Consider the following 55,880-nt stretch of genomic DNA (forward strand, 5'->3'; position numbering starts at 1 on the left):
GCCGCCGCCCCCACGCGGCGGCGCACGCCGATACGCCTTCGAGTGCGCGGAATCGGCAGAGACCGACCTGGGCGGGCCGGGCCCGCCGGAAGTCCCGGGGCGGCTGCCGGCCGCGCCGCGAAAGATCAGGGGGATGCATGTCGATCACCGCACCGATCGCCGTCCTCGCCGAAATGGCGCCCGAGAAACCACCGGACTGGGAACTCTCGGTGATCTCCTTCGGCCAGAGACTCGGCGACGCGCTCGGCATCCCGCTGCACCTCACCACCATGGACCCGGACACCGCGTTCGGCGTGGTCGTCCTCCCGCTGCTCGTGGTGGCCCTCGTGGTGGCCACCCAGGCCGGTGAGATCGTGCGCGCCCTCGGTTCCCGCGACTTCTGGCGGGACGGCACCCGGCTGATGGCGGTACTCCAGTTCGCCCTGCTGCTGCTCGCCTACGCCTTCTCGGTCGGCCCCCGGTCCGACTCCTTCGCCGAGGCGGCCGGGCACGTCCTCTCCGGCCAGCTGCCGGACATCCTGCCGCCGGCCATCGCCACCCAATGGGCGCTGCTCACCGCTCTGTGGATCCTGTTCGGCGTGCTCACCGGCATCGGCAGGTACGCCCTGTCGGTGCCCTTCGAAACAGCCGGGAGCATGGCCGGGATCGCGGTGCTGCTGATCTGTTTCACCGCCGCGTGGATGGCCCCGCCCCTCGGTGACGGCCTCCTCGGCCACGCTCCCTCGGCGGTCGCGGTGATCGTCGTGATCCTGCTCTACGGGTACCTCAGCGCGGTCAACCGCGAGCGCGCCCTGTCCAGCCCCGCCGCACTCACCCGGCGGGCGGAGGCGTTCGAGGACGCCGCGCGCCGGAGCCCGAACGACGCCGTGATCGCCGCCTTCCGCGCCGATGCCCGGCAGCGGCGGGCGCGTCCCCCGAGGCCCGGTGGCCCGTGGGCACCCGAACCGTCGATGGTGCTCCGGCTCTCCGTGGTGTGGGCGGTGATGTTCGGGGTGCCCGCGGCGGTGATCACCTGGGTGTACAGCACGGGGCGATTCGATCCGCCCGACTTCGGCGCCGTCGTCCGCGTCGAACTCCTCGTCCTCGGAATCCTGCAACTGGTGCTGCTGTTCTCGTTCCGCCGGAGCCTGGACGACCGCGCCGGGGTGTCCCCGGTCGTACCCCGGCTGATCGACCTGAGCCTGATCCTGTCGGCCGGACTGCTGGCCGCGACGGAGGCGGCCCGCACCCCGGCGGCGCTCGGCGTCGCCCCCGCCTGGCTGCTGATGGCGGTGCCCGCACTGGTGGTGGCCGGACTCGTCTTCGTCCTCGGTGTGCTGCCGCACCGGCTCAGCACCCCCCGGTGGGGTACGGCCGTGGGGGCCGCCATGGCCGCGGCCGTCCTCGTGCTGCCGCTGAAGGCCGGGCTGGAACTGGTCCTCACCCCGGTGATCCGGATGCTGGCGCCCTGAACGGCCGTCACCTCCGGGCGGCAGCGGCTCCCGGCGTCCGGGCGGCAGCGGACGCGGCACGGACCGACAATCGGTACCGGACCACCGGATCACCGGACCACCGGACCACCGGACCACCCGGACCTCCGGGGCAGCCCCGCCCCGGACCCCGCGCCCACCGAGGAGAGCCGACCATGGCGACGCCACCCGCCGCATGGCTGACCGTGCAGACCACGACCGACAGCGAGGAGAAGGCGCAGGCCCTGGCCCGGGGCGCGGTGGAGGCCCGGCTCGCCGCCTGTGCGCAGATCTCGGCGCCCGTCACTTCCGTCTACCACTGGCACAACGCCGTGGAGACCGCCGAGGAGTGGCAGGTGCTCTTCAAGACGAGGACCGAGCGCTACGACGAACTGGAGGAACACCTGCGCGCCGCGCACGACTACGACACCCCCGAGATCATCGCCACCCCGATCGTCCGGGGCAGCGCCCGCTACCTCGCCTGGGTGACCGACCAGACGTCCTCGGCGGTGGAGCTGTGACGGCCACCGAGGAGCCGCCCGGCCCCGTCCGCATACCCGAGTCGGTACCCGTACCCGGCCCGGGACCCGTACCCGAGTCGGTACCCGGCTCCGGGGCGGTCCGCGCCGAAGGGCCGCTGCCCTTCTTCGTCTACGGCACCCTGCGGCCCGGCGAGCACAACCACGACCGGTACGTCCGGGGCCTCGACGTCCTGGAACGGCCGGCGCTGCTGCACGGCGGGGCGCTCTTCGACGGCCCCGGGTATCCGTTCGCCACCGACGGGGACGGCACGGTCCACGGAACGCTGCTCACCGCCGCGCCCGAGGAGTACGCCGGACTGCTCACCGCCCTGGACCGGCTGGAGACGTACCTGGGACCCGAAGACCCCCGCAACCTCTACGAACGGGTCGCCCGGGACGTCGAGGTGCCCGGCTCCGGGACCGTCCGCGCCTGGGCCTACCTCGCCGCCTCCGCCGTCTCGCGCACCCTGCGCGCGAGTGGCCCGCGCATCCCGGGCGGCGACTGGCTCGCCCACCGCCCGCCCCGGACCACCCCGGAACCGCGCACGCCGTGAGCGTGCCGCGTACGCACCGGGGCGAGGAGCACGCGGTGCGTGCGGGGTCGCGTGGGGCTGTGCGGGGAACATGAAGGACTGTTGAGGGTGAGGCAGTACCCATGACCCGCCGGTGAAAGGCTCCCCATGCATCGACTCGTCGCACAGCTCTGGCGGCTCATACGCGGTCCCCTCCAGTGGCGGGTCCTGTGGCTCGCGCACGCCAAGTTCAACGTGGGCGTCACCGGGGTCGTCCGGAACGACGCCGGTCAAGTCCTGCTGCTGAAGCACCGGTTGTGGGCCGCGCAACACCCCTGGGGGCTGCCGACCGGCTTCGCGGTCAAGGGCGAGGAGTTCCCGCTCACGGTGGTCCGCGAGGTGAAGGAGGAGACCGGGCTCGACGTGGAGCCGGGCCGCCTGGTGCGGTTGAAGAGCGGCTACCGGCTTCGCCTCGAAGTGGCCTACGAGGCACGGCTCGTAGGCGGAACCCTGAAGATCGACGACTTCGAGATCCTGGAAGCGAGGTGGTTCGACGTGGACGCGCTTCCCGCCGCCATGCAGGAGTCCCACCGGGAGCTCATCCGGGGCGCGGGCGGCGACGCGCTCTGAGGCCGTGGGGCGGGGTGGTCGGGTGTCTCACTCCCGGGCCTCGGCCGCGTTCCAGTTCCGCCACGCGTGGACCGTGCTGGGCGCATCGGGGTGTTCGAGGGCCCAGAGCACGTACCCGGCGTGCTGCCGCGCCCAAGGGGTGTCCGAACCGGAGACGACTTTCAGTCTGGCGCGCAGCTCCGCACTGTCCACGGCCCGGGCGACACGGACGTACTCGCTGTCCTTGCAACGGTACGGCCTGCGGACGACGACCTCCACGAGGTCGGTGAGCTTCGACCTGACCGTTTCGTCATGGCCGGCGACCGCCAAGTCCCGCAGGAGGGACTGCTTCGTGCCCCAGTCCTTGGCGTGCCGGGTCCAGTCCTTGGGATACCTGGCCTCCCAGTCGAGGAAGAGCAGCGCGTAGGGCAGCCCCGGCCACGCCCTGATGTCGCCGGACGGGCGGTGCCACACCGCGTGGGGCAGGGTGTGGCTCGCGGCTTCGTCGTACGCCCCCTGCGCCCGCAGGCGGGCCCGCTGCCGCCATGGCATCCATCGCCCGAACCGTGCCGTCGAGCGCCACGTCGCGTACATCCGGTCGCGGGCCTTGTCCGTAGCTCTCCGGGCGTCGGCGCACAGGGCTGTCGCCGCGCTCCGTTCGCCGGGATCGTCGGCTGTCAATCCGAATGTCCAGCCCAACCGCTCTTCCCAGCTGCGCTTTTCGGCATCGTCGGCATCTCCGGCATCAGGCGGTGTCATGGGGGAGATCTTCCCCCGGGCGCGGGCCGGCTCGTCCCCCTGCCCTCACAGGGAATCCTCAGTCAACCAAAATGTTGGCGAGATCGCTGGGAATATTGTCAACAATCCCGTAGCGTGCGTCCCGCTTCGGCCCCGAGGTCGAAGTTCCGACGAAGTGCCCTGTGCGCGAACGCACTTGGCGCTCGACGAGGGGAGACCCCATGCAGCGGATCTCGGCGCCCAACGGGTGCGAAGCGCCCGAACACTCCACCGTCGTACCGGAGATTCGGGGCCTCGCGCCCCGTAAGCACCTCCTGAGGGGCCTCGCGGTCGCGGGCTCGCTCGCCCTCACGGCTCTCGCCGTACCGTCCTCCTTCGCGGCGACCGGCGGCGGCGCCCCGGCCCAGGCCCCGAAGCGGGCCCACGCCGTGGACGCGGAGGACGCCGCCCTGGCCTTCGACTCCGCCGCCTACACCACGATCACGGTCACCGTCGACGGCCTGCCGGTGAACGTGCGTTGGTACAAGGAGATCTGCTACGTCGCCAAGCCCGTGGAAGCGGCGGCACAGCAGACCGGCGGCTTCGGGAACACCACGATCTCCAACACCGCCTGCGGCTACCAGGCCATGAACGTGTTCGTCCCCGAGAGCGCCTTCGGCAACCAGCGTGCGCCGATCTACTTCGCCGTGAACAACAGCGGCTGGATGGCCAGTTACATCAAGGCGAGCGTCACCGGCGGCGCCTCCTACAACAGCGCGACGAGCAACGTCGGTGCCGCGCTGAAGGCCGGGTACGTCTTCGTCGACGTCGCCAACCGCAGCCGCGGGCTGCTCGGCGCCGACGGTACGGCCCCCGGCAAGGCGCCCGCCGCGGTGGTCGACGCCAAGGCGGCCGTGCGCTACCTGCGCCTCAACGACGCCGCCATGCCCGGCAGCGCCGAGCGCATCGTCATCAACGGCACCAGCGGCGGTGGCGCGTTGGTGTCGATCCTGGGTGCCTCCGGCAACAGCGCCGAGTACGACCCCTACCTCGCCGGGATCGGCGCCGCCGGCATCGACGCGAAGGGCCGCAGCACGCTGCGCGACGACGTCTTCGCCGTCAACGCGTACTGCCCGATCACCGACCTGGGCAACGCCGACAAGGCGTACGAGTGGCTGTACAACATCCTCGACACCCGCGCGGACGCCGGTCAGAACCCGTCCCCCGAGGACGCCGCCGCGATCGCCGCCCAGTTCCCCGCGTACGAGAAGAGCCTCGGGCTCCGCAACCCGGACGGCTCGAAGCTCACCGCCGCGAACATGATCGAAACCATCAGGAAGGAGCTCGTGCGCTCCGCCGAGACCTACCTGAAGGCCGATCCGGCGAACACGATTCCCGCCCTCGGCGCCACCTTCGACCTCCAGTCCGGCGGCGGGTTCCCCGGAGGTACGCCCACCACCAAGTCGTACGTCAACGACTGGATCGACGTCGACACCGCCACCCGCAGGGTGCGCTCGGTCGACATGAAGAAGTACCTGGCGTTCGTCGTCGCCCAGGCCACGCTGAAGACGACCCCCGCCTTCGACGCCGTGGGCGTCAACGGCAACACCACCAGCGGCACGGAGACCAACCTCTTCGGCCCGGCGGACCAGAAGTACATGAACTACACCGAGTACAGCTGGGACCACAACGACGTCCCCGGTGACGGCAGCGGGACCGACGACACCGGCCTGACCTGGGCCCAGTACACCGCCAAGCGCTCCACCACCGTGGACGACCAGATCCACCTCATCGACCCGATGGACTTCATCGGCACCGGCGCCGACACCGCCGCCAACTGGTACGTCCGCGCCGGCACCCGCGACCGGGACACCGCTTTCACCGTCTCGCTCAACCTCGACCGGGCGCTCGAAGCGGACAAGCAGGTCGAGGACGTCGACTACCGGCTCGCCTGGAACCAGCCGCACGCCGGGAACTACGACGTGCCCGAGGCCATGGCCTGGATCGCCAAGGTCGTCCGCAAGGCCGGGGACCCGCTGAACGCCGGGCGCCGCTGAGGCCGCCTCCGGGCGTTCGTCAGGGCGCCGGGGCTTCGGGGGCACTTCGGAGTACCGGTACTCCGAAGTGCCCCCGGTGCCGCTCGCACCGGACGCCTTCGGACGAGCGCTTGACCTGTACCGAGGTCCAGGGCCGAGGCTTGCGGCATGAGCGAAGCAGATGAACTGTTCGGCATCACGGAGGTCTCGGCGCGGACCGGTCTTGCGCCGGACACCTTGCGGTACTTCGAACGGCACAGGATCGTGCCGTCTCCCCGGCGCGACAGCGCTGGGCACCGCCAGTACACGAACGCCGACGTCGAGCTGATCCGCATGCTGGTCCACCTCCGTGGGACGGGCATGCCACTGGCCGACATCGCGCAGTTCACGGGCGCCGACGACAAGGCCGCGGATCCGGCCGGACTCCGACTGGAGTTGCTCACGGCGCACCGCCGCCGCGTCCAGGAGCGCCGCGAGGAACTGGACCGCGCGCTCGACGTGATCAACCGGAAGATCGGGGACTACGGCGACCGGTCCACGAGCACCCCGGAACTCCTCGACCGGCCGGACTGCGCGATCGCCTTCAGCGTCCGGGGCGAGGGACCGCCGCTGTTCCTCGTCGGCGCACCGGTCGGGCGAGGAGGCTTCGCGGCACTGGCGGACGAACTCGCGGACAGCTTCAGTGTCGTCACCCATGATCCGCGCGGCATCGGGGCCAGCCGCGCGGTGCCGGGGATGGCGGCGCCCACGCCCGAAGTCCTCGCGGAGGACCTCGCCGCACTCGTCGACAGGTTCACCGGCGGGCCCGCGCTGTTCTTCGGTGCCAGTGGCGGCGCCGTGACCTTGCTGGCGCTGGCCGAACGGCACCCCCACCTCGTCCGCCGAGCCGTCCTGCACGAGCCTCCGCTCGTGTCCCTGCTGAACGACGACGACCTTGCCGGCCGGGCCGCAGCAGCCTTCGCCACGGCCGAAGGTGATCCTCAACGGGCGGTGCAGGAGTTCTTCGACCTGACCGGTGCGGCCCACCGCACGAGCCCGGACCAGAAGCCTCCCGCGCACATGGCACTACCCGGGCTGCCCGCCGAAGAACTCGACAAGAACCGGTACTTCCTGGGGCACATGGCAGGCCCGTCGGTCTTCCACGCGCCCGACATCGAGGCCGTCCGCCGCGCTCCGGTGGTTCTGTGCGCCGGCTCCCTGAGCCATCACCAGATGGCACGCCGGGCCACCCAGGCGCTCGCGCTGCTGCTGGGGCTGCCTCTGATCGACATGCCCGGAAACCACATGGGACCGAGCGCCGAACCGACGGAGTTCGCCCGCGCCCTCGCGCCACTGCTCGAACCGTGAACACCCCACTCCGGACACGTGGATCAGGCCGTGGCCCTCAGTCGCCGGACAACCCCCAGAAGGCGATCACGGCGTCCGTTCCCTCCGCGTCCTTCAGGGGCCTGCACCATGCGGACCAGCGCGGCATGTCCCACAGGCCATCCGTGCCGGGGTGCCCTGCGGCGTAGTGTTCCTGGGCTCGTGCGAAGTCTTCCCGGGTCGGCTCGGCGGTGCCGAAGAGCTCCACGGATTCCTCGTCCGACAGCGGGCGCACGGTGTGGTAATCGTCGTACGCGTCGGTGTCGATCAACTCCCACACATCGATGATCGTGTGAGTTCCCTCGCTGCCGAAGTCCTCGTCCTCCCAGAGGTCGTCAAGGTCGTCGAGCGAGGTGAACGTCCCTCCTGCGGGCCGCAGATCGTCCCAGTCGGTTCCATGGACGAAGAGCTTCTCGAACTCGCTCTGCCGCAAGGCGGCCAAGGTCCCCGCGACACCTCCGGCACAGGGCTCGATGTACTCCCACGCTGACGCGCCCACCTCAGATCCTCCCCCTTCCCCCGGCCCAGCGGCCACCGGTACGGACTCTATCCGTCGACTTCCGTGACGAGGGGGGACGTTGGTGCCGAGAGCCGAGGCCCCCACCGGATACCGCACGGTGGGGGCCTCGGCCGAAACGGGTCGAGAGGCTTGTCAGATGGCGCTGAACTCTCCGGTTTTGACGCCTGCCACGAATGCGGTGAACGAGGTGGCGGAGATGCCGAGGACCGGGCCGCTCGTGTCCTTGGAGTCACGGACGGGGACCGTGCCGTGCGTGGTTGCGAGGTTCATGGCGACCTCGACGCACTGGCCGCCGTTGGCACTGTAGGAGGACTTGAACCAGTGGAGGGATTCGGTTGTCACGAGGTGCCCTTTCGTACCTGACTGAATCATGGCCACGGATTCCGCCTGTGACAGCGCTTCGGCCGCGAGCTGATGGTAGGCCGTGAGGAGCGGCCCGACGAAGCGCATATCGCGCTCCAACTGCCCGGAATGCGCGGACTCCGCGTAGGCCACGTGCGACCTGTCGGACAGGGTGACCAGCGTGACGGGTGTGTAGAACGAACGGCGTTCGCCCAGCTCGAAGGTGGCCACCTGTACGACCGTATTGGGCAGGTCCGCGAGCGCACTCAGATGGTCGAGCTGTTCCGCCATCACCGCCGGGTCGCCAACGCGTTGTCGGATACAGCTCTCGTCAAGGACTGCGTAGATCTGAGGGGGTGGCGTGCGGGCAAGTGACCGTTGGCGTCGAGTCAGGAGCGCGAGCCTCTCTTCTGCCTGAAGCTCGGTGATCGCGCCGCGTCGTACCGCCCCGCCAGTGATGGCAGCCGCGTATCCCGGGGTTTGGAACAAGCCTGGAATGACGCCCATCTCGAAGAGACGAATCTCTGTGGCCTGACTCTCGTACACCACGAACTCCGGGAACCCGTCGAGGATCGCGCTGTTCCGGGTCGCCGCACCCTGTCGGGTCAGTGCATCGCCCGTACCCAGGGCGCGGTCCGTACTTGCAGTGAACTTGGCGGTTGGAGTTCGCGCACCAGTTTCGACCCCGGAAATATGCGAAGCGGAATAGCCCGTGCGGGCGGACAACTCGTCCTGTGTCCAGCCGCGTTCCTCGCGCAACCTGCGCAGACGTTCACCGAAGGCGGCTCGGGGGCTTGCCCCGGGGTCTAACGCTTTGCGATTCGCCACTCTTCATCGATCTTTCGTTCAGTCTTGTGGAGGTTGAAGGCGTTTTAAGCGTAGGTCACCCTGAGGGCTCTTGGTAGCGAAACGACTACAGAGAGGAGTGGTCCATGTCTGAGCCCGACGCCGGTACTTCGGGGGACCTGGGCACCGATCGGCCGCTTCCGGTCCCTGGTGCACTCATGGTGGACACCAGCCGTGAGAATCGTGTCGGGGAGTTCCGAGGGGTCGCCGGGCCGTACTGGGCCATAAGGCCCGTCGGCGGAGGGATCGAGTGGGAAGCCGTCCCCGAGCGCGTACGGCCGGCGAGCCCGGCAGAGCGGCTGCGTGCGGAGAACGCGCGGTGCAACGCCCGGAGTCGGGGCGATGTGCTGTGAATGCGAACCCCGACGACGTCACCCCCGACGGCGTCACCCCCACCGAGGTGCGACGGGCGCCCGCCTCCGTTCCAGTCCCCGTCTTCGCCTCCGCCGGCTGCTCGGTCTGCCGGGACTTCGACTGGGCCGAAACGGACGCCGAGCGGACGGGCGACCTGAGCGCCGCGACCGACTGGCGGGTCCTGCGCAGACGTCATCAGGCGGCCGAACACGAGGAGGCGGCAGCCGGTAGCCCCTCGGCGACTCCCGTACCGCACCAACCGGCTGAGGACCGACGAACCGAGGGAGACGCTCCCGTGCGCCTCGCCCCGCGAGGAAGTGCACCGTGATCCAGTGCACCGCCGTCGCCCTGCTACCGGCCTCCCCGCGTGCTGTCCGCAGGGACGACGGCCCGGCGGAAGAACGGCCCATCCGATGCGTACTCGGAGAACAGCACCCGGACGAGCACGCGTACCTGCTGTGGGACGACGACCGGCTCGGCGGCGGGGTGTGGGTGCGCTGGGGGGCCGACCGCATGTACCGGGTCGTACTGCTCCGATGCACCTACGCCGACGAACTGCTCGGTCCCTGCGGGTTGTTCGCCGACCACGCGGCGGGACACTCCTGGGAGGTCGTGTGCCCGGCCGACGAGGAACCCCGTACCCGGCCCCGGGGACAGGCATACCGGCCTCGCGGCAAGCACCGCAGCGCGGAGGATTAGGTAGCGAGGAGGGTGGCACGGCCGGGGCCGAAGAGGTCCGTCACCTCATCCGCCGGGCGCCCACGGTCCAGAAGGCCGCGAACCCCGTCCACATGATCGCGAAGGCCCAGAGCACGGGATGTCCGCCGAACAGCGCCATGGAACCGAGCCAGCCGATCCCGAAGGCCACGAACAGCAGGCCGAAGTTGGGGAAGGCGAAGAGTGCTGAGAGCCGCCCGCTCGCTACCGCCCACGCGCCCAGCGCGAGGGCCAGACAGCCTGCCGCCAGCCACGGATGGGCCCCGCTCTCCGAGGGAGGCGGATAGGAGTGGGAGCGGCCGAGTACCACCAGGCCTACGACGTTGTCCCGCCAGAGCCTGACCTCGGCGGGATCGCCCGTGGTGATCTCGTCGTACGTCTCCTCATCCACTCCCAGCCAGTCGGTGTGGCCCGGCCGTTCGACCTCGATGTCGTAGTACGTGGTGCACGTGGTGACTCCGGCGTCCGAACCGTCGGTGGTGCACTCCTCGCCGGTCCGGCGGTCGATCGCCGAACCCGCCTCGCGCCGCACACACTCGTCGCCGCCCTTGCCGCCACCGTCGTTCGCGCTCTCCGGCCCGCTCCCCACTGCGCAGAGTGGCGCGTCCCGGTACTCCATCGTCGCCGTGTACCCGTCGGCGACCTGCAGGCCGCAGAGCAGGGCTCCCCACCCGGCCGCGAGGGCGATCAACCCCCGTAGCCAGAGGGGCAGCAGTCCACCTCGCCCGTTCCGCCCGACCCCCGTTGTCCTCACCCTGCGGTGATTCCCTCCGGGCGGAGCCGCCATCCGCCGGAGTCTGTTCCCGTACGGTCACAGACCTTGCTACAGGGGGCGGAGAACGGGATCGATCTCCGCCAGACTCTCGTGCAGCCGACGGGCACCCCGGACAACACGATCGTCGGGGTCGGCCGACATCTCCTCGCAGAGCCGTAGGGCTCTGTCCAGGTCGTCCGAGAAGATGCCGAAGACGGCGAGGATCGCGTCGTGGATGTGGTCGGCGTGGTGGTCGTCGGCGACTGCCAGTGCGGACGCGACCATCGCCAGTCCCACCCTGTCCTTCCGCCGGAGCAAGCCCTCGGCGGTCCGCCGGGTGACGAAGGTGTCACCCGGATCGAGCAGGAGGCCCCGCAGCGGCTCCACGCTCTCCGGTATCTCGGCGAACCCTGCCAGGCCGTGACCGGCATCCGCACGGTCACGCCAGTCATCGCTTCGCCCGAGTTCGCCTAGTGTCACGACGACCGCACGCCGTAGCTCGCTGTCCATTGGTTCGCCCAACCTCTTCCATGGAGCGACGCGCGGTCAGGCGGGTCGACGGGTTCTACATGCGTGGTCGTCGTTCGCGGGCGTCATATCCAGAAGCGGGACCGCTTCAACGGTCCCTCAACTCCCGGGGACCCGGCCCGCCAGCGCGTCCGCGACCCCGGTCTCCTTGTGGCCCAGGAAGTGCGGGTCGGGCCGGAGGAGCGCGTCCAGGGCCGCCTTGCCGGCCGCGAAGACCTCCCGCGTACCGCCGTAGAGCCAGGTGACGTCGTGCGGTTCGTCGACGCCGACCCCGTACGCGTCGATCCCGGCGGCCCGGCAGAGGGCGACGGCCCGCCGGATGTGGAATCCCTGGCTCACCAGGATCGCGCGGTCCACCCCGAAGATCTTCTTCGCCCGGACGCAGGAGTCCCAGGTGTCGAAGCCCGCGTAGTCGCTGACGATCCGCGCGCCGGGCACCCCGTGCGCGGTGAGGTACGCCCGCATCGCGTCCGGCTCGTCGTACTCCTCACGGCTGTTGTCGCCGGTCACCAGGAGGGCCCTCACCTTGCCGGTCCGGTACAACTCGGCCGCCGCGTCCAGTCGGTGGGCGAGGTACGGGGTCGGCTTCCCGTCCCACAGTCCGGCGCCGAACACCACGGCCACGTCCTCGTGCGGCGCGTCGGCCGTGGTCCGCACGTGCGCCTGGGCCGTCGCGTACATCCACGTCATCGGCGCCAGCGCCATGGCACAGGCCACCATCAGCCCCTGGAGTGCGCGCCGTTGACCGCGCCGGGTGCGCGGGACCAGCTCCGCCCACCGGCGTGGCCGCAGTGCTGCTCCCAGGGCCCTCGGCAGTCTCGGTCGTCGCATGGAAACCTCCGTCGGTGCGGCGGCGCACGGCGCTCGTGCTGCCCTCCCCTCCTGAGGGGACGAACGAACGTGCCCGGGGGTTCTGCGTCCGGGGACGCATTCCGCACGCGGAACCGTCCGAACGCATTCGGCCCTTTCGACGAGACGAGCGGACGGTGGGACCGGGAGCGAGGAATTGGGAAGCGGAAGCGGGAAGCGGTACGACCGGATCGGCCGGGAAGTGGAGAAGGTCCGCTGATACCTGCGGGGGCACGCGGCGGCGGCCGGCACAAGAAGGACCCGGACGCCGTGGCCCGAGCCCGCCGGCTGGTGCCCGGGTGCGCCCACTCGGTGGCGGTGGTCGACGTGCCGGGCCACGGCGACCGGCCGGGGAACGGGTACCGCGCGAACAGGGACCGGCCCCGTTCGCGGCTCCGGGACCGGCGGAGAAGACCCTGCCCGCTCACCCCGGGACGCACGGGGGGTCCGGTCGGAGACGGACGGCGGGCTGCGGTTCTTCGCCCGGCACCTGGGTCGAACGCATTCCTGGACGACACCTTGATCTTGGGGCGCCCGAGCCTCGCGGAGGCGTCCGGGACGGAAAACGATCCGAGTGATCGGCTGAATCACCTGTGTCCCCCCGGGACTCGTGATCGCTACGGTGTTCGGGCGAGCCGGGGGGAGAAGAAGTGGAAGTGAACGCGACAGGGGTGGGCGGCGCTGAGGTTCCCCTCGCGCCCGGTGGAGTGCCGGTGGTCGGTCATCTGCTCAAACTGGCCCGGGGACGGGCGGTGTTCCTGCAAGGGCTGCGGGGATGCGGTGACGTGGTGGAGATGAGGCTGGGGCGGCGTTCGTTCTACGTGCTGAACGCCCCCGAAGCCATCCACGACGTGCTGGTGGCACAGAGCGGGAAGTTCAGCAAGGGCACACTCTTCGACCGGGTCCGGCCGTTCATGGGCAACGGATTGGCGTCGTCCGACGGGCCCTTCCACCTCCGGCAGCGGCGCGCCATGCAGCCGGCGTTCCACCGGGAGCGGGTCGCCCGGTACGCGGAGACGTTCGTCGAGGTCGCAGGAGCGCGGGTGGGCGGCTGGACGACGGGGCGGGAGGTGGCCATGGAGCGGGAGATGCGCGAGCTGGCCGTCGCGATGCTGGTGCCGACGCTCTTCCCGTTCGCCGAGGGGTCGCGTACCGGGCGGGCCATCGAGGATCTGGGCGCACGCGTCAGCGGTGACCTCGGCGTTCTCGTGCGGGGCGTGCTCCGGGCCACCATTCTGCCCCCGGCGCTGGCCGTCCTGCCGACCCCCGGGCGGCGGAGGTTCCTGGCCTCGGCGGCGGCACTGCGCACGCTCGCCGAGTCGGCCGTACGGCAGGCCCGCAGCAGCCCGGAGAGCCACGGCGTCCTCGCGCTCATGCTCGCGCACGAGGGTGGCATGTCGGACGAGGAGGCGTGCGACGAAATGCTCACCTTCCTCGTCGCCGGTGTGGAGACCACGGCCACCTCCCTGTCCTGGGCCCTGCACGTGCTCGCCCGCAACCCGGACATGGCCGACCGGATGAACGCCGAAGCGCGGGCCGCCGAGCCGGGCGCCGTCACCCCCGCCGCCCTGCCGTACACCGCACGGTTCGTCCAGGAGGTGCTGCGCCTGTATCAGCCCCTGTGGTTCATGGGGCGGCGTGCCCTGGAGCCCGTGCGCGTCGGGCGGTACGAGATCCCGCGCGGGGCCGAGGTGGTCTACAGCGCCGCGACGCTCCACCGCGACCCCGCCTGCTTCCCCGACCCCCGGCGCTTCGATCCCGACCGGTGGTTGACCCGGCCGGAGAAGAGCCTGCCGCGCGCCTCCTTCCTGCCCTTCGGCGCCGGTAACAGGAAGTGCATCGGTGACGGTTTCGCCTGGGCCGAGATGCTCGCCGTACTCTCCGCCGTCACCAAGCGCTGGCATCTGCACCCCGCCGCGGGGCACAGGGTCCGGGCGGTGGCGGACGCTCAGATCCACCCCGATGCCCTTCCGATGTCCGTCACTCCGCGAGAACCGAGCTGACCAGGAGAGTCGATGCTGGAGTTCCACCTGGGCGAGATCGACCTGTTCGGCACCGCGCGGGCGCGGGACGCTCAGCTGCGGGGGCTGACCCGGTTCCGCCCGGACACCGAGCCCGAGCCGCTGGACAAGGCGGAGTTGCTGGAGATCGAGAGCGAGTGCCGCCGGGGCCGGCTCGCGTTGCTCGACGCCACCGACGAGGCGTACCGAAGCTGTGCGCAGGGGCGTGCCTTCGCCGCGTGGCTGGGCGCGGCCCGACCGGTGGAGCTGATCTGCACGCGCAAGGGCGACACGTCAGTGGAGGATGTGCATCGGTACATCGTCCGGGACGCCGTGCAGTGGCTCACCCTGTGGCTCGCCGGTTATCGCCAAGATCCGCTGTGGCACGCGATCGCCAAAGCCGTGGCGTTGATGGCGGTCCTGGACGACGTCGTCGTAACGCCGCAGGACGTGACAGGCGGCGTGCACCGGATCGGGGACGAGAGCCTGGGAGAGGTGCTGGACCGGGTGAAGTCGCTCGGCGGCGACCGGGACGCGCGGTGGCTCGCCCACGCCCACCAGGAGACGCTGTTCAGCGCGCGTGTCCAGTTCTACGAGAAGTGGTCCACCGCCGGGCCGGGCATGGCGCCGCCGGGACACCTCGACGCCATCCAGGCGTACGTCCGTGAGCCGGACGTCCTGCGGGCGAGCATCGTGCGGACCTACGCGGCCGAGACCCTGCCCGTCCTGCACCTGATCGCCTACTACTTCCGCCTCTCCTTCGACGACTGCGACTGGGCGGCCTTCGTCTCCGCCGGGGTGGCCCAGACCCTCGGCATGGACATCTCCAAGGACCAGTACGGCGTCGGCGTGAAGGAACCGACCAACTTCGGTGTCCGCCCCGACCGGGGTGAGCGGGAGAATGCGCACCACCGCATCCGCCTGCACGGTACGTTCCTGCGTTTGACCGCCCACTTCCACGACGTCACCGACTTCCCCGGCACCGTCTACGACCGCTACTCCCGTGTCTCCCTCTCCTACGCCAGGCTCGTGGACCGCTACATCGAACGCCGCGACATGACCCGCCTGCCCATGAACGACAGCCTGTCCGCCGTCGTGGACGAAGTCCTCAACGGTCGCTGACCGCGGTCGGTCGCGGGCCTGTCCGGCACGGCCTCACCCCTTGGGCACCCACGGGGCCGGCAGCGGCTCCGGCCCGTCCAGGGCGTGGCGGACCTTCTCCTTCAGGGACTTCGCCGGGGCCTCCTGCTCCCGCAGCATGTGGACGAGGCGCGCGGTGGACACGCGGATGTGGCACGCCCGGTGGTTCTGGTGGACGTGGACCAGCCAGGAGTCGTCGGAGGTGAGGAAGGCGCTGCGCCCCGGAGTGTCGCCCGGCCGGGCGTGACGGGCCAGGATGCCCGGCACGTAGTGGAGCGCCGCGTCCTCGGCCACGGCCCGTGCGCGCGCCTCGTCGCCGTCGACGGGGTGACTGGCCACCAGCGTCCAGCGGTGCAGCCGCAGTTCGACGCCGTCTGCTCGCCGGGTCTCGCGGGTGTCCTCCTCGATCAGGACGTACCACCGATCAGTCATGAGGGTTCCCCTTGTCTCTCGTTCGCCGGTCACCACAGAGTGGTCGAGCGGGCGTCGCAGGCCGTCGCTTCGAACTCCGACAGAGGGACGAGGCGGACGAGTGCCTCACCGTCCTTCGAGTAGTCCTCGTACAGGACCCGGCCGGGGCGGAGCCGGTCACGGTCGGCCGTGGTGAAGTCGACGGATCGGGCCGACCACGAAACGTCGTCGGTCCAGCCGACGAGGCGGTAGGCCGTCGCGTCGGCGAGCGGCTCGGGAGACTGGGCCGTGGTCCACCCAGGGGTGGGGGAGTCGAGGGACCACGTGGTGAGTCCGGCCTGGAGGGGCCGGTCCGGTGCCCACTCGCCGATCCTCGTGCTCTCTTGATCGTCCTCCCTGATGAGCCCCGCGCTGGTGATGTCGTGGCCGCAGACCATGATGACGCCGAGCAGCCCGCCGTCGGCCGTCACGGAGATCCCGGTGACGCCGTCGAAGGACGCGCCGCACCCGGAGGTCGTGGCCAGGGTCAGCCCGACGGCCAGGGCGCGGGCCGCGCGCCGGAACCCCGGCCGTGAGTAAGTCGATCGCACGTCGTCCCCCGTCCGGGGACCATGCGTGAGGAGCCCCCATGCGGCGGATGGTAGGCCGGTCGGAGCCGGGTGGGTGGTGCCTCCGCCCTTCCGTTGTGCCCTCGTTGTGGATCTGTGGCCACGAGTCCCCCGGGCCCCGGCGCGGGAGGTTCGCCGCGTCACGACTCTTGACGGGTACACGAGGACGGGCCAAGAATGATCACGCACTGCGGTATGACAACGTTGTCTACGTCGGAAGAGGCGTTCTTTCCATGAGATGGACCCACGTGATTCGCGGCGCGGGGACGGTGGCCGCGACGGCCGCGCTCCTCGGCGGAGCCGTCGCCGCACCGGCCGTGGCCGATGGCGCCAAGCACGGTCAGGACAGGCTCACCGATCTCGTCAACCCGTTCATCGGGTCCGAGAACGAGGGCAACACCTACCCGGGTGCGGCCGTGCCGTTCGGCATGGTGCAGTTCTCGCCCGACACCGGCCACAACACCGGGTACGACTACTCCCAGAACCACATCCGGGGCTTCTCCACCGTGCACATCTCCGGTGTGGGCTGTGGCCTCGGCGGTGACCTCCCGGTGCTCCCTACGACCGGTGACATCACGTCCACCGACAACGCCGTCTACGCCGCCGAGTTCAGCCACGACGACGAGAAGGCCGCTCCCGGCACGTACCAGGTCGGCCTGAAGTCCGGCATCAAGGCGGAGCTGAGCGCCACCGCCCGTACGGGCGTGCAGCGTTACACCTTCCCGGCCACCGACAAGGCCAACGTCCTCATCAACGCGGGCCAGTCGCTGCACAAGACGGTGAGCACCAAGGTCGAGATCCTCGACAACCGCACCGTGCGCACGGCCATCACCGGCAGTGGCTTCTGCCAGGACACCAAGCCGTACACGGTGTACACGATCACCCGCTTCGACCGCCCCTTCAAGGTCTCGGGCACCTGGAAGGGCGACGTCGTCACCGAGGGCTCCAAGTCCTCCACCGCCGCCGGCGAGCGCAACGGCGCCTTCCTGCGGTTCGACACCACCAAGGACCGCACCGTCGAGGCGACGACCGCGATCTCCTACGTGGACGCCAAGGGTGCGGCCCTCAACCTCCGCTCCGAGGGCGGCCGTTCCTACGACCACGTGGCCAAGGCCGCGCAGGCCGCGTGGGAGGACCGCCTCGACGACGTCAAGGCGCAGGGCGGCAGCGAGACCGTCCGCCGGACCTTCTACTCGTCGCTGTACCGCTCGTTCCTCGCGCCCAACCTGGGCAGCGACGTGGACGGCCGCTACACCGGCTGGGACCAGGAGATCCACAAGGCCAAGGGCTTCACGTACTACCAGAACTGGTCGCTCTGGGACACCTACCGCACCCAGGCCCAGCTGCTGTCGCTGCTCGCCCCCCGCGAGTCCCGCGACATGGCGATCTCCGTCATCAAGATCGACGAGGAGAGCGGCTGGCTCCCCAAGTGGGGTTACGGCACGGTCGAGACGAACATCATGACCGGTGACCCGGTCACCCCGTTCCTCACCAACGCCTACCAGCAGGGCCTCCTCAAGGGGTACGAGGAGCAGGCGTACAAGGCGCTGAAGAAGAACGCCGACGGCGTCCCCGCCGCCGACTCCGCTCCCGTGGGCCGCGAGGCCAACAAGGAGTACCTCGCGAACGGCTTCGCCCCGTACATCGAGAACCGCGCGCACGTGAAGCCCGGCGACTCGGACTACGACCACGGTGCCTCCGCGACGCTGGAGTACGCGCTCTCCGACGCGATGCTCGGCCAGATGGCCAAGGACCTCGGCCACAAGGCCGACGCCGCGCGCTACACCGAGCGGGCCCAGAACTACCGCAAGATCTTCGACAGTTCGACCGGATTCTTCCGCGCCCGTGACGCCTCCGGCGCCTTCACCGGCCCGGTCGACCCGGCGCAGAGCGTGGGCTTCCACGAGGGCACCTCGTGGCAGTACCAGTGGCTGGTCCCCCAGGACCTGCCCGGCATGGTCGGCCTGATCGGCGGCACCCAGGCCGCCAACGCCCGCCTGGACTCCTTCTTCGCCTACGACCAGCTGGTCCAGGACCCGGCGAAGACCGCCCGTGAGACCTGGGTCAACGGCCCGTACGCGTACTACAACGCGGACAAGTACAACCCGCAGAACGAGCCCGACCTGATCGCCCCGTACACCTACCTCTCGACCGGCCAGCCCTGGAAGACGACCGACGTGGTGCACGCCGCGCTCACCCTCTTCACGGACGCCCCGACCGGTATGACGGGCAACGACGACCTCGGCACGATGTCCGCCTGGAACGTCCTCTCCTCCATCGGCATCTTCCCGGTCCAGCCGGGCACCGACACCTGGGGCCTCTCCACCCCGCTCTTCGAGCGGGTGGACCTGACCCTGGACAAGCGCTACTACCCGAACGGCAAGCTCACCGTGAAGGCTCCGGGCACCTCGGAGTCGGTGCGCTACATCCAGTCCGCCAAGGCCGACGGCCGCTCGTACGACAAGACCTACCTGACCACGGACGACATCCGTGACACCCGCGAGCTGACCTACAAGGTCGGCACGGCGCCCTCCACGTGGGGCACCTCGGTGAACGCGGCTCCGCCCGCCCTGAAGTGACGCGCTGACCAGCACGCACTCGGTTCCCACCGACAGGAGGACCCGCCCCTCACCGGGGGCGGGTCCTTCGCGTTCCGCGACGCGGACGCGCGCCCGGGATGCCGGTGCCGGTACGTGCCCGGGGAAGATGCGCGCATGACCGATCAGGCTCCCTCCGCAGTTCCCGCTCAGACGCTCGACGAGCCGCGCTCCGAAGCCGCCCCGGATCGAGAGTTCCTCCAGCGGGTGCGCCCGCCGCTTCTTCCTCCGAACCCGCCGGGTCTGGAGTGGCTCACCCAGGTGAACGGCGACCGGGCGGTGGCTCTGGAGCGGTTCGTCACGGACTGGTACCCCGCAGTGGACCCGGTCCAGTCCCGGCCGCCGGTCAGTGAGTCCGACCCACGTCCACCCAGCGCACTGAGAGTGCTGTACCGCCTCGCGGAGCAGCGGCCGGCCGTCCTCGGAACCCAGAACAGAATCCTGTCGGAGTCGGAGTCGTCCACCGACCACCTCGGGGAGATGCGGGTCTTCGGCGTCGAGAACCAGGGAGGCTTCACCTGGTCGCTCCTGTGGACGCTCGACGGACCCGAACCGGATCCGACTGTCTGGTTTCGCGAGACCGACGAAGCGCCGATTGCCGAACAGGAGCCGCTGAGCGGCTTCCTGATCCAGTTCTCCCTCTTCGAGGCCTCCATGGGTGCCGACTGCCATGCCGTGTCCCGCACCCTCACGGCGGCACAGGTCGAGCACGTCACCCGACCGCTGCACCAGGTGCCCCTCCGTCCTTTCTGGCCCTGGACGTCCACCCGCTTCTACGTTGCTCCCGGCCTCGTCGTGCAGGTCGGTAGCGAGGACGGCGAAGCGTTCGACGTCTGGGCCGGCGCCACTCACCGGAGCGCCTTGGCCCCCCTGGCAGGCCTCCCCGACTACTGGCGCCGCTTCGACGGCTGACCGCCGGGCGGGGGATCGGCCACCTTCGCGCGTACGGGGCCGCCCACCTGGCGATACGGCGAACGACATCGGCCGCGACACGCTCTAGCATCGTGCGATGACATTCCCACGGCTGGTCGCCACCGACCTCGACGGCACCCTCCTGCGACGGGACGGCAGCGTGTCGGACCGGACCCTGCGCGCGCTGCGGAGCGCCAGGGACGCCGGCGCGGAGATCGTCGTGGTCACCGCCCGGCCGCCCCGGTACCTCGACCGGCTCGTGGAGTCGACCGGGCTGACCGGCACCGCGGTGTGCAGCAACGGCGCGCTCGTCTACGACCTCGCCACCCGCACGGTCACTTCCACCCGGCCACTGGCCCTGCCCACCGCCCGGCTCGTCGCCGACCTCTTCGCGGCGGAACTGCCGGAGATCGCCTTCGGGATCGAGACCGGCGACCGGGCCTTCCTGGAACCCTCCTTCCTCCTGCGCTTCTCCGGCGACGACGAGGGGCTGTCCGTCCTCCCGTCCCGCGACGGGCTGTGGAACACCGGCCTGCCCCTCACCAAGCTGCTCGCCTGGTCGGAGCGGACCGACGCCGACACCCTGCTCACCACGATCGAGCGGGCGGCACCCGGACTCGCCCAGTACACGCACTCCGGCGGCCACGGGCTGCTGGAGATCAGCGCCCCCGGAGTCACCAAGGCGGGCACCCTGGCGATGCTCTGCGCGGAGCGCTCGCTCACCGCCGCCGACGTCGTCGCCTTCGGCGACATGCCCAACGACCTGGCGATCCTCCGCTGGGCCGGAGCCGGCTACGCCATGGCCAACGCCCACCCCGACGTCCTCGCCGCGGCCTCGCACCGCACGCTCTCCCACGAGGAGGACGGGGTCGCCGTCGTCCTGGAACGGCTGTACGGGCCGGCCGGCGCGGGGGAGGGGCTCACGGTCACGGCGGTCGTCACCGCCCCTTCCATCGGTGACGACCAGGACGGTGTCGCCGTCACCGCCTGACGGCCGTGCGACAGGGCCGCGGGGCCGCCCGTGGGGACGGGCGCCCGGCGGGGACGGCGAGGCCTCCGTGTCACGCGCGTACCAAGGTGCTGACAACGGCCCGCGCCCGCCCGTGAGGACGGCGAAAACACCCGTGACCCCCGCGCAACGGACAGGCAACCTCCCTCCCGCACGCTGGTGACAGGACGGTACGGACCCCTCGCCGCCCCGGCGAACACCCCGCCGCCGTCCCCGCCGTCGCCTCCCGGAACGGAACCCGCAGGCCCATGCAGCGCACCCGGCAGTTCGCCCGCCCCGTCCACGACACCTTCGGCGACAGCGCACGCCCCCCGGCCCTGGTCGCCGTGGCGCACGGCAGCCGGGACCCGCAGGCGGTCCGGACCGTGCTGCGTCTCCTGGACCGGGTACGGGAGACGCGGCCCGGCCTCGACGTGCGCCTCGGGCACATCGAGCTGAACCGACCGCTGCTGCCCGAGACGCTCGCGGAGCTCGGCGGCGGCTCGGCCGTCCTCGTACCGCTGCTGCTCGGCCGGGGGTACCACGTCAAGCACGACCTGCCCGCGCTCGCCGCCGCCGCGCCCGCCGTCCGTACCCGGATCGCCGCCCCGCTCGGCCCCCACCCGCTGCTGGTGGAGGCGCTGTACGGACGGCTTCTCGAAGCCGGGTGGCCCGCGGGACGGCAGCGGCCCGGGCGCGGGGACGCCGTGGTGCTGGCCGCCGCCGGTTCCCGCGACCCCGAGTCCGCCGCCGACACCCGGCGTACCGCCCGGCTGCTCGGCGAGCGGCTCGGCGGAGTGCCGGTGGTGGCCGCGTACGCTTCCGCCGCCACGCCCACCGTGCCCGTCGCGGTCCGCGCGCTCACCGCCCGGGGGTACCACCGCATCGCCGTGGCCTCGTACTTCACCGCGCACGGCCGTTTCGCGACGGCGGCGGCCGAGGCCGCCCCGGGCATCGCGGCGGCACCGCTGGGCGACCATCCCGCGATGGCCCGGCTGCTGTTGCACCGCTACGACCACGCGTGCGCCGACGCGGCTCCGGCGGAAGGCGGCCGACCGGCCGGCGAACCGCTCCTCGCGACCGCCTGACACCCTCCGGGGTCCGCGGTCCTCCGGCACAAGCACGGACCGCCCTCCGTGTCGATCACCGGGGGGTGGGACGCACTTCCGGCCGAAGCGTCACCGGCCGGGGACGCACGCACTCCGGCCCCCGGTACGGCCGGAGTTCAAACTCCCCGTTTCTGGCGCGTTCGGCACCCGGACACACATTCACCACCCCCACGTGCACATCCAGATCCCGGAGCATGGCGCCCGCCACTGGTTCGAGGAAAGGTGTGACGACATGGCGGACTGGGTGAAGGTCGCAGGCGGCCTCTCGGCAATCTCCGCGGGGTCCAGGACTACGGTGTGGGGTGTGAACGCGCTGAGCGCGATCTACCGGTACACCAACTACGACGGCAGCCCCTGGATCAACATCCCGGGCGCGCTGAGCGACATCGGCGCCGCCTCGGACGGCACGGTGTGGGGTGTCAACTCGGGCAACCAGATCTACCGCTACACCGGGGACCAGTCCACGGTGAACTGGGTGGGCATCAACGGCAGTCTGGTCCGCATCGACGCGGGCTCCCGGACGAACGTGTGGGGGGTGGACTCCGCGGGCGGCATCTACCGGTACACCAACCACGACGCCAACCCGTGGCTCAACATCCCGGGGTCGCTGAGCGACATCGGCGCGGCGGCGGACGGCACCGTGTGGGGCGTCAACAGCGCCAACCGGATCTACCGGTACACCGGGGACCAGGACCCCTCGGACCCGTGGGCGGACGTCGCGGGCAGCCTCAAGCGGATCGCGGTGGGCTCCCGGACGAACGTCTGGGGCGTGGACCCGGCCGGCAGCATCTACCGGTACACCAACAACGACGCGAGCGGCACCAACCCCTGGGTCAAGATCCCCGGTACCGCCACCGACATCGCCGCCGGGGCCGACGGCACCGCGTGGCACGTCAACAGCGCCGGGGACATCTTCCGCTACACCGGCGACCAGCCGAGCTGATCCCCCGCCGTGCGGGTCCCGGCCCCGCCCCCCGACGGGCCGGGACCCGCACGGAGACGGCACCACCACCCCCGGACGAAGGAACCGTGGACGAAGGATCCGCGGACGAAGAATCCCCCCATCCGTCCCGGCCCGTTGTCCGAGACGGTCGTTATGGTCGTCACCATGGACGGGACACACGGGATCGGTACGCACGGGACAGAACGCCACGGGACACGACACACCGACAGCACGGACCGGGACGTACGGGACGACAAGGGCCCGGGCGGACCCGGCACGGCCGCGCCGACGCCTTCGACGCCGCACCCCACGGCGCCCGCCGCCGGCCCGCCCCCGGGCTACACCCCCTCCGACACCGCACGCTGGGACACCGAGGCCGACAAACGCCCCGGCCGCACCGCCTTCCAGCGCGACCGCGCCCGCGTGCTGCACTCCGCCGCGCTGCGCAGGCTCGCCGGAAAGACACAGGTCGTCACCCCCGGCACCCGGGGCGCCGCCTGGGACGCCAGCCCGCGTACCCGGCTCACCCACTCCCTGGAGTGCGCGCAGGTCGGCCGGGAGCTGGGGGCGGTCCTCGGCTGCGATCCCGACCTGGTGGAGACGGCCTGCCTCGCGCACGACATGGGCCACCCGCCCTTCGGCCACAACGGCGAGCAGGCGCTCAACGAGTTCGCCGCCGACTGCGGAGGCTTCGAGGGCAACGCCCAGTCGCTGCGGCTGCTGACCCGGCTGGAACCGAAGCGGTTCGTCCGCGACCCGCGCACCGGCGAACCCGCCAGCGTCGGACTCAACCTCTCCCGGGCCGCGCTCGACGCCGCCACCAAGTACCCCTGGCCGCGCGGCGGGCACCCCACCGACCCGAAATCGGCCAAGTTCGGGGTGTACGAGGACGACCTGCCGGTCTTCTCCTGGGCCCGCGAGGGCGCCCCGACCGGCCGGACCTGCTTCGAGGCCCAGGTGATGGACTGGTCCGACGACGTCGCGTACTCCGTCCACGACTTCGAGGACGGCCTGCACGCCGGCCACTTCGTCCCCGCCCTGCTGCACGACCCGTCGGAACGGGAAGCGATCTGGGCGGCGGCCATCGGCCGGTACGTCCCGGCGGACACCGATCCGCAGGAACTGGCGGAGGCCCTGGACCGGCTCACCGGCCAGGAGTGGTGGCCGCACGCCTACGACGGCTCCGCCGTGGCCCAGGCGCGGCTGAAGGACGCCACCAGCCAGCTCATCGGCCGGTTCTGCCAGGCGGCCGAGACCGCGACCCGCGAGGTCCACGGCCCCGGCCGGCTCACCCGGTACGGTGCCGAGCTGGTCGTCCCCCGCGAGGTCGTCGCCGAGTGCGCGGTGCTCAAGGCGGTCGCCGTCCGGTACGTCATGCAGCGCACCGAACAGGCGGTGATCCGCGCCGATCAGCGCGTCGTCATCGCCGAACTCGCCGCCGCGCTCACCGCCCGGGCACCCGAGGGCCTGGAACCCCAGTTCCGCGCCCTGTACGAGACCGCGCCCGACGACCGTGCCCGCAAGCGCGTCCTGGTGGACCAGATCGCCGCCCTCACCGACGCCTCGGCGCGTTCCCTGCATCTCCACCTGACCGGGCGCGCCGCCTGACGCCGTGTCGTACGCGGGCCAACCGCCGTGCCTTCACGCGCCGTGACCTGCGGGGCGCGGCGGTCGCCCCCGGCGGTGGGGCGGATGATGTGCTGGCACACAGCCGGGCACGCAACCATGGGACACGCGCCGGGAGGGGCACACCCTCTTCCGCCCTCACCCTCCGTGCGGGAGGCTCGCAGGGTGAGGGCGTCGCGCAGTACGCACTGAGGAGGCAGCAAGTGGTGGACGCACACAGGACGTTCGTCATCGTCGGCGGAGGACTGGCCGGCGCGAAGGCGGCCGAGGAACTCCGCTCGCAGGGGTTCGACGGCCGGGTGATCCTGATCGGCGACGAGCTCGACCACCCCTACGAGCGGCCACCGCTCTCGAAGGGGTACCTCGCCGGAAAGGCCGAACGCGACAGCGTGTTCGTCCAGGAGAAGGCGTGGTACGCGGGCGCCGACGTGGAGCTCCACCTCGGTCAGCCGGTCACCTCCGTCGACCGGTACGCCCGTTCCGTCCAGCTCGGCGACAACACCGTCATCCACTACGACAAGTTGCTCCTCGCCACCGGCTCCGAACCGCGCCGGCTGCCCGTTCCGGGCACCGACCTGGTCGGCGTCCACCACCTGCGCCGCCTCGCCCACGCCGACCGGCTGCGCGGGGTGCTCTCCGCCCTCGGCCGGGACAACGGCCACCTGGTGATCGCCGGGGCCGGCTGGATCGGCCTGGAGGTCGCTGCGGCGGCCCGGGGCTACGGCGCCGAGGTCACCGTCGTCGAGCCCGAGCCGACCCCGCTGCACGGTGTCGTCGGCCCCGAGCTGGGCCAGATCTTCACCGACCTGCACAGCGACCACGGCGTCCGCTTCCACTTCGGTGCCCGCCTCACCGAGATCGTCGGCCAGGACGGCGTGGTGCTCGCCGCGCGCACCGACGACGGCGAGGAGCACCCCGCCCACCACGTGCTCGCCGCGATCGGCGCCGCCCCGCGCACCGGCATCGCCGAGGCCGCCGGGCTGGAGCTCGCCGACCGGGCGCACGGCGGCGGCATCGCCGTGGACGCCTCGCTGCGTACCTCGGACCCGCACATCTACGCCGCCGGGGACGTCGCCTCCGTCGAGCACCCGCTCTTCGGCACCCGGCTGCGCGTCGAGCACTGGGCCAACGCCCTGAACGGCGGCCCGGCCGCCGCCCGCGCGATGCTCGGGCAGCAGGTGACCTACGACCGGGTGCCGTACTTCTTCTCCGACCAGTACGACCTGGGCCTCGAATACTCGGGGTGGGCGCCGCCCGGCAGCTACGACCAGGTCGTCATCCGGGGCGACGCGCGCAAGCGCGAGTTCCTCGCCTTCTGGCTGCGCGACCGCCGGGTGCTGGCCGGGATGAACGTCAATGTGTGGGACGTCACGGAGACCGTCCAGGCCCTCATCACCGCCCGCGCCCAGCTCGACCCGGACGCCCTGGCGGACCCCTCGGTCCCTCTCGAATCCCTGCTCTGAGCGTTCCGTACGCCCGGGGGCCCGTCCCGTGCACGAAGAAGCGCCGGCATCTTTGTGTACGGGACATGCCACCGGCAACCCCGCATCGCACATGTGCTCCCGGCCGCTCCGGGACGCGCCTTTTGGCCCCGCCTCCCCGGCCAGGGCAGCAACCCCTCGCGCCCCCGTAGACTTCATCCGTGGCTGGCAGGATCAATGACGACGACGTGAAGGCGGTACGGGACGCGGTCCCGATCGACTCCGTCGTGTCCGAATACCTCCAGCTCAAGAACGCGGGCGGCGGAAACCTCAAGGGACTCTGCCCCTTCCACGACGAGAAGTCCCCCTCCTTCCAGGTCAGCCCCTCCAAGGGCCTGTTCCACTGCTTCGGCTGCCAGGAGGGCGGCGACACCCTCGCGTTCGTGATGAAGATCGACCACCTCACCTTCTCGGAGACGGTCGAGCGCCTCGCCGCGAAGGCGGGCATCACCCTGCGGTACGAGGAGGGCGGCTACAACCCCTCCCACCAGCGCGGTGAGCGCATCCGGCTGATCGAGGCCCACCAGGCCGCCGCGAAGTTCTACGTCGAGCAGCTCGACGGACCCGAGGCCGAGATCGGCCGCGCGTTCCTCGCAGAGCGCGGCTTCGACCAGGCCGCCGCCGCCCACTTCGGCGTCGGCTACAGCCCCGCCGGCTGGGACCACCTCACCCGCTACCTGCGCGGCAAGGGCTTCAGCGACAAGGAGCTCATCACCTCCGGCCTCTCCCAGGACGGCCGGCGCGGCCCGATCGACCGGTTCCGGGGCCGGCTGATGTGGCCCATCAGCGACACCGCCGGAGAGATCGTCGGCTTCGGCGCGCGCAAACTGCGCGACGACGACAACGGCCCGAAGTACCTGAACACCCCCGAGACCCCCATCTACAAGAAGTCGCAGGTCCTCTACGGCATCGACCTGGCCAAGAAGGACATCGCCAAGGCCAGCCGCGCCGTGGTGGTCGAGGGCTACACCGACGTCATGGCCTGCCACCTGGCCGGCGTCACCACCGCCATCGCCACCTGCGGCACCGCCTTCGGCAACGACCACATCAAGATCCTGCGCCGCCTCCTCATGGACAACGGCAGCGCCCGCGTGATCTTCACCTTCGACGGCGACGCGGCCGGGCAGAAGGCCGCCCTGCGCGCCTTCGAGGACGACCAGAAGTTCGCCGCCGAGACCTACATCGCCATCGCGCCGGACAGCATGGACCCCTGCGACCTGCGCCTGGTCAAGGGCGACGACGCCGTCCGCGACCTGGTCGAACCCCGCACCCCGCTCTTCGAGTTCGCGCTCCGCCAGATCGTCGCCCGCTACGACCTGGAGACCCCGGCCGGCCGCGCCGCCGCACTGGACGAGGCCGCGCCCGTCGTCGCGAAGATCAAGACGAGCAGCGTGCAGCGCGAGGTGGCCGTCCAGCTCGCCGGCCTCGTCGGCATCCTCGACCAGGAGTACGTCGTCCACCGCGTCCACCAGCTCGCCCAGTGGGCGCGCGGCCGGGGCGGCGACACCGGCAGGTCCGGGAACAAGCAGCGCCCCGGCGCCCGCCACCAGGACGTGGCGCCCGTCTCCCTCGTCACCTCCGGCCCCGCGCTCAACCTCCGCAGCCCCGCCCACCGCACCGAACGCGAACTCCTCAAGCTGGCCCTCCAGAAGCCCGCCCTGGTCTCGCCCGCCTTCGACGCGTACGGCTCCGACGAGTTCACCGCCCCGCCCTACGCGGCCGTGCGCGAGTGCATCGCCGAAGCCGGCGGCGCCGAACAGGGGGTCGCCGACCCCCGCGACTACCTGGCCGCCGTCCTGGACGTGACCCCGCACGACTCCGTCCGCAAGCTCGTCACCGAGCTGGCCGTCGAGGTCTTCCACGGCAAGTCCATCGACGAGTCCTACGCGGGCATGCAGCTCGTCCAGGTCCGGCTGCGCGCCGTGGACCGCCGGATCGCCGACGTGAACAGCAGCCTCGCCCGCCTCGGCTCCCAGGTCGCCCCCGACCACCTCGCCGCCGCCCAGAACGAGGTCTGGGTCCTCCAGCAGTACGCCCAGGCGCTCCGCAGCCACGGCACCGACGCCCTCTGACACCTTCGCCCCGCCCCGGGGCGGAGCGACGGCCCGGGGCGGCCGGAGCGGCTCCGCCCGGCCCCGTACCGGCTCCGCCCGGGTAACGAAAAAGTCGCCGCACGCCCCTCGTGGCGGCGTTGTGTCGTACGCCACACTGGGCAGCGGTGCCTGAGTCACCGGAGCGCGTCGGCCCACCGAGGGCGGACCCCCGTCACCGCGTTCCGGCAGCGATCACCTGGAGGTCGCCCCCGTGCAGACCCGGACCGTGACGAGTACGACGGACGATGTCCCCCCACGCACCCCCGCGTACGGCCCTGCGTACGCCCCCGCTCACGCCCCCGCGATTCCCCCGCAGAGCAGGGCCGCGCACCATCCGGAGAGCGGGGCCCGGCCGCCCGCGCCCCCCGCCCCGGACGTCGTGCTGGTGGAAGAGGACGACGAGGAGTCCGTTCCCGAGCCGCCCCGGAGCCGGACCACCGACCACACCGGGGCCGGATCGGACCTCCTGCGCCAGTACCTCCGGGAGATCGGACGCGTCCCGCTGCTGACCGCCGCCGAGGAGGTGGAGCTGGCCCGCCGCGTCGAAGCCGGGCTCTTCGCCGAGGAACGCCTCGCCGCGGCCCCCGACCCCGGCTTCCGGCTGGGGCGCGACCTGGACCGGATCGTCGTCCTCGGCCGCACCGCCAAACGCCGCCTCATCGAGGCCAACCTCCGGCTCGTCGTCTCCGTCGCCAAACGCTATGTCGGACGCGGCCTCACCCTGCTCGACCTGGTGCAGGAGGGGAACCTCGGGCTCATCCGGGCCGTCGAGAAGTTCGACTACACCCGGGGCTACAAGTTCTCCACCTACGCGACCTGGTGGATCCGCCAGGCCATGTCCCGCGCCCTCGCGGACCAGGCCCGCACCATCCGCGTCCCGGTCCACGTCGTCGAACAGATCAACCGCGTCGTGCGGGTACGCCGCCGGCTGCTCCAGGAACGCGGCTACGAGCCCGCGGCCGAGGAGGTCGGGGCCGAACTCGACCTCACCGCGGAGCGCGTCCGCGAGGTCCTGCGGCTCGCCCAGGAACCCGTCTCGCTGCACGCCCCCGTCGGCGAGGAGGAGGACGTCTGCTTCGGCGACCTCATCGAGGACGCCGACGCGGCCTCACCCGCCGAGTCGGCGACCTTCCTGCTGCTGCGCGAACACCTGGAAGCGGTGCTCTCCACCCTCGGCGAACGCGAACGCCGGGTCGTCCGGCTCCGCTACGGGCTGGACGACGGACGCTCCCGCACCCTGGAGGAGATCGGCACGCTCTTCGGCGTGACCCGGGAGCGCATCCGCCAGATCGAGGCCAAGACCCTCTCCAGGCTCCGCGGCCACGCCTACGCCGAACAGCTCCGCGGCTACCTCGACTGACCGGCCCCCCGGACCCCGGAAACGCCGGAGGGCGCCCCCGGACGGCGACACAGCCGTCCAGGAGCGCCCTCGGGCTCCGATCCACCCCGGCAGGGGCTCAGTCGACCTCGGCCAGCGCCTCGGCGAACTGAGCCGAGTACAGCCGCGCGTACGCCCCCTTCGACGCGAGCAGCTGATCGTGCGAGCCCTGCTCCACGATCGAACCGTTCTCCATCACCAGGATCACGTCGGCGTCCCGGATCGTGGAGAGCCGGTGCGCGATCACGAAGCTGGTCCGCCCGTGCGCCAGGCGCGCCATCGCCTTCTGGATCAGTACCTCGGTACGGGTGTCGACCGAGCTGGTCGCCTCGTCCAGCACCAGGATCACCGGGTCGGACAGGAACGCCCGCGCGATGGTGATCAGCTGCTTCTCGCCCGCGCTGACCCCGGTGCCCTCGTCGTCGAGGACCGTGTCGTACCCCTCGGGGAGCGTACGCACGAACCGGTCCGCGTGGGCCGCGCGGGCCGCCTCCTCGATTTCCTCCCGGGTGACCTCGCGCGCGGCGCCGTACGCGATGTTCTCCGCGATCGTCCCGCCGAACAGCCAGGTGTCCTGGAGGACCATCCCTATCCCGGACCGCAGGTCGTCGCGCGACATCCGCGCCACGTCCACGCCGTCCAGCAGAATCCGCCCGCCGGTCACCTCGTAGAACCGCATCAGCAGGTTGACCAGCGTCGTCTTGCCCGCACCGGTCGGCCCCACGATGGCAACCGTCTGCCCGGGCGCCACGTCCAGCGACAGACCCTCGATGAGCGGCTTCTCCGGGTCGTAGCGGAACGACACGTTCTCCAGCCGCACACTGCCCAGCAGCTCGGAGGGACGCTCCGCGTCCGCGGGGTCGGCGTCCTGCTCGTCGGCGTCCAGCAGATCGAAGACCCGCTCCGCCGACGCGACACCGGACTGGAGCAGGTTCGCCATCGACGCGACCTGCGTCAGCGGCATCGAGAACTGCCGCGAGTACTGGATGAACGCCTGTACGTCACCGATCGACAGCGAACCCGACGCCACCCGGAGCCCACCGACGACCGCGATCAGCACGTAGTTCAGGTTCGACACGAACATCATCAGCGGCTGCATGATCCCGCTGTTGAACTGCGCCTTGAACCCGGCGTCGTAGAGCGCCTCGTTCTCCTCCGCGAACCGCTCGGCCGACTCGTCCTGGCGGCCGAAGACCTTCACCAGGCTGTGCCCGGTGTACATCTCCTCGATGTGGGCGTTCAGCTTGCCCGTGACCTTCCACTGCTGGACGAACTGCGGCTGCGAACGCTTGCCCACCCGCGAGGCCACGACCACCGACAGCGGCACCGTGACCAGCGCCACCAGCGCCAGCAGCGGCGAGATCCAGAACATCATGACCAGCACGCCGACGATCGTCAGCAGCGAGTTGATCAGCTGCCCCATCGTCTGCTGGAGCGTCTGCGAGATGTTGTCGATGTCGTTCGTCGCCCGGCTCAGCACCTCACCGCGCTGCTTCTTGTCGAAGTACGACAGCGGCAGCCGCGACAGCTTCGTCTGGAGGTCCTCCCGGAGCTGGAACACCACCCGGTTGATCACCCGGATCGACAGTCGCGTCGACACCAGCATCAGCAGCCCGGCACCGACGTAGACCGCCAGCACCACCAGCAGCACGTGGCCCACCGCGGTGAAGTCGATGCCCTGCCCCGGAGTGAAGTCCACCCCGGACAGCAGGTCCGCCATCCCGCCGTCGCCCTGGTCCCGCAGATGCTGGATCGCCTGCGCCTTCGTGGTGCCCTCGGGCATGCTCCGCCCGATGACCCCGCCGAAGATCAGGTCCGTCGCCGAACCCAGGATCTTCGGCCCGACCACCGACAGCCCCACGCTCAGCACACCCGCGCAGAGCATCAGGTACAGCGAGGACTTCTCCGCGCTGAACCGCCCCAGCAGCCGCTTCGTCGACCCCTTGAAGTCGGCAGACTTCTGTACGGGCCCGCCGCCCATCATCCGTCCGCCCGGCCCGGCCATTACGCCGCCTCCGCTTCCGTCAGCTGGGAGAGAACGATCTCCCGGTACGTCTCATTGCCGTCCATCAGCTCGCGATGGGTGCCCGTGCCCACGACCCGCCCCTCGTCCAGGACGAGAATCCGGTCGGCCTCGCGGATGGTCGACACCCGCTGCGCGACGATCACCACCGTCGCGGCGGCAGTCTCCCGCGCCAGCGCCGCGCGCAGCGCCGCGTCGGTCGCGTAGTCGAGCGCCGAGAACGAGTCGTCGAAGAGGTAGATCTCCGGCTTGCGCACCAGCGTCCGCGCGATCGCGAGGCGCTGACGTTGACCACCGGAGACGTTGGTACCGCCCTGGGCGATCGGCGCGTTCAGACCGTTCTCCAGCAGCTCCACGAACTCCTTGGCCTGCGCCACCTCCAGCGCGTGCCACAGCTCCTCGTCGGTCGCGTCCGGGTTCCCGTACCGCAGGTTCGACGCCACCGTCCCCGAGAAGAGGTACGGCTTCTGCGGGACCAGGCTCACCGTCTTCGCCAGCAGCGCCGCGTCCAGCGTCCGCACGTCCGTGCCGTCGACGAGGGCCTCGCCCTCCGTCACGTCGAACAGCCGCGCCACGAGCCCGAGCAGCGTCGACTTCCCGCTGCCCGTCGACCCGATGATCGCGGTCGTCTCCCCGGGCCGGGCCACCAGGTCCACCGAGCGCAGCACCGGCTCCTCGGCACCCGGGTAACGGAACTCCGCACCCCGCAGCTCCAGATGGCCGTGGCGGCGTAGCTCCGTCACCGGGGCGACGGGCGGCACCACGCTGGACTCGGTCTCCAGGACCTCGTCGATACGCTCCGCGCAGACCTCCGCGCGCGGCACCATCATGAACATGAAGGTGGCCATCATCACGGACATGACGATCTGCATCAGATAGGACAGGAACGCCGTCAGCGCGCCGATCTGCATCCCGCCGCTGTCGATCCGGTGCGCGCCGAACCACACCACCGCGATCGACGACACGTTCACCACGGTCATCACCGTCGGGAACATCAGCGACATCAGCCGGCCCGTGGACACCGCCACGTCGGTCAGCTCGGTGTTCGCGCCGCGGAACCGCTTCACCTCGTACCCGTCGCGCACGAACGCACGGATCACACGGTTGCCGGTGATCTGCTCACGCAGCACCCGGTTCACCGTGTCGAGCCGCTTCTGCATCGTGCGGAACAGCGGCCGCATCTTCCGGACGATCAGACTCACCGCGATGCCCAGCAGCGGCACCACGGCCAGCAGCACGGCGGAGAGCGGCACGTCCTGGCCCAGCGCCATGATGACCCCGCCGACGCACATGATCGGCGCGGACACCATCAGCGTGAACGTCATCAGGACCAGCATCTGGATCTGCTGGACGTCGTTGGTCGTACGGGTGATCAGCGAGGGAGCCCCGAACCGGGCGACCTCCCGGGCGGAGAACGACTGCACCCGGTCGAAGACCGAGGCCCGCAGGTCACGGCCGAGCGCGGAAGCGGTCCGCGCCCCGAAGTAGACGGCACCGATGTTGCAGACGACTTGGAGGACGCTGACGGCGATCATCACGCCGCCGTACTCCAGGATGTAGCCCGTGTCGCCCTTCACGACACCGTTGTCGATGATGTCGGCGTTCAGGCTGGGCAGGTAGAGCGAGGCGCAGGTCTGCAGCAGCTGGAGGAACACCAGCAGCAGGATCGGCCTTCGGTAAGGGCCCAGGAAGGACCTGAGCAGTTTTATGAGCACGCGTGTCTCTCGGGTCGGCGACGGCAGAGGCCGAACCATCTTGCCGTGCCCGTCTCCGTCGGGACGAACGGATTTCCCCAAGCCGAGGTCAAGAAGCGGTGCTAGGGCCACGGCTCCCGTCAGTCCGTACCGGCCTCCGTGCCAGGCCCGTCGAGCTCGAAGGCCCCCGGGTGGATCTGGTCGCGCGTCGCCTCGTACTGCTGACGCACCGCACGCCCCACCGGCAGCTCCTCGCCCGGCTCCAGCACCTGCGCCGCCGCCCCCTGCCAGGCCGGGGGAGTACCGGGGTCGAGTCGGCCCTGCGAGACCCCCAGCGCCCACGCCGCCTGCCGCGCCGCGCCCAGCGCCGCGTACTGCGCGGGCTGCGGCACGACGACCTGCGTACCGAAGACCGCCGGTGCCATCGCGCGTACGGCGGGCAGCTCGGCCGCCGCGCCCAGCAGGAACACCCGGCGCACCTGCACCCCGCGCCTGCGCAGCACGTCGAGCGCGTCGGCCAGCGAGCAGAGCATCCCCTCGAACGCGGCCCGCGCCAGGTGCTCCGGCTTCATCGACTCGCGCCGCAGCCCGCAGAGCGTGCCCGCCGCGTGCGGGAGCTGCGGGGTCCGCTCGCCCTCCAGGTACGGGAGCAGCACCAGACCCGAGGAACCGGGCGTCGACTTCAGCGCCAGCGCCGACAGCTCCTCCAGCCCGCCGTCGAGCCCGAGCATGTCGGCGGTGCCGCGCAGGGCCCGTACCGCGTTGGAAGTGTGCACCACCGGCAGGTGCATCCCGGTCGCGTCGGCGAAGGAGGTGATCATCCCGCGCGGATCGGCCAGTGCCTCGTGGTGCACCGCCATCACGGACCCGGAAGCCCCCAGCGACACCACGGCGTCCCCGACCGCCACGCCGAGCCCGAACGCCGCCGCCATCGTCTCGCCGGTACCGGCGGAGATCAGCAGCCCCTCGGGGGTCCTCCCGGCCGCGTCGGACGGGCCCAGCACCTCGGGCAGCGCGGCCTGGTGGCCGAGCGCCAGCTCCACGAGGTCGGGCCGGTAGGAGGACGTGCGCGCCGACCAGTACCCCGTACCGGAGGCGGCACCCCGGTCGGTGGTCCGCCGCGCGGGGCGGCCGAGCAGCTGCCACACCAGCCAGTCGTGCGGCTGGAGGACGGCCGCCACGCGCTGGGCGTTCTCCGGTTCGGTCCGGGCCAGCCACCGCAGCTTCGCCACCGGCTGCGCGGCCTGCGGTACCGCTCCGACCGCCTCGGCCCAGGGCTGCCGCCCGCCGAGCCCGTCGATCAGATCCGCCGCGGCGACCTGCGCCCGCCGGTCGTTGCCCACCAGCGAGGGACGGACGGGATTGCCCTGCCGGTCCAGCGCCACCAGCCCGTGCTGCTGCGCTGCGACCCCGATCGCCTCGACGTTCTCCAGCAGCCCGCCGCCCGCCGCCTCACCGAGGGAGAGGAGCCACGCCTGTGGATCGACCTCCACGGCCTTCGGCTCGACCGGATGTGCGGCGTACCCCTGCCGCAGCACGGCACCCGTGTCCGTGTCGCAGACGACGATGTGTGTGAAGGCGGCGGAACTGTCCAAGCCGGCGACTATGCCCATGTACGGATTCTGCCGCATCGAGCGGCCTTTCCCGCAACCGCCTCCGGGCTTCCCGCACAACGCCTCCGGCCCCCGCGGTGTGCGGGGGCCGGAGGCGGCCGGTGCGGCGCGGGGGCCGGAGGCGTTGTGCGTCAGGTGTTGGTGGTGCCCCAGTCGTCCTCGACGCCGTTGTGCCCGGCGCGCTCCCGGAGCGACCGCACCCGGTCGGCCACCGAGGCGGGCACCCGGTCCCCGACCTTCTCGCCGACCTTCTCGCTCACCGAGTGGTACGCCTTGCCCGCGTACTCCCGGCCGCTCTGAGCGGCGGACTCCACGGTGTTCCGCACGGCGGGGTTCTCGGCGACCTGGCGGGCGGACTTCTTCAGCTGCTCGTAGCGCTCCCGGCCGGCCCGCGTGCCGAGCACGTAGCCGAGAGCGAGGCCGGCGATGAACGTGAGCCGGTACCGCATGGCAGTCACCCTTCGTTCTGCGTTCGCTGCGTGGGACGTTCGCTGTGCGGGACGTCTGCTCCCCGCCTACCCGGAGGCGCCCGAGATCACCCCGGGGCATACCGATTGGCGAAGCACCCCCCTGCTTGCGCTAATGTATGTGTCGCAGCGAGAGCGCGCCGCCCGGCAGTAGCCAGGCAGGTACGATTTCGAGGCAACGCAGCAATCCCCTGTAGCTCAATTGGCAGAGCAGCCGGCTGTTAACCGGCAGGTTACTGGTTCGAGTCCAGTCGGGGGAGCGCGGTCCCCTGTAGCTCAATTGGCAGAGCATTCGGCTGTTAACCGGAGGGTTACTGGTTCGAGTCCAGTCGGGGGAGCCAACGGAAGAGGACCCTTCGGGGTCCTCTTCCGCGTTGTGGGGACCGCCGTGGTCCGAGGTGGAGGCCGTACCGTGTTCCGCGTCGGGGCCCGTACGGTGGTCCGCGCTGTGGGCCTCGTCACTCGCCGGCCGCCCCGAGCCCTTCCGGCACCTCTCCCGTGACACGTTCGGGTTGCTTTCCGGCCGCCCGGAACCGGGCAGCACGCAGCGCGGTCCTCAAGATCAAGCGAAGTCGACCAGCCGCAGCGAGAGATCGTATGACCGGCTATGCTGCGGCAGACGGCGCGCACACTTGTACGCGCCACGCCGAAACGGGGCGGTAGCTCAGCCGGTTAGAGCAGCGGACTCATAATCCGTCGGCCGTGGGTTCGAGTCCCACCCGCCCCACCGAGCTTCCCCAGGCAGAATCGTTCTGACCTGGGGATTCGCGGCTTCCGGGCCTTTCGCGTGTGGCGTTTGCCTCGCGGCGGTGTGGCGAATGTGGGTCTTCGCGCACCGAAGATGAGCTCTGAACGGCTTTGACCTGGGGTTTTGTAGCGACGCCTCTGTGGGAGCGTCGTAGAACGATCCCATGGTCGTGCGCTGGGGCGGTCGCGTCGATCGGAGCAGCGATCTGCTCGGCCTGGCACACAGGCGGATGCCGACCCGGGCGGCGTCGATCTCCTCGGCCACCGCCCTGGCGACTCCAACGACGAGGCGGAAGCGGTTGTCGGCCGAGTCGACGACCTCAAATCCAGGAAGCAACCCCCTAATTCATCGACGGCCCCCTCCCGCAGTAGCCGCCCATGGGGGCCGACTGGCTCACGTCACCTGCTCAGGGGCCGCCACTGCCCGGCAGTACTGTCGGGCACAGATGTGCTCGATGCGGGCGGTCGAGTCGTCCGTGCGGAGGACAAGTACGAATTCGCAGCCCCCGACCATTCCGTTCTCCTTGGCCAGCACCCGCAGGCTGGACAGCTGGGCCGCACTTGTCGCCCGCTTAAGGGTGATCGGCGTCGGGTGACCAGCCACGGAGAACGTTCTGACCATGGGAGCCTGCCGCATTCCGAGCTGCCATGTAAGCCAGCTGCTGACGATGACGCCGCTGCCGCGGAGGATGTCTTTGTCCACCGTGAGCCGGACCCCGAGCACGTTTCCGGCAGGATCGGCGGCCATCGTGGCCGGCTGCGCCGGCTCACTCTCCTCGATCGGAGTGGCTCCACGGGCGACAAGATCGATCGATCCGTCTCCAGTCATGCCCACCCTGTCGTCCAGCAGACACTGCTGGAGGCGCCACAGCGTGACGGGGTACCGCTCGCCGACCTTGACGAACAGGGCGTCCTTCGGCAATGGTCCCAGTTCGGTCAGCACGGCGACGAAGGCGTCCACGGCGTTCGCGTACGGAGTCACGTTCAGGTGTGGCCATTCGGTCAGGGCCCACTTTCCCTCCAGCCGGAGCTGGATGAACCTCTCGTCGCGCCTGAGCGCTTCGACGACGGCAGCCCTCCGCTTGATCCCAGTCGGTTCGAGCAGGTCCTCAGCTGGGCAGGGCTCGCCATTCGCCAGCAGGTAAAGGTATGCCGCGTCTCTACCGCGGGCTCGACGACGTAGCCAAGATCCATCGAGGCCAGACACAAGGGGACTCTTCGAGTGCCCAAGCAGCTCCAACACCGGAACATTGTCCGGCACACCGGCCGACGCGAAGGTCACCGCGACATCCTCCCCACGCAGCGGTGCCTCCTCCACTCCTGCTCGCAGTAGAACCTCCAAGGCGTTCGGATTGCGCGTCCACCAGCCATGGAGACGACCAGCCCAGGTCAACGGAGGTTCAGCCCCCGCAGCCTGGACGAGAAGCCCCACACTGATGTGTTCGCGTACGCCCAGCGCCGCAGCCAGTTCGGACTCGGGTACCGCCGGGCTGACCGTCAGAGCCATGAGCCGATCACGCCAGTCGGGGACGAACGCGTCCGCGTAGCCGGAGAGGCGCTCCTGTGCCTTCACCAGCAGTTGACGAGCCCTTTCGCGACTCATCTCATGCTGCTGACCGATACTCCCGAGCGTTTCTCCGCGGGCGCGGTCCTCGACGATGCGCCGTGACCGGGGAGGTAGAGCCAGCCAAGCTGCGCCAAGCCAGTCGTCGACAACCCCGGTCCTCGCGCCGTCCCCGTCAGCCATCGGTGACATGCGCGCTGATCAGTCCGAGCCGGTGCGCGATCCGTTGGTTGGTCGCCTTCTGTTCCGGGGTGATCTTCCGAACAAAGGAGTCCACCGTGCAGATGACCCAGGGCAACCCGTCGCCGCCAGCTTGTGCTGCGATGGCCGCCCACGCGAGGTGCTTGAAGTCGCGCATCGGAGCCCAGGCAAAACGTTGCTCCGTCTCCTCGTCGTCTTCGTAGCGAATCTTCACGCAGAGCGGCTTGATGGCGAGCGTCTCGAGGTCGACTTCCCAACCGGGACCGAGCGCCCGCACGACGAGCTCGCTGACCGGAGTGGAGGGCTTGGCCACGAGCGGAGCCCACTTACCAACTCCGTAGGTGGCCCGGACATATTCCTTCATGGGCCTGTCCTTGAGCCACGGCCGAATCTTCTCGGTCTTCCCGATGAAGGGCAGGAGCCGTCCCCCGATCGCCGGGTCGGACGTCCACTCCACGTAGTGACGGGTGCGGTCCGCATCCGGCAGGTAGATCCAGTTGAGGTCGGCCATCCGCTTGTAGAGGAGGCGCACGACTTCTTCTTCGAGGTCGGTGGGGATCGCGTAGTTGCTCATTCGATTCCTCTCGTCAAAGGGAACTGCAGGCGGACCTCGTCCGCCTGGGTCTCAAGGTTCGCCGCGTCCTGGATCCAGTGGTCCATCAGGGACCCGACGGTCTCGTCGCTGAACTGGATTCGGGAGGCGTACGGCAGACGGACGCGCAGGTGTTCGCTCTCCTCGACTTCCTGCGCCTCAAGCGATCGCCGGAGTTCCAGGGTCGCCGCAACCCTCCGGATGTCGGTCACGAAGTCGAGGACCCGCAGTGCTTCCTTGCCGGGGCTGAGCCGAAGCCCGCGCCCAAGTTGCTGGACGAAGATCCGCCGGCTGTGCGTGACACGCAGGAAGGCGATGAGGTTGACGTCCGGAACATCCACCCCCTCGTTGAAGACGTCGACGCACGTGATCACTGGCACCCGACCGAGCCGAAACTCGTTGAGCAGCACCTGGCGCCGTTGCCGCGGGAGCGCGCTGTGAAGGAAGGACGCGTTGGACCAAGCCGAGTCGGACGCGGCGAACAACCGAGCCATATGCTCGGCGTGTTCGATGGTTTGACAGAAGACGATGGCCCTCGGGTCGACCGTCGTTCGCCATGCCTCGCGGAAGTGCTCGACGATCTCCTCGTCGCGTTGCGGCAGGAACAGAGACTTGTTGAGATCCTTGATCGACTGGCCATGCGCGCTGGCGTCCCTGACCACGTCCCAGTCAACATTGTCGACGTACAGCCGGTAGTCGACAGCTGACAGATAGCCAGCGGCCATGCCCTCCGCGATGCCCATCTTGAAGCTCGGGTACCCGAAGCGAGAAGTGATGTCAAACTTGTCGCCACGCCAGGGCGTTGCCGTCACCCCGAACTGCTCAGCATCCCCACACAGATCGAGCAATTCCGCAAACCTGCCGGTCTCGGCCACGTGATGGGTTTCATCGATCATGATCACATCGGGTCGATAGCCCACACGTACGGCACTCAAGACGGACTCGACGGTTCCGACGACGACTCCGTCGAGGCTCTCCGGCCGGCTATCCCCCGTGAGCAGGCGTGTTGGAACCGACTTGGGGATGTGCCGCCACATCGCCTTCTCAAGCTGCGCGACGAGATCCTTCATATGGGCGACGACAAGGATCTTCGCGTCCGGGTTGGCCCTGAGATGACGACCGATGATCTCTCCGCCCACCACCGTCTTGCCGAGTCCTGTCGCGAGCACGAGTAGGGCGGTGCCGTTCGCGTCGAGGTCGCGGATCACGGCCTCGGCCGCTGCCGCCTGATAGGGACGCAGTGCGTACTTCGCGGGAACCGTCTCGGGCATCCGGTCACCGATGGATCCAAGAGTCGCTCCATGCCACAGGCTGATGGGTACGCCGACACCGTTGAGTGCCGCGCTGCGGGCGGCCGCCACCGTGTTGATGTCGGTGTTGGTCACCAGGACGGCCTTGTCGGCGCGGTAGCGCGCGTGGGCCCGCTCCAGATCGTCCACGCCACCGCGATCGACCTTCCCGCCCGACTTCCACTTGCACTGGAAAACCCACTGTTCCCGCCCACGTACGGCCAGAAGATCCGCGCCGTGGTCGCCAGCTCCGTCGATGACGCGCACGTCGTTGAAGCCAAGGTGCCAAAGCGCCCGCTCCGTGGCATGTGTGAGACCTGCGGGCCCTCCCCTCAACAGCTCTTCCGTCGTGAGGAAGACGGCGGTCACTTCTCCTCCGCGAGGTCGTCGGCCAGCAGGCGAATACTCAGCCTCGTGCGCAGCAGCTGATTCGGGAGACTGGTCCCCGCGAAAGTCGCCTGCGTGGCTACGTCGGAGAGGTAACCGACGGTGCGAGCCAGGCTGAGCCGCCGCGCGGAGGCGGAGGCGACGCCCTCATAGACACCCTGGAAGACGCGGTTGTCCATGAACGCTGACGGCAGAGACTCGACGAGACGGACCAGGAACAGCGCCGGAACGTGGAGCAGGAACTCACCGTTCGTACCGAGGTCGGCCGTACGGGTCACCTTGCCGTTGGCGATCATGGCGTGCTCGGTCGCCGTGAGTTCGTCCGGCGAGAGGAATTGATACGCCTTCTCCGCGTCGCCGGTGCGGTCCAGCTCCGACACCATGCGGTGACGGATCTCGGCAAGGAGTTCCTGCGCCTCGGCGCTGATCAGCTGAGCGTCCAGGGCGGTGGCGGGCAGCGACTCAGCCCGGATCGCCGCGATGAGTTCGGAGTGGCTCCACTCCGTCTCCGCCCGCACCCTGAGCAGCACCGCGACCTCGGCGAGCAGCAGGTCGGCCGGGTCCGCACCGAACTTTTGGAAGATCGAATGCTCGAGATCGAGGAACGCTACAAGGGTGTTGCCAGCGCGCTGATCGAGCAGGACGGGGGTGCGATGCAGGTTCTCGTCGGTCAGGCCGCCGGCCGTCAGCTGACGCGTCTCGACCTCGACGAAGCCGACGCGCGGGTGACCGAAGGAGCGGCTGAGCGCCGGGTAGGTGGTGGAGCTCTCCATGTAGCGCGTGACACGCTCCTGTCTGGTCTCCGGACGCTGCTCCGAAGCTGGCGCGGAGGAAGCGGAGCCGCCGAGGCCCTTCGGTGACTGCGCCTCGGCGGTGAGCTTCGACATGTTCTCATCGCTCGCGGGAGTGCTCGGCTCGCCGGTCCACGTCCCGCCGAAGCCAAGGGCTTCCATCACCGCCGACTCGTCGGGCCTCCCCGGGGTAACGGCGGCCGCCTTCGCGTTCTTGCCTCCGCTCTTGGCGGCCTCGTGATCCTCGACCGCCTGCCACCAGCGCTCGTCGGTCTGGTAGTCGGGGTTGCCTCGGCGGAACTCCTGTCCCCACCGGCGGGTGTCATCGTGAATCGGCTTACGTCCGTCACCGGGGACCAGGTAGCGGCGACCGGCATCGTTACGGCGGAATGCCTTGAAGAGGAGGGCGAGCGGGCTGCCGTTCTCCTCGTAACCCATGTCCGCCGCGCGTCGGGGCAGCAGCGGCGCGACTCCCCTCACGATCTCGACCGCCGAGCGCCAACTGCGGTCCCCGTACTCGAAGGCGTCCTTCTGATACGTGACCGGAACGTGGTCGAGGTGGATCTCTCCGATGATGCGGCCGCCCTGATGGGCGAGGTCCACCGGATACTCCGGTTCCTCGTTGCCCGCTGCCCCGTCAGGGTTGCGCCAGGTGAACAGCTGCTTGTCCCAGCGCAGGATCTTGCGGCCGTTGCGCAGGAAGTCGATCCCGTAGTCGTTCTTGTGCATGTACCGCTGAATACCGAGCCACCCGTGCACGCGGCGCTCGCGTTCGGTGAGCCGGTTACTCCCGCAGTCCTCGCAGGTGTCACGATCCGTGAGCTGCCACTGACCGCAGTCGCCGCAGGCGAGACCGTTTTCCAGCTCCTGGTCGATCTTGATATAGGCGGGGATGCGCTCCTTGTTGTTGTAGAGAACGGAGCGATCGTCTCCCCAGCGGCAGTGCCGTACGGGCTTCACCTGGAAGCCGCCGATCCACAGCTCGAACGGACGCTCCAGGAGCAGCCAGGAGTAGACCTGCCCCAGGATGTTGCGAAGCGCCGAGCCGTTCTTCCTCAGCCACGCAGCGCGAGTGGGGTGTAGGCGGCTGATGACGATGCGGGTGCCGTGCTCGTTGGGATCGACCTTCGGCTCCGTGATGTCCTCGGCTTCGAAGTCGTCTCCGATGCGGTCGAGGTCAATCTCCACACCGATCCACTCGGTGTCGCCCTGGCGAGTGGTCAGGACGCGCGTGCGCTTGCCGAGCCGCGCCGTCGAAACGTTGAATCCCATGCCAAAAAGGCCGAGCTTGTCGTGCATGTCGTTGCCCGACCAGCCGGCCCGCACGGCCCGCTCCAGCCGGTCATACGTCATGCCGCGTCCCGTGTCGGTGATCACAAGCTGACCCTGGGCCGAGTCGGGGAGCTCGACGCTCACCCGATACCCGCCCGCCCAAGGGGTTCCGGAGCGATGGATCTCGGTGAAGTCGTCGAAGGCGTTGTCGATCAACTCCGCGATGCACTGCCACTCGTCGAACTCGATCTCACCGAGCATGCGCAGCACACGTGCGGAAGGAGTGATCTTCATTGGTGGGCGGATCCCCTGTCATCGTCTCGCGCGGGCACGCCGAAGGAGGCCCTACCGCGGGCCGCGTTTCGGTGCGCGGCTTGGAAGAGCCGTCGTACGCGTGATGAAGACACTAGAGGGTGCGACTGACAATGCGCGCCAAGTTTCTTTCCAATGAACCAACTTGAGGGAACGAGGGCGCGTCTCGCGGTGCGACGGAAGGATCATCGCAAGTGCAATCCGCACCGCAGATCAGCAGGTCTAGTGGCGGCGGTAGGCGGCTCTTGGGACCTCATCCCGTGATCCGTGAGCCCACCAAGGTGTCCGTCGAGTCCGATGGGTGCGTCGAACTGGCGTTTGGGTTGCGGGTCGAGGTCAGCCTTAACGTCGGGGAGAGGGCTAGGTGGTGTTCAGTGATGGAGACGGTCGCATTGTCCTCCGCCGCGCCGCAGACGCGATCGACGACCTCTTGCGTCACGGGACGCTGCGATCGTTCTGTATCGCAAAGCCGCGAACGACCGCGGCGACCCGGTGCGCCGCTCGCACAGGATCCTCATGCTCCCAAATTCTGATGGCGCGCCATCCCGCGTCCGCCAGGATCTGGTCGGTCTGGGCGTCTCTTGCTCGATTCCCTTCGATCTTGCTGCGCCAGAAGTCGCTGTTCGTCCGGGCGGGTCGGCAGTGGTCGGGACAGCCGTGCCAGAAGCACCCGTCAACGAAGACGGCGACGCGGGCTCGGCTGAAGACCAGGTCAGCGGTTCGCCTCACGTCGGGTAGCGGTCGAGCGGAGACGCGGTAGCGCAGGCCCTCTTGGTGCAGCAACGAGCGGATCCGCAGTTCAGGCGCCGTGTCGCGACCGCGGTTCGCGCGCATCACCGACCGTGTGGCGGACGAAGACGCCCACGACCTTTCGGGGACGGCACGCTTCTCGATCATGCCTCGGGCCTGGGCGATCTTCCATGCCTGTTCGAGATTCGCCACTCGCGTCAGGTGTTCGACCTCACCGACGTAAAGAGCGGGCGAACGGCCATCCTCCGACCATCGGAGATAGGCTCGGATACGGCGAGTGCTGGGCAACACCCTCAACGTGATCGAGCCCAGCGCGTATTCGCCGTCCTTCCGCTTGACGTAGCGCTCCTCGCGTCCCCCAGCAGCGCGATCTTGCTCCGCGGTGATCGTTTTCCTGCTACGTCCCTGACGCCCTCGCCATGCACTCTCGGGCGGCGGCTTGTCCTTCCAGCCCTCCTGCCGGGACGCGGTGGCGTCTTTCATGGACGGCGCTCCGCGTCGTCGAGGGCCTTCGCGACAGCGCGGGTGAAGACCTCGCCCAGTTTCACGGGAACCGCGTTGCCGAGCTGCCGCATCCGCTCACCGCGCGGACCAGCCATGCTCCACTGGTCGCCGAACGTCATGACCCGGGCGGCCTCGCGCACGGTCATGTACCGGTGCTCGGGGCGCATCAGGCCCGTGTTCTCGTCGCGCACCAGGTTGTCGAGCTGCATCACCGACTCGCCGCCAGGGACTCCATGCACTCCAGCCTTGACGGTCTTGGCCGGCCTGTCGAGTTCGTTAGGGGTGTGCCCGTGATAGATCCTCGCACCGGGCCACCCGATGTGGTCAGGGAAACCACCTTGCTCAGTCGTCTTGTCCAGCGCGCGAGGGTTGATCTTGGGTAGTCCCAGTACCGCGTCCCGGAGGGTGAGCCATGGCTGGAGTTCCTCATCCCCGCTTTCGAACGTCAGCTGCTCGTTCTTGTAGCGCGTCTTCACCAGGTCAATGACCCGCTGCGGAATCTTGGCGCCCTCCGCCTCGTGACGGCTCCAGTAGGGGCCGTCGAGGATCGCTCGCGCGAGGGCCGCATGGGAGTGGGTACGCGCGACAGCACGCTTGACCAGATCAGGATCCACGCCCAGGTCGGCGCGAAACGCAAGGAGGATGACGCGGTTACGGATCTGCGGCACTCCGTAGTCCGCCGCGTTCACCTCATGTTGAGTGACCACGTAGGTCTCCGCCGGATCGGTGTCCTTCGCCTTGATCCGATCGTGCAAAGCTTGGTCGTGCTTCTGCCACGAAACGCCCTCTCGACGCCGCACGAACGGCAGAGTGAGCTCGCGCTTGATGTACTCGAAGTAAGGCCTGAAGGACGGGCGAAGAAGTCCTCGGACGTTCTCGCAGACAACGGCCTTGGGGCGGATCTCGCGAACGGCCCGGAACATCTCCGGGAACATGTTCCGCTTATCCTCGTCGCCCTTCGCGATCCCACCAAGACTGAACGGTTGGCACGGAGGGCCTCCCGCCAGGAGATCGACTTCGCGGTCCTTGAGGAACGTCATGTCCAGCTCGCGGACGTCACCGGTTACCAGGGGTGGGTAGAGCGGCTTCTCGTTGAGGCCCACACTCCCGACTCCAGTAGCCCTCTGCCTGTCGATCTCACGCAGCACCTTGACCAGCACCTCGGAGTCAACGCCCTCGGGGTACGCGTCGAAGCGGTTCCCTTCAAGCGTCTCGCACGCCCTCTTGGCGAACTCGTTGAGCAGCACGTGCCGGAACCCGGTGTTCGTACTGGCCTGAACCAGCCCGCCGCCGCCCGCGAAGAGTTCTACCGACGTACGTTCCATAGTCTATCCACTCCTAGCAGTTCAGCGCAGAGAAAACCATACCGCGGAGCAGTGGCGCTTGTTACCGATTGGTCAAAAGAAACCTGTGAGGACGTGGCTCTGACGGATGGGCGACGTGCACCGATCTGGACCACCGAAGAAGGAGCTGGAGCTCCAGTTCTTCCCGGGCCACATCTTCACCTGGCTCAGCCTCACCCTGGCGATTGGAGGAAAGGCCACCGGTACCCCCTTCTCCGCCGTCCGGCAGGAACCCGCACACGCCGTGGTCGGTGAGGTCCGCGGGCTGACGGACGACGACTTGTTCACCGCCGGCACGCAGGACTGCTACCTCGACGTGTTTCGGCTCGCTCCCGGCACCCGACGAGACTCCCGGTGGCCCGAGAGGTGTGTGGCGAACGCCTAACCGATCCCCGTGCGAGTCGGATCGAGGAGGATGCAGCCGGACGGAAGCGGGTGACTATGTCCGTTACTTTGGCATCGTCGCAGGTGAGAGGCGTCACGCTTAGGGTTCGAGTCCCACCCGCCCCACCCAGCGTCCCCAGGCAGAATCGTTCTGACCTGGGGATTCGTGTTTCCGGGGCGCTTTCCACGCGGTACCGGCAGCACGCCGTGCGGTGCTGCCCTTCTGTCGCGGCGTGCCGGCGCGTCTCGGGCGCGTCCGGCCGGTCCTTCGCGACGGTTGTCCGAGGCGGCACCGTGGCGCGCTCCCGCGGCGGCGCGTCATACCTGTCGGGCGGCTACGGGCTTCCTCATGGCGTTTTTGTTCGTTGCTGTACAGCGGCGTCGGCTTCTTCGGCCTCCCGTACGACCTCGAACATTGCCGGGTCTGCCGGGTCTGCCGGGACGAGGCCGGTGTAGGCGGCCGGATCGTCCTCGACGCCCAGAACGAGACTGACCGGATCCCGCGCGTTCTCGTGGGCCTCGGTTCAGGTGAGGTCCTGTATGACGTTCTGTTCTCCCTCTGGAAGGCCGTCGACGCTCACGACCCAGAAGCGTCCCTGACGCTCTGCTGTTGCCTTGTGCGTGGTCATTCCGTGCTCCCCTTTTTCGCTCGGTCCGGTGACGTTGAGACGGTTGGCCCGGACGGCTGATCGATTCGGCTGTGCCCTCCGCGATCCCGGAGTGCACAGCCGGGGGACATGGACTTTGGCGGCGCCGATCTTGTACGTCTCGTGCCGCTCGCGTCCGCTGCCCTGCTGCTATCCGCTTCAGCCGGCGCATTGGCCTCAGGTGCCCTCAGGTGCCCTCAGGTGCCCTCAGGGGTGACGGGCGGCGGGTCGGGCGCCCCGGCGCGGAGCCGTGCTGTCACCCGCGCCGATCACGGTCCCGGCGGGAAGACGCAGCCGAGGCGGATTCGTCGGTGCAGGCCTTCCAGGCGTTCGGGCGGGCCTCCCCGTCCCGACGCATGTCATCATCTGAAGACATCGCTTGATGACAATCTTGGGAGAGCATGCCGATGAACGCCCCTGGTACGACCGCCGACCTGCGGCAACGGGCCCTGGTCCCGGTACTGGTGTTCATCGGCACGGTGGTCGCGGTGATCAGCAGCCTCGGGGCTCCGCTGGTGCCGACGATCGCCGAGGTGGACCACGTGTCCCTGTCCGACGCCCAGTGGTCGCTCACGGTCACCCTGCTCGTCGGCTCCATAGCCACCCCCGTGATGGGGCGCATGGGCGACGGCCCCCACCGGCGGCGGGTGGTGCTGGGGGCCCTCCTGACGGTGGTGGCCGGCAGCGTGCTGGCCGCGCTTCCCCTCGGCTTCGGCTTCCTGGTCACCGGGCGCGGGATGCAGGGAGTGGGCCTCGGCCTCGTCCCGTTGGCCATCGCCACCGCGCGAGACGCCTTGCCGGGAGGGCGGTCGCGCTCCGCGGTCGCGATGCTCTCCATCACCACCGTGGCCGGCGTCGGACTCGGCTATCCACTCACCGGACTGATCACCCAGACCATCGGTGTCCACGCCGCCTTCTGGTTCGGCGCCATCATCAGCGGCCTCGCCCTGCTGGCCGCCGCCCTGGTCGTACCGCAGGCGGGCGGACGGGAGAAGCGGCCCCTGGACGCCCCCGGTGCGGCCATGCTCGCCGTCGGACTGGCCTCGCTGCTGCTCGCGCTGAGCGAAGGAGAGGTCTGGGGCTGGACCTCGGCCCGGGTGCTGGGCCTGGTGCTCTTCGCGCTGCTGCTCCTGGCCGGCTGGGGATTCCACGAACTGCGCACCGCCCACCCTCTGGTGGACCTGCGGACGCTGCGCAACCGGTCGGTGCTGACCGCGAACGTCGCCGGTCTCGTGGCGGGTGTGGCGATGTACATGATGATGTCGCTGATCACCCGCTTCGCTCAGACCCCGGCCTCCACCGGCTACGGCTTCGGCACGTCGGTGCTGGTGACCGGGCTGGTGCTGCTGCCCTTCTCGGCCGCCAGTGTGGCCTCCAGCAAGCTGGTGCCGCTGCTGGTCCGGCGGACGTCCACGGCGGCGGTGCTGCCGATCGGCTGCGGGATCTCCCTGGTGTCGATGGTGTTGTTCCTCTGCGCCCGGGGCAGTCTGTGGGAGCTGTTCCTGATCATGGGCGTCGCCGGACTCGGCGTCGGCTGCACCTTCGCCGTGATGCCCGGACTGATCGTCAACGCCGTCCCCGCGCACGAGACCGGCAGCGCCATCAGCTTCAACCAGGTGGTGCGCACCATCGGTTACACCACCGGCAGCGTCGTCAGCGCGGTCGTCCTGGAGGCGCACACCGCCCCGGGCCGGATCCTGCCGACGGACAGCGGCTACCAGGCCGCCGCCTGGCTGGGCTGTGCGATCTGGGTGGTCGCCGGGATCGTTACGATCGTCCTGCCCGGGCGGGCCGGAGCAGGGGAGTCCGGGGCGAGCGCCGGAACCGTTGACGAGGAACTGCTGATGGAAGAGAGCATCGCGGACGCCGAAGGCGCCGAGGACAGTGTGACCGCGGTACCGGGCGGACCCGTCCGGTGAGCGAGGGCAGACGGCGGGACGCCACCCGCAGTCGGCAGCTGCTCCTGGAGGCGGCTGCCGGCCTGTTCGCCGAACGTGGCTTCGACCGCAGCACCACGCGGGAGATCGGTGAGCGCGCCGGTGTGGATCCGGCCTTGATCGCCCGTTACTTCGGAGGCAAGGCGCAGCTCTACCTCGCGGTGCTCGACCTGGACCGTGCGGGGGCCCGGCCGGCCGACCTGCTGGAACCCGAGCGCAACCGCGGGCTGGTGAGCGGTGTGGATCTTCGCGGTCCGGGGCCGATCTTCCGTTCGGCGGTCGACCCGTTGAAGGAGCCGAACGTCCGGGATGCCGCCTTGGAGCGGCTTCAGTGGCGTCTGGTGGACCCGTTGTGCGAGCGCTTCACCCGCGAGGGTCGGGACCGGCCCCGATTGCGGGCGGAGTTGGCCGTGGCGGCGTTCGTGGGCATCGTGCTGTGCCGCCACGGCGGCACCCTGGGAGCACTCGCCGGGGCCGACCCGGACGAACTCGTCCCCCTGGTGCTGGACATGCTCGGCCAGGGCTCTTGAGGACCTTCGCCGACAGGCGCGCCGCCGAGGCCGCCGCCCCCGAGACCCCCGCCACCACCCGCACGATCACCTCGGCCGAGGGCTGCCCGCAGGCGGCGACCCGGTGGTCGTCGTCGGGACCGCGTGGGTGACCCGGCGACCGTTCGACACCCGCCGGTGAACCAGATCGGCCCGGGCAACCACGTCACCCAGCGGCGGACCGGCCGGACCACGACGTCGCGGAGAGGTTCGACATGGGCGTAGTTCTCACCCGCGTACTCATTCTGCCTGCGGTGATCCTCCTGGGGTGGATCGCGTCCTGGTGGGGAACCCGGCGCCTGCGGTGGATCGGGCTGTCCGTCGCGGCCGCGGCCTCCGTGGTCTGCGCCGTCATCGGCCAGGACGCGATGGGCCCGCGGACGGACCCGCACACCCTCGGCTGCTCTTCGGCCTTGGCGTGCACGGACCTGCGCCCGGTCTTCGTCATCGCGTCCGGGCTGCTCGGGTTCGTGTCCTGTCTGGCGCTGGTGGTGCTGACGCTCGTGGTCGAGTTCGTCGTGCGCGTCCGCAGGAAGGAGTCGGCCCGACCCGGGCCGTAGGGCCGGGGCTGTCGGGCCCGTCGGCCGTGCCGTGCCCCGGAGGCGGAGCGGCGACCACCCAGCCGTCCCGCAACGTGTGGCCGGTCCTGGCCAACACCTCGCGACGATCCCGCTCCTGCCGGACGGGTCGCGTTTTCGCCCGTCGGCGGGACGGCACCGGGTGCGTGCCTCCGCTGCCGCACGTTCGTCTCCGGGGGCGCTCGGTCACGGGGCGGGGTGCAACCGGCGTGGCTCCTCCGACGTCCAGAAGGTGAGCGGGATGCCACAACTGCTGCGTGTGGCAGTCCAGTTGGTGACCAGTGCGCCCGCGTCGCGTTGCGGGACCACGTCCCGGTCCTGCCGCGGTCGACGTCCGGCGCAGCGGGTCGAACGATTGGTTGATTTCTGGAGGTGTGATGAAACCCGTCATCCGGAGGCTCGCGAGCTTCGTGGGGGTGGGCGTGGCTGTTGCGGGGATGTCCGTGACCGGCGCGTCCGCGGCTCACGCGGAGGCGCCCACAGCGGGTTGCCCGTATCCGTACGTCTGCTTCTACCTGAACAACAGCGCGCTGCTCGCGGGTACGCCGATCTCGATGTTCAAGGACGTCACCAGTGGCTATCAGGCCGTGACGCCCAGGCCGCACTACGGGGTGGTGAACACCCGGAACGACGACGTCGTGTACCTGCGGCTCCAGGACGGCACCTCGATCTGCCTCCCGCCGAACAACTCGACCCTGTTCGCCAACGCCTTCAGCGTCACCGGGATCCGGATCTCGTACAGCGCGACCTGCTGAACCTCCTGCGGTGGAGCCGGCCTGCGGTGGCGTACGACCGCACCGCGGCCGTCGCCGCCGGCAACGGCGGGTTCGGCTGGTACGGGGGTGGCTGGCGGGCGGCAGAGAGGGCCTCGGCGGCCGTGTGCCCGACCTGGAGTCGGGTGCACGGCCGTCTCCGCGCATCCCGGCCGGGGTGCGTCGCCCGATGAACGTCGCGGTCTGCCCGGCGTGTTGCCGGCCGCCCGACTTCGTGTGGTCTGGCTTCGGTGCTCATGGCTCAAAGGGCCGACCGGCGTGGGCAGTTGACGTCCCCGGTGCAAAGTGGATCTTGGAGGTGGCTCTTGGGCGTGATTCTCGGGTTGAACCCCTGTGGTTCATGGGAGGGTTGGGCTGCTCGACCCATGACGGAGAAGAAGCTCCGTCCGCGGGCGCGTGCTGGTGCGGCTGCGAGGAACAAGTCGGCCTCGGTCACCGCGCCGAGCAGGAGGGACCACGACCATGACCATCGCGCAGATCCTGGAGAAGACCGTCCGGGCCCTCGGCGGCACCTGGGACACCCGCCGCGCCGTGACCGCGCTCCGCGACGCCGGGCACGGTGACGGCGACCAGCGGCAGCAGGAGAAGCGAGCCCGTGAAGCCCTCCGCCGCCTTGCCGCGGCAGGCGTCATCGTGAAGATCGCCCAGAAGAGCGCCACCTACCGACTCGCCGAGCGGTGAGCGCACCTCTTGCCGCGCCCACCACCGGGCCGGTGGTGGGGCGGCCGAGCATTCGGGGCACGTGATCCCCGGTCCGCGGTGACGCCCGCCGTGATGCCCCGGAGCTCCGTCGATCTCGCGATCGGGAAAGATCGTTCGAGTCCAGGGGCCGCCGGCTCACCCGTCGCGGCCCGCGCCGAGGAAGGCGAGCAGGCTGACCGGTGCCGGGCGCGCGTCACCGACGGCGGCCCGGTGCAGGTCCCGTACGGTCCGCACCACGGCCCGGGTCACCACGTCGACGCCGGCCTTGCGCTCGAACCAGTGCCAGTCGCCGTGCGCGTTCATCTCCAGGAAGACCGGCTCGCCGCCGTCCCGGTCCCGGAGGAAGTCGAACGCCCCGAAGACGGCACCGGTCTCCCGGGCGATGGCGCGTGCCGCCGACGCCACGGCGGCCGGGGGCCGGACCTGACGTACCACCACCTCGTCCGGGCGGGTCCAGATGTCCTCGGGGTGCTCCTTGGCCACCTCGAAGGCGTGCAGCTCGTCCCCGGTGAGGTAGACCCGGTACTCGGCGTCGTGCTCGACGTACTCCTGGAGCATCACCGGCGTGCCCCGGGGCAGGCCGGGCAGGCCGGCGAGCCGGTCCCGGTCCAGGACGCGCGGCAGATACCAGTCGAGCCGGCCCGGTTCCGGCTCCACGTAATGCCGGTCGAGGACCTTGAGCACGTACCGCTGGGCCGGGAGCAGCCCCGCCGCGTCCGCCGGGTGGGTGGTGACCAGCCCGCGCGGGACGCGCACACCGAGCGCCAGAGCCCGGGCCCGCTGCACCAACTGCCCCGGATCGGCGGCGCCGATGGTGGCCGGGGAGGCAACGGTCAACTGCTGGGCCAGGGCGGTCCACGCGTCCCGGTACACCATCCGCCCGCCGGCCGGACCGGCCGGCAGCTCGTCCGGCGCGGCCCGCAGGGAGTAGTGGCGCAGCCAGGTCACCGTCGGGGCGAACCGGTGTCCGTCCAGGGTCAGTACACCGTCCGGCCCGTGGACGGCCCGGACGTCCGCCAGGCCGTCCGCGTCGAGCCGGTGCACGGGCACCCCGATGCGGCGCAGCAGGGCGGATGCCTCGGTGGCCTCCCCGTCGTCGCGTCGGGTGAGGAGCAGGACGCATCGTTCAGCCATGGGTGGGGGCCAGTAGCGATTCCGCCATCTCCAGGAGCCGCAGGGCCTTGTCGGAACGGTTGCTCGGCTCGGCGGCGCGCAGCCGGGTGAGCAGTTCGAGCCCGATGGCGGCCTGGTCGGCGAGCAGCCCGAGGAGTTCGACGTCCGCCATCTCCCGTGTGCCGCCGGCGTCCCGGTCCAGTACCTCCAGCACGCCCACGCACTCGTCGTCGCCGCCGAACAGCGGTGCGGCCATGATGCTGTCGGGCACGTACCCGGTGGAAGCGGCGGCCTCGCCCGAGAAGTGCCGCGACTCGCGCATGTCGTCGACGAGCATCGACTGACCGGACGAGGCGACCCAGCCCGCGATACCGGTCCCCGCCGGGAAACGCGTACCGACGAGTTGGCCGTCGCCCTCACCGGCCACGGCCTCGAAGACCAGGTCACCGTTCTCCGGATCGATGAGGAAGATGGAGGAAGCCGCGGCGCCGAAGGCGTGGCGCGAGACTTCGACGATGGACTGCAGCAGGCGGCGCTCCACGGGCGTCGCGGCGTCAACGGGTTTCGTCATGTGCACCTCCAAGTCGACCGGTGGTGTTCGCGGCGCAGAGGAACAGCACCGTCTTGAGCTGGAACGGCGTGAGCCAGGGGTGCTTGCCGAGAATCAGCGCGCACAGGCCCGAGATGTGCGGTGCGGCGAAGCTGTTGCCGGTCGAGCGGATGGTGCCGCCACCGGGCCACGCCACGGGGACGCGCACACCGCGCGCGTGGAACTCCACGGGAGGCGCGGGGTTGTAGTAGTACGTCATCGGGTCGTCCTCGTCGTGGCTCGCGACGGAGATCACCGAGGAGAACGACCAGGGATAGCTGGGCACCGGCCGGTTGTGCGCGGAGACGACGAGCGCGCACCGGCGGAAGTAGGCCCGGTCGACGAGCTCGTGGAGCTGCGCGGTCAGGGCCGGCCGGGTCGTCGCCAGGCTCAGGTTGATGACGTCGAAGTTCTGCTCGATGGCCCAGGAGAGCCCGGCGATGAGCGCCGGGCCGCTGCCCGTCTTGCCGTCGGTCAGCACCTGGACCGACGAGAGTGAGACCCCCGGTGCGACGGACCGGATCACCCCGGCGCAGGCGGTGCCGTGTCCGGCGCGGTCGGTGGGCTCGCACGGCACCATCTCCACCTCGCCGTCCTCGGTCGTGACGGCCGTCACGGCGAGGTCGACCGGGCCGACCATCGGGTGGCCGCCCTCGACCCCGCTGTCCACGACGCACACCCGGACCCCGGAACCGTCCCCTCCGCCCCACGCCCACTGGGGGGAGACCGAGTCCAAGGGGATGGACGCGAACCTCTCGCTCGCCTGCGCCCTCGTCACGCCCCAGGCCGGCACGCCCGGCGTGTAGGGCCGCGCCGGCCGTCTCCAGGGTGGATCGCTCATCGGTCGCCCTCCGGTCCCGCCGCTCTCCACGCCCGTACCGCCCGGGCGGGGAGCACGGCCTCCTTCGCCGTCAGGGCGTCCAGCGCCCGCCCGGCGGCATACCGGGCGCGCTCCGGCTCACCGGCGGCGTCCAGCACCCGGGCCGCCTCGAACCAGACGTCACCGATGAGACAGGGGTCGTCGATGCCGTCCAGGGTGGCGGTCGCCCGCTCGGCGTCCCCCACCGCGTCCCCGTACCATCCGGCCCGCGCCCGGACCCGCGCGCGCAGCGCCAGCCGGACGGCCCGGGTACGGGTCTCCTCCGGCCGGTCGGGGGGCGGCCCGGCGAGCCCGGCCGCGTCCGGACCGAAGTCGTCCCCGGCACAGAACCGCTCCCGGGCCGCGTACAGGCGCAGGGTGGCCGCCGTCCGGGTCTGCCCCAGAGCGGCGAGTCCGTCCGCCGCGGCCGTGTAGTGGCCGGCGGCCGGCAGGTGCGCCCCGGCGAGGGACTCGACGAACCCCGCCGTCTGGCCGGCCGCGAGCGTTCCGAGGGTCAGTGCCAGGTCGTCGCAGTGCCTGCGGGCCAGCGCGATGTCCTCGCGGGCCGCGTCCACCCGGTCCGACAGGGCCAGGTGCCGGGCCCTGGTCAGCAGGACCGGCACGAGCAGGCTCCGGTCGCCGTCGAACCGCCGGACCAGCTCCTCGCAGAGGTCGATGGCCTGGGTGAGCGGGGTCGGCGACCACTGCGTCAGCTCACAGATCGACGCGAGGATGCGGTTCCCCTCGTACGTGTCGCCGAGCCCGCGCGCCCGCGAGAGAGCGTCACGCATCGAGCCCTCCGCCGCGCCGACCCGGCCCTCGGCGAAACTCCGCAGCGAGGACAGCTGGTGCAGCCTGCACCAGCTCAGGTCGTCCGCCGGACCGGGCACGGCATGCCCGGCACCAGGGGCGTACGGGGCCCCGGCGGGCTCCGCTCCGCCCGAGCGCAGCGCGATCAGCTGTCGCAGGATGGCGCAGGTGTCCCGGGTCGGGGCATCGTCCCCATTCCGGCGCTCCGCCTCCGCCACGGCCTGCCGGGCGCTGTCCCAACGGCCCAGCGCGGCATACGCGTCGGTGATGCGGGCGGCGAGCACCCGGTGCTGGGGGTCGCCGTACGGAGTGAGACCGCGCCCGCGCTCCATCAGCGAGACGGCGGCGGGCAGGTCCCGGCGGTGCAGCGCCCGGTACCCGGTGGCCACCAGGGCGCGGGCCGCACGCCCGGTCAGTGCGGGCAGCCCGGGATCGCCCGGATCGGCCTCGGACATCAGGCGGCACGCGGACTCCAGGCGGTGGGCGAGGTCGCCCTCCAGGGCCGGACCCGGCGGACTGCCTTCGAGCCGGTCCGCGAGCACGGTGTGCCAGGCCGCGCGCCGGGCCTTGGAGGTCATCTCGTACAACGTGTCGCGGGCCAGCGCGCGGGTGAACCGGTACGTGCCGGGCGGGCCGTACAGCTGTATCACCCGGGAGCGCAGCAGCCTGGCCAGGGCCTCGTCGAGGACTCCGCCCGCCAGCGACGGCTCGTCCGCGGCGAGCGCGCGCACGTCCTCGGTGGTGAACGCCCCACCCACCCCCGCCGCTCGTTCCAGCACGGCCCGGTCGGCAGCCGGCAGCCGGTCCAGCCAGGCCGTCAACAGGACCCGGATCGACGTGGGGACGCCCTGGTCCACGGCCCGGTGGCCGGCCAGGTTCTCCAGGAGCAGTTCGGCGAACAGCGGGTTGCCGTCGCACTCCCGCACGACCCGGGCCAGGTCGTCCTCGGTGGCGACCGCCTCCTGCGCCGCGACCTCCGCCCGGTCCGCGAGCAGTCCCACCAGCCGCTCGGTCTGCGCCGGCGGCAGCGCGTCGAGCCGCAGGGCGAGGTCCCCGTCCGGCACCGCGCCCGTCTCGGCGCGCGTCACGCGGACGACCAGCAGCGGGGTGTCCCGGGCGGCTTTGCAGAAATCGGCGACCATGTCGGCGAGCGTCGGCTGCGCCCACTGGAAGTCCTCCAGGACCAGGATCACCGGGGCGTGGCGGCCCAGGGCCTCCAGGAGCCGCCGGAACGCCCACCCGATCTCGTCGACGCTCACCGGGAGCCCGCTCTCGGTGCGGATACCCAGGGCGACAGCGAGGGCGGTGACGGCGCGGTCCGCGCTCGGGCGCAGCGTCTCCAGCGCACCTTGCGCCTCCTCCCAGCCGCCGGGCAGCGACCAGACCGCCTCGGTCAGCGGGCGGTGGGCGAGTCCGGCACCGTACGGCTGGCAGCCGGCCCTCAGGACGACGGCCCCCTCCCCGGCGCGGCCCAGGAACTCCCGCACCAGGCGCGACTTGCCGATGCCCGGGGGACCGGCGACCGTGACGGGCAGGCTGCGGCGCTCGACCCGGATCTCCGCGAACTCGTCCAGCAGGAGCCGTAGTTCGGCGTCGCGCCCGACGAGCGGGACCAGGTCCTCCCGGCTCGCCGCGTCGAGGAGGGACAGGACCCGCCGGGCGGCGACCGGTTCGCGCTTGCCCCTCACCCGCAGCGGTGCGACGGTCTCCAGACGTACCCGTCCGCCGACCAGGCGGGCCGTCTCCTCGCCGATGAGGATCTCGTGCGGCCCGGCGTGCGACTGGAGGCGGGCGGCGGTGTGCACGACGTCCCCGACCACCCTGGCCGCGCCGCCGAGTACCCCCGCCACCACGGCCTCTCCCGAAGCGATCCCGCAGTGGGTGTCCAGCGGCACCCCCGCACCGGACACACCGGCTCCGGGCGCACCGGCTCCGGGCGCACCGGCTCCGGGCGCACCGGCTCCGGGGGGCGAGCTGGGCTTCGTTG

48 protein-coding genes and 3 tRNA genes are annotated in these 55,880 nt (G+C 70.5%); 29 read left to right on the forward strand and 22 right to left on the reverse strand.

The window, feature by feature from the left end; genetic code table 11:
- Nucleotides 1–137: 137 nt before the first annotated feature.
- The 4 genes from ACWD3D_RS02965 (at nt 138) to ACWD3D_RS02980 (ending at nt 3,111) form a co-directional block, all read left to right on the forward strand.
- Nucleotides 138–1,451 carry a hypothetical protein gene (locus ACWD3D_RS02965; protein ID WP_451459150.1) on the forward strand — a complete coding sequence of 438 codons (1,314 nt, stop codon included), beginning with the start codon at nt 138–140 and terminating at the stop codon, nt 1,449–1,451.
- A 173-nt stretch (nt 1,452–1,624) separates the two neighbouring features.
- Nucleotides 1,625–1,969, forward strand: a complete 345-nt coding sequence (cutA, locus tag ACWD3D_RS02970; protein WP_451459151.1) for a divalent-cation tolerance protein CutA — start codon at nt 1,625–1,627, stop codon at nt 1,967–1,969.
- Nucleotides 1,970–2,085: 116 nt separating this feature from the next.
- Nucleotides 2,086–2,523 (forward strand): gamma-glutamylcyclotransferase family protein, encoded by a 438-nt coding sequence (locus ACWD3D_RS02975; RefSeq protein ID WP_451459196.1) that lies wholly within the window; start codon nt 2,086–2,088, stop codon nt 2,521–2,523.
- A gap of 126 nt (nt 2,524–2,649) precedes the next feature.
- Entirely contained in the window at nt 2,650–3,111 is a 462-nt protein-coding gene (locus ACWD3D_RS02980; protein ID WP_451459152.1) for an NUDIX domain-containing protein, read from the forward strand.
- Between the two features lie 27 nt (nt 3,112–3,138).
- On the opposite strand, the gene ACWD3D_RS02985 is transcribed toward ACWD3D_RS02980, so the two are convergent.
- Complete coding sequence (locus ACWD3D_RS02985; protein WP_451459153.1) at nt 3,139–3,771, reverse strand: hypothetical protein; 633 nt, start codon at nt 3,769–3,771, stop codon at nt 3,139–3,141.
- A gap of 278 nt (nt 3,772–4,049) precedes the next feature.
- On the opposite strand from ACWD3D_RS02985, the gene ACWD3D_RS02990 reads away from it, so the two are divergent.
- Together ACWD3D_RS02990 and ACWD3D_RS02995 are read left to right on the forward strand one after the other, a co-directional pair.
- On the forward strand, nt 4,050–5,864 hold the full coding sequence (locus tag ACWD3D_RS02990) for a subtype B tannase (RefSeq protein ID WP_451459154.1): 1,815 nt from the start codon (nt 4,050–4,052) through the stop codon (nt 5,862–5,864).
- A 147-nt stretch (nt 5,865–6,011) separates the two neighbouring features.
- The gene (locus ACWD3D_RS02995) at nt 6,012–7,190 is read left to right on the forward strand and encodes an alpha/beta fold hydrolase (protein ID WP_451459155.1); all 1,179 of its coding nucleotides are present in this window, start codon (nt 6,012–6,014) and stop codon (nt 7,188–7,190) included.
- Between the two features lie 37 nt (nt 7,191–7,227).
- On the opposite strand, the gene ACWD3D_RS03000 is transcribed toward ACWD3D_RS02995, so the two are convergent.
- Entirely contained in the window at nt 7,228–7,707 is a 480-nt protein-coding gene (locus tag ACWD3D_RS03000) for a hypothetical protein (RefSeq protein WP_451459156.1), read from the reverse strand.
- A 153-nt stretch (nt 7,708–7,860) separates the two neighbouring features.
- Nucleotides 7,861–8,829: a Scr1 family TA system antitoxin-like transcriptional regulator gene (locus tag ACWD3D_RS03005; RefSeq protein ID WP_451459157.1), complete on the reverse strand. Its 969-nt coding sequence runs from the start codon at nt 8,827–8,829 to the stop codon at nt 7,861–7,863.
- Between the two features lie 173 nt (nt 8,830–9,002).
- Between ACWD3D_RS03005 and ACWD3D_RS03010 the strand changes: the two genes are divergently transcribed.
- From ACWD3D_RS03010 to ACWD3D_RS03020, 3 genes are read left to right on the forward strand one after another with little or no spacing between them, the layout of a single operon-like run.
- A complete protein-coding gene (locus ACWD3D_RS03010) occupies nt 9,003–9,269 on the forward strand; it encodes a hypothetical protein (protein WP_451459158.1) in 267 nt (88 codons plus the stop codon).
- Nucleotides 9,266–9,598 (forward strand): hypothetical protein, encoded by a 333-nt coding sequence (locus ACWD3D_RS03015; protein ID WP_451459159.1) that lies wholly within the window; start codon nt 9,266–9,268, stop codon nt 9,596–9,598. Before ACWD3D_RS03010 ends, ACWD3D_RS03015 begins: the two co-directional genes overlap by 4 nt.
- The gene (locus ACWD3D_RS03020) at nt 9,595–9,969 is read left to right on the forward strand and encodes a hypothetical protein (RefSeq protein ID WP_451459160.1); all 375 of its coding nucleotides are present in this window, start codon (nt 9,595–9,597) and stop codon (nt 9,967–9,969) included. The genes ACWD3D_RS03015 and ACWD3D_RS03020 overlap by 4 nt, the downstream gene beginning before the upstream one ends.
- Before the next feature lie 40 nt (nt 9,970–10,009).
- On the opposite strand, the gene ACWD3D_RS03025 is transcribed toward ACWD3D_RS03020, so the two are convergent.
- The 3 genes from ACWD3D_RS03025 to ACWD3D_RS03035 all read right to left on the reverse strand — a co-directional run bounded on the left by ACWD3D_RS03025 (nt 10,010) and on the right by ACWD3D_RS03035 (nt 12,100).
- Complete coding sequence (locus ACWD3D_RS03025; protein WP_451459161.1) at nt 10,010–10,678, reverse strand: hypothetical protein; 669 nt, start codon at nt 10,676–10,678, stop codon at nt 10,010–10,012.
- Nucleotides 10,679–10,810: 132 nt separating this feature from the next.
- Nucleotides 10,811–11,251, reverse strand: coding sequence for a hypothetical protein (locus tag ACWD3D_RS03030; protein ID WP_451459162.1), 441 nt, complete (start codon nt 11,249–11,251; stop codon nt 10,811–10,813).
- Nucleotides 11,252–11,368: 117 nt separating this feature from the next.
- Nucleotides 11,369–12,100: a SanA/YdcF family protein gene (locus tag ACWD3D_RS03035; protein WP_451459163.1), complete on the reverse strand. Its 732-nt coding sequence runs from the start codon at nt 12,098–12,100 to the stop codon at nt 11,369–11,371.
- A gap of 674 nt (nt 12,101–12,774) precedes the next feature.
- On the opposite strand from ACWD3D_RS03035, the gene ACWD3D_RS03040 reads away from it, so the two are divergent.
- Together ACWD3D_RS03040 and ACWD3D_RS03045 are read left to right on the forward strand one after the other, a co-directional pair.
- Nucleotides 12,775–14,121 (forward strand): cytochrome P450, encoded by a 1,347-nt coding sequence (locus ACWD3D_RS03040; protein ID WP_451459164.1) that lies wholly within the window; start codon nt 12,775–12,777, stop codon nt 14,119–14,121.
- 12 nt (nt 14,122–14,133) lie between these two features.
- Complete coding sequence (locus ACWD3D_RS03045; RefSeq protein WP_451459165.1) at nt 14,134–15,240, forward strand: hypothetical protein; 1,107 nt, start codon at nt 14,134–14,136, stop codon at nt 15,238–15,240.
- Nucleotides 15,241–15,273: 33 nt separating this feature from the next.
- On the opposite strand, the gene ACWD3D_RS03050 is transcribed toward ACWD3D_RS03045, so the two are convergent.
- A complete protein-coding gene (locus ACWD3D_RS03050) occupies nt 15,274–15,690 on the reverse strand; it encodes a hypothetical protein (protein ID WP_451459166.1) in 417 nt (138 codons plus the stop codon).
- Nucleotides 15,691–15,719: 29 nt separating this feature from the next.
- On the reverse strand, nt 15,720–16,259 hold the full coding sequence (locus ACWD3D_RS03055; protein WP_451459167.1) for a hypothetical protein: 540 nt from the start codon (nt 16,257–16,259) through the stop codon (nt 15,720–15,722).
- A 251-nt stretch (nt 16,260–16,510) separates the two neighbouring features.
- Between ACWD3D_RS03055 and ACWD3D_RS03060 the strand changes: the two genes are divergently transcribed.
- From ACWD3D_RS03060 to ACWD3D_RS03100, 9 genes are all read left to right on the forward strand, one after another.
- Nucleotides 16,511–18,856, forward strand: coding sequence for a GH92 family glycosyl hydrolase (locus ACWD3D_RS03060; RefSeq protein WP_451459168.1), 2,346 nt, complete (start codon nt 16,511–16,513; stop codon nt 18,854–18,856).
- Between the two features lie 135 nt (nt 18,857–18,991).
- Complete coding sequence (locus tag ACWD3D_RS03065; protein ID WP_451459169.1) at nt 18,992–19,786, forward strand: hypothetical protein; 795 nt, start codon at nt 18,992–18,994, stop codon at nt 19,784–19,786.
- A 97-nt stretch (nt 19,787–19,883) separates the two neighbouring features.
- On the forward strand, nt 19,884–20,777 hold the full coding sequence (locus tag ACWD3D_RS03070; protein ID WP_451459170.1) for an HAD family hydrolase: 894 nt from the start codon (nt 19,884–19,886) through the stop codon (nt 20,775–20,777).
- A gap of 266 nt (nt 20,778–21,043) precedes the next feature.
- The gene (locus ACWD3D_RS03075) at nt 21,044–21,862 is read left to right on the forward strand and encodes a sirohydrochlorin chelatase (protein ID WP_451459171.1); all 819 of its coding nucleotides are present in this window, start codon (nt 21,044–21,046) and stop codon (nt 21,860–21,862) included.
- 253 nt (nt 21,863–22,115) lie between these two features.
- On the forward strand, nt 22,116–22,826 hold the full coding sequence (locus tag ACWD3D_RS03080) for a tectonin domain-containing protein (RefSeq protein ID WP_451459172.1): 711 nt from the start codon (nt 22,116–22,118) through the stop codon (nt 22,824–22,826).
- 165 nt (nt 22,827–22,991) lie between these two features.
- Nucleotides 22,992–24,434, forward strand: coding sequence for a deoxyguanosinetriphosphate triphosphohydrolase (locus tag ACWD3D_RS03085; protein WP_451459173.1), 1,443 nt, complete (start codon nt 22,992–22,994; stop codon nt 24,432–24,434).
- A gap of 221 nt (nt 24,435–24,655) precedes the next feature.
- On the forward strand, nt 24,656–25,915 hold the full coding sequence (locus ACWD3D_RS03090) for an NAD(P)/FAD-dependent oxidoreductase (RefSeq protein ID WP_451459174.1): 1,260 nt from the start codon (nt 24,656–24,658) through the stop codon (nt 25,913–25,915).
- Nucleotides 25,916–26,094: 179 nt separating this feature from the next.
- Nucleotides 26,095–28,005 carry a DNA primase gene (gene dnaG / locus ACWD3D_RS03095; RefSeq protein WP_451459175.1) on the forward strand — a complete coding sequence of 637 codons (1,911 nt, stop codon included), beginning with the start codon at nt 26,095–26,097 and terminating at the stop codon, nt 28,003–28,005.
- 232 nt (nt 28,006–28,237) lie between these two features.
- Nucleotides 28,238–29,386, forward strand: coding sequence for an RNA polymerase sigma factor (locus ACWD3D_RS03100; RefSeq protein WP_451459176.1), 1,149 nt, complete (start codon nt 28,238–28,240; stop codon nt 29,384–29,386).
- Nucleotides 29,387–29,483: 97 nt separating this feature from the next.
- Here ACWD3D_RS03100 and ACWD3D_RS03105 read toward each other — a convergent pair whose 3' ends face one another.
- The 4 genes from ACWD3D_RS03105 to ACWD3D_RS03120 all read right to left on the reverse strand — a co-directional run bounded on the left by ACWD3D_RS03105 (nt 29,484) and on the right by ACWD3D_RS03120 (nt 35,183).
- On the reverse strand, nt 29,484–31,409 hold the full coding sequence (locus ACWD3D_RS03105) for an ABC transporter ATP-binding protein (RefSeq protein ID WP_451459177.1): 1,926 nt from the start codon (nt 31,407–31,409) through the stop codon (nt 29,484–29,486).
- Entirely contained in the window at nt 31,409–33,142 is a 1,734-nt protein-coding gene (locus ACWD3D_RS03110; protein ID WP_451459178.1) for an ABC transporter ATP-binding protein, read from the reverse strand. The genes ACWD3D_RS03105 and ACWD3D_RS03110 overlap by 1 nt, the downstream gene beginning before the upstream one ends.
- Nucleotides 33,143–33,261: 119 nt before the next feature.
- The gene (locus tag ACWD3D_RS03115; protein WP_451459179.1) at nt 33,262–34,734 is read right to left on the reverse strand and encodes an FGGY family carbohydrate kinase; all 1,473 of its coding nucleotides are present in this window, start codon (nt 34,732–34,734) and stop codon (nt 33,262–33,264) included.
- Between the two features lie 131 nt (nt 34,735–34,865).
- Complete coding sequence (locus tag ACWD3D_RS03120) at nt 34,866–35,183, reverse strand: YtxH domain-containing protein (RefSeq protein WP_451459180.1); 318 nt, start codon at nt 35,181–35,183, stop codon at nt 34,866–34,868.
- Between the two features lie 205 nt (nt 35,184–35,388).
- On the opposite strand from ACWD3D_RS03120, the gene ACWD3D_RS03125 reads away from it, so the two are divergent.
- The 3 genes from ACWD3D_RS03125 (at nt 35,389) to ACWD3D_RS03135 (ending at nt 35,928) form a co-directional block, all read left to right on the forward strand.
- Nucleotides 35,389–35,461, forward strand: a tRNA-Asn gene (locus ACWD3D_RS03125).
- Between the two features lie 5 nt (nt 35,462–35,466).
- A tRNA-Asn gene (locus ACWD3D_RS03130) sits at nt 35,467–35,542 on the forward strand.
- Nucleotides 35,543–35,854: 312 nt separating this feature from the next.
- Nucleotides 35,855–35,928: transfer RNA gene (locus ACWD3D_RS03135), tRNA-Ile, on the forward strand.
- A 414-nt stretch (nt 35,929–36,342) separates the two neighbouring features.
- On the opposite strand, the gene ACWD3D_RS03140 is transcribed toward ACWD3D_RS03135, so the two are convergent.
- From ACWD3D_RS03140 to ACWD3D_RS03165, 6 genes are all read right to left on the reverse strand, one after another.
- Nucleotides 36,343–37,695, reverse strand: coding sequence for a sigma factor-like helix-turn-helix DNA-binding protein (locus ACWD3D_RS03140; RefSeq protein ID WP_451459181.1), 1,353 nt, complete (start codon nt 37,693–37,695; stop codon nt 36,343–36,345).
- The gene (locus tag ACWD3D_RS03145; RefSeq protein WP_451459182.1) at nt 37,688–38,287 is read right to left on the reverse strand and encodes a hypothetical protein; all 600 of its coding nucleotides are present in this window, start codon (nt 38,285–38,287) and stop codon (nt 37,688–37,690) included. The genes ACWD3D_RS03140 and ACWD3D_RS03145 overlap by 8 nt, the downstream gene beginning before the upstream one ends.
- Nucleotides 38,284–39,963 carry a DEAD/DEAH box helicase family protein gene (locus ACWD3D_RS03150; protein ID WP_451459183.1) on the reverse strand — a complete coding sequence of 560 codons (1,680 nt, stop codon included), beginning with the start codon at nt 39,961–39,963 and terminating at the stop codon, nt 38,284–38,286. The genes ACWD3D_RS03145 and ACWD3D_RS03150 overlap by 4 nt, the downstream gene beginning before the upstream one ends.
- Nucleotides 39,960–42,338, reverse strand: coding sequence for an ATP-binding protein (locus tag ACWD3D_RS03155; protein ID WP_451459184.1), 2,379 nt, complete (start codon nt 42,336–42,338; stop codon nt 39,960–39,962). Before ACWD3D_RS03155 ends, ACWD3D_RS03150 begins: the two co-directional genes overlap by 4 nt.
- Before the next feature lie 453 nt (nt 42,339–42,791).
- Nucleotides 42,792–43,589, reverse strand: coding sequence for a very short patch repair endonuclease (locus tag ACWD3D_RS03160; protein ID WP_451459185.1), 798 nt, complete (start codon nt 43,587–43,589; stop codon nt 42,792–42,794).
- Nucleotides 43,586–44,935: a DNA cytosine methyltransferase gene (locus ACWD3D_RS03165; protein WP_451459186.1), complete on the reverse strand. Its 1,350-nt coding sequence runs from the start codon at nt 44,933–44,935 to the stop codon at nt 43,586–43,588. The genes ACWD3D_RS03160 and ACWD3D_RS03165 overlap by 4 nt, the downstream gene beginning before the upstream one ends.
- A gap of 115 nt (nt 44,936–45,050) precedes the next feature.
- On the opposite strand from ACWD3D_RS03165, the gene ACWD3D_RS03170 reads away from it, so the two are divergent.
- From ACWD3D_RS03170 to ACWD3D_RS03195, 6 genes are all read left to right on the forward strand, one after another.
- Nucleotides 45,051–45,338 carry a hypothetical protein gene (locus tag ACWD3D_RS03170; RefSeq protein WP_451459187.1) on the forward strand — a complete coding sequence of 96 codons (288 nt, stop codon included), beginning with the start codon at nt 45,051–45,053 and terminating at the stop codon, nt 45,336–45,338.
- Nucleotides 45,339–46,385: 1,047 nt separating this feature from the next.
- Nucleotides 46,386–47,903: an MFS transporter gene (locus ACWD3D_RS03175; RefSeq protein ID WP_451459188.1), complete on the forward strand. Its 1,518-nt coding sequence runs from the start codon at nt 46,386–46,388 to the stop codon at nt 47,901–47,903.
- The gene (locus ACWD3D_RS03180; RefSeq protein ID WP_451459189.1) at nt 47,900–48,451 is read left to right on the forward strand and encodes a TetR family transcriptional regulator; all 552 of its coding nucleotides are present in this window, start codon (nt 47,900–47,902) and stop codon (nt 48,449–48,451) included. Before ACWD3D_RS03175 ends, ACWD3D_RS03180 begins: the two co-directional genes overlap by 4 nt.
- 233 nt (nt 48,452–48,684) lie before the next feature.
- Complete coding sequence (locus ACWD3D_RS03185; protein WP_451459190.1) at nt 48,685–49,029, forward strand: hypothetical protein; 345 nt, start codon at nt 48,685–48,687, stop codon at nt 49,027–49,029.
- Between the two features lie 395 nt (nt 49,030–49,424).
- Nucleotides 49,425–49,802, forward strand: a complete 378-nt coding sequence (locus tag ACWD3D_RS03190) for a hypothetical protein (RefSeq protein ID WP_451459191.1) — start codon at nt 49,425–49,427, stop codon at nt 49,800–49,802.
- A 480-nt stretch (nt 49,803–50,282) separates the two neighbouring features.
- Nucleotides 50,283–50,501 carry a hypothetical protein gene (locus ACWD3D_RS03195; RefSeq protein ID WP_451459192.1) on the forward strand — a complete coding sequence of 73 codons (219 nt, stop codon included), beginning with the start codon at nt 50,283–50,285 and terminating at the stop codon, nt 50,499–50,501.
- A gap of 156 nt (nt 50,502–50,657) precedes the next feature.
- On the opposite strand, the gene ACWD3D_RS03200 is transcribed toward ACWD3D_RS03195, so the two are convergent.
- The 4 genes from ACWD3D_RS03200 to ACWD3D_RS03215 all read right to left on the reverse strand — a co-directional run.
- Nucleotides 50,658–51,656: a hypothetical protein gene (locus ACWD3D_RS03200; protein ID WP_451459193.1), complete on the reverse strand. Its 999-nt coding sequence runs from the start codon at nt 51,654–51,656 to the stop codon at nt 50,658–50,660.
- On the reverse strand, nt 51,649–52,176 hold the full coding sequence (locus tag ACWD3D_RS03205) for a GAF domain-containing protein (RefSeq protein WP_451459197.1): 528 nt from the start codon (nt 52,174–52,176) through the stop codon (nt 51,649–51,651). Before ACWD3D_RS03205 ends, ACWD3D_RS03200 begins: the two co-directional genes overlap by 8 nt.
- Before the next feature lie 13 nt (nt 52,177–52,189).
- Nucleotides 52,190–53,065 carry a S8 family serine peptidase gene (locus ACWD3D_RS03210; protein WP_451459194.1) on the reverse strand — a complete coding sequence of 292 codons (876 nt, stop codon included), beginning with the start codon at nt 53,063–53,065 and terminating at the stop codon, nt 52,190–52,192.
- The coding region (locus ACWD3D_RS03215) for an ATP-binding protein (protein WP_451459195.1) at nt 53,062–55,880 on the reverse strand (2,819 nt) is incomplete at its 5' end. The genes ACWD3D_RS03215 and ACWD3D_RS03210, both read right to left, overlap by 4 nt.

It is taken from the genome of Streptomyces sp. NPDC002690 (assembly GCF_053592415.1).

Coding starts and splice junctions, on each gene's coding strand:
- ACWD3D_RS03010 (WP_451459158.1), top strand. CDS start 9,003: ATGTCTGAGCCCGACGCCGGTACTTCGGGGGACCTGGGCACCGATCGG.
- ACWD3D_RS02990 (WP_451459154.1), top strand. CDS start 4,050: ATGCAGCGGATCTCGGCGCCCAACGGGTGCGAAGCGCCCGAACACTCC.
- ACWD3D_RS03065 (WP_451459169.1), top strand. CDS start 18,992: ATGACCGATCAGGCTCCCTCCGCAGTTCCCGCTCAGACGCTCGACGAG.
- ACWD3D_RS03195 (WP_451459192.1), top strand. CDS start 50,283: ATGACCATCGCGCAGATCCTGGAGAAGACCGTCCGGGCCCTCGGCGGC.
- ACWD3D_RS03120 (WP_451459180.1), bottom strand. CDS start 35,183: ATGCGGTACCGGCTCACGTTCATCGCCGGCCTCGCTCTCGGCTACGTG.
- ACWD3D_RS03060 (WP_451459168.1), top strand. CDS start 16,511: ATGAGATGGACCCACGTGATTCGCGGCGCGGGGACGGTGGCCGCGACG.
- ACWD3D_RS03035 (WP_451459163.1), bottom strand. CDS start 12,100: ATGCGACGACCGAGACTGCCGAGGGCCCTGGGAGCAGCACTGCGGCCA.
- ACWD3D_RS03085 (WP_451459173.1), top strand. CDS start 22,992: ATGGACGGGACACACGGGATCGGTACGCACGGGACAGAACGCCACGGG.
- ACWD3D_RS03160 (WP_451459185.1), bottom strand. CDS start 43,589: ATGAAAGACGCCACCGCGTCCCGGCAGGAGGGCTGGAAGGACAAGCCG.
- ACWD3D_RS03210 (WP_451459194.1), bottom strand. CDS start 53,065: ATGAGCGATCCACCCTGGAGACGGCCGGCGCGGCCCTACACGCCGGGC.
- ACWD3D_RS03145 (WP_451459182.1), bottom strand. CDS start 38,287: ATGAGCAACTACGCGATCCCCACCGACCTCGAAGAAGAAGTCGTGCGC.
- ACWD3D_RS03140 (WP_451459181.1), bottom strand. CDS start 37,695: ATGGCTGACGGGGACGGCGCGAGGACCGGGGTTGTCGACGACTGGCTT.
- ACWD3D_RS03045 (WP_451459165.1), top strand. CDS start 14,134: ATGCTGGAGTTCCACCTGGGCGAGATCGACCTGTTCGGCACCGCGCGG.
- ACWD3D_RS03070 (WP_451459170.1), top strand. CDS start 19,884: ATGACATTCCCACGGCTGGTCGCCACCGACCTCGACGGCACCCTCCTG.
- ACWD3D_RS03105 (WP_451459177.1), bottom strand. CDS start 31,409: ATGGCCGGGCCGGGCGGACGGATGATGGGCGGCGGGCCCGTACAGAAG.
- ACWD3D_RS03200 (WP_451459193.1), bottom strand. CDS start 51,656: ATGGCTGAACGATGCGTCCTGCTCCTCACCCGACGCGACGACGGGGAG.
- ACWD3D_RS03075 (WP_451459171.1), top strand. CDS start 21,044: ATGCAGCGCACCCGGCAGTTCGCCCGCCCCGTCCACGACACCTTCGGC.
- ACWD3D_RS03185 (WP_451459190.1), top strand. CDS start 48,685: ATGGGCGTAGTTCTCACCCGCGTACTCATTCTGCCTGCGGTGATCCTC.
- ACWD3D_RS03030 (WP_451459162.1), bottom strand. CDS start 11,251: ATGGACAGCGAGCTACGGCGTGCGGTCGTCGTGACACTAGGCGAACTC.
- ACWD3D_RS02995 (WP_451459155.1), top strand. CDS start 6,012: ATGAGCGAAGCAGATGAACTGTTCGGCATCACGGAGGTCTCGGCGCGG.
- ACWD3D_RS03190 (WP_451459191.1), top strand. CDS start 49,425: ATGAAACCCGTCATCCGGAGGCTCGCGAGCTTCGTGGGGGTGGGCGTG.
- ACWD3D_RS03115 (WP_451459179.1), bottom strand. CDS start 34,734: ATGGGCATAGTCGCCGGCTTGGACAGTTCCGCCGCCTTCACACACATC.
- ACWD3D_RS02980 (WP_451459152.1), top strand. CDS start 2,650: ATGCATCGACTCGTCGCACAGCTCTGGCGGCTCATACGCGGTCCCCTC.
- ACWD3D_RS02965 (WP_451459150.1), top strand. CDS start 138: ATGTCGATCACCGCACCGATCGCCGTCCTCGCCGAAATGGCGCCCGAG.
- ACWD3D_RS03050 (WP_451459166.1), bottom strand. CDS start 15,690: ATGACTGATCGGTGGTACGTCCTGATCGAGGAGGACACCCGCGAGACC.
- ACWD3D_RS03155 (WP_451459184.1), bottom strand. CDS start 42,338: ATGAAGATCACTCCTTCCGCACGTGTGCTGCGCATGCTCGGTGAGATC.
- ACWD3D_RS03175 (WP_451459188.1), top strand. CDS start 46,386: ATGCCGATGAACGCCCCTGGTACGACCGCCGACCTGCGGCAACGGGCC.
- ACWD3D_RS03080 (WP_451459172.1), top strand. CDS start 22,116: ATGGCGGACTGGGTGAAGGTCGCAGGCGGCCTCTCGGCAATCTCCGCG.
- cutA (WP_451459151.1), top strand. CDS start 1,625: ATGGCGACGCCACCCGCCGCATGGCTGACCGTGCAGACCACGACCGAC.
- ACWD3D_RS03165 (WP_451459186.1), bottom strand. CDS start 44,935: ATGGAACGTACGTCGGTAGAACTCTTCGCGGGCGGCGGCGGGCTGGTT.